Origin of the sequence: Marinobacter litoralis, assembly GCF_016427555.1 — a bacterium.
Lineage (GTDB): Bacteria > Pseudomonadota > Gammaproteobacteria > Pseudomonadales > Oleiphilaceae > Marinobacter > Marinobacter litoralis_A.
The window spans coordinates 1,548,324-1,605,994 of record NZ_JAELVS010000001.1 but is presented as its reverse complement, the minus strand read 5'-3'; the positions used below and the strand labels follow the sequence as shown (position 1 = coordinate 1,605,994).

Annotated in this window: 56 protein-coding genes (2 of these 56 cut by a window edge); 18 read left to right on the top strand and 38 right to left on the bottom strand. The window is 52.4% G+C overall.

All coding sequences use genetic code 11. The features are described 5' to 3' along the window. The 29 genes from JAO79_RS07440 to JAO79_RS07300 form a co-directional block, all read right to left on the bottom strand. A protein-coding gene (locus JAO79_RS07440; protein ID WP_199006540.1) for a hypothetical protein crosses the window boundary here: on the bottom strand, positions 1 to 85 show its 5' portion. The gene continues 677 nt to the left of window position 1, outside the view; only the first 85 of its 762 coding nucleotides appear in the window; its start codon is at positions 83 to 85; its stop codon lies off the left edge, out of view. 8 nt (positions 86 to 93) lie between these two features. Next, a complete protein-coding gene (locus JAO79_RS07435; protein ID WP_199006539.1) occupies positions 94 to 1,338 on the bottom strand; it encodes a hypothetical protein in 1,245 nt (414 codons plus the stop codon). A gap of 110 nt (positions 1,339 to 1,448) precedes the next feature. Next, the gene (locus JAO79_RS07430) at positions 1,449 to 2,489 is read right to left on the bottom strand and encodes an MraY family glycosyltransferase (RefSeq protein WP_199006538.1); all 1,041 of its coding nucleotides are present in this window, start codon (positions 2,487 to 2,489) and stop codon (positions 1,449 to 1,451) included. An 88-nt stretch (positions 2,490 to 2,577) separates the two neighbouring features. Continuing rightward, entirely contained in the window at positions 2,578 to 4,575 is a 1,998-nt protein-coding gene (locus JAO79_RS07425) for a nucleoside-diphosphate sugar epimerase/dehydratase (protein ID WP_199006537.1), read from the bottom strand. Positions 4,576 to 4,653: 78 nt separating this feature from the next. Next, complete coding sequence (locus tag JAO79_RS07420; protein WP_199006536.1) at positions 4,654 to 5,847, bottom strand: DegT/DnrJ/EryC1/StrS family aminotransferase; 1,194 nt, start codon at positions 5,845 to 5,847, stop codon at positions 4,654 to 4,656. A gap of 152 nt (positions 5,848 to 5,999) precedes the next feature. Beyond that, complete coding sequence (locus JAO79_RS07415; RefSeq protein WP_199006535.1) at positions 6,000 to 6,089, bottom strand: DUF2235 domain-containing protein; 90 nt, start codon at positions 6,087 to 6,089, stop codon at positions 6,000 to 6,002. A 49-nt stretch (positions 6,090 to 6,138) separates the two neighbouring features. Continuing rightward, positions 6,139 to 6,549 carry a type II toxin-antitoxin system HicB family antitoxin gene (locus JAO79_RS07410; protein WP_199006534.1) on the bottom strand — a complete coding sequence of 137 codons (411 nt, stop codon included), beginning with the start codon at positions 6,547 to 6,549 and terminating at the stop codon, positions 6,139 to 6,141. 39 nt (positions 6,550 to 6,588) lie between these two features. Continuing rightward, a complete protein-coding gene (locus JAO79_RS07405) occupies positions 6,589 to 6,771 on the bottom strand; it encodes a type II toxin-antitoxin system HicA family toxin (RefSeq protein WP_199006533.1) in 183 nt (60 codons plus the stop codon). Positions 6,772 to 7,046: 275 nt separating this feature from the next. After that, positions 7,047 to 7,670 carry an acetyltransferase gene (locus JAO79_RS07400; RefSeq protein ID WP_199006532.1) on the bottom strand — a complete coding sequence of 208 codons (624 nt, stop codon included), beginning with the start codon at positions 7,668 to 7,670 and terminating at the stop codon, positions 7,047 to 7,049. After that, the gene (locus tag JAO79_RS07395; protein ID WP_199006531.1) at positions 7,670 to 8,266 is read right to left on the bottom strand and encodes a sugar transferase; all 597 of its coding nucleotides are present in this window, start codon (positions 8,264 to 8,266) and stop codon (positions 7,670 to 7,672) included. Before JAO79_RS07395 ends, JAO79_RS07400 begins: the two co-directional genes overlap by 1 nt. Positions 8,267 to 8,337: 71 nt before the next feature. Beyond that, positions 8,338 to 9,024 (bottom strand): DUF3226 domain-containing protein, encoded by a 687-nt coding sequence (locus tag JAO79_RS07390; protein ID WP_199006530.1) that lies wholly within the window; start codon positions 9,022 to 9,024, stop codon positions 8,338 to 8,340. After that, entirely contained in the window at positions 9,024 to 10,205 is a 1,182-nt protein-coding gene (locus JAO79_RS07385) for an AAA family ATPase (protein WP_199006529.1), read from the bottom strand. The genes JAO79_RS07390 and JAO79_RS07385 overlap by 1 nt, the downstream gene beginning before the upstream one ends. 91 nt (positions 10,206 to 10,296) lie before the next feature. Further along, complete coding sequence (locus JAO79_RS07380; protein ID WP_199006528.1) at positions 10,297 to 11,442, bottom strand: glycosyltransferase family 4 protein; 1,146 nt, start codon at positions 11,440 to 11,442, stop codon at positions 10,297 to 10,299. After that, positions 11,439 to 12,701, bottom strand: coding sequence for a Vi polysaccharide biosynthesis UDP-N-acetylglucosamine C-6 dehydrogenase TviB (tviB, locus tag JAO79_RS07375; protein WP_199006527.1), 1,263 nt, complete (start codon positions 12,699 to 12,701; stop codon positions 11,439 to 11,441). Before tviB ends, JAO79_RS07380 begins: the two co-directional genes overlap by 4 nt. Positions 12,702 to 12,812: 111 nt before the next feature. After that, positions 12,813 to 13,823: an SDR family oxidoreductase gene (locus JAO79_RS07370; protein WP_199006526.1), complete on the bottom strand. Its 1,011-nt coding sequence runs from the start codon at positions 13,821 to 13,823 to the stop codon at positions 12,813 to 12,815. A 45-nt stretch (positions 13,824 to 13,868) separates the two neighbouring features. After that, on the bottom strand, positions 13,869 to 15,074 hold the full coding sequence (locus JAO79_RS07365; protein ID WP_199006525.1) for a hypothetical protein: 1,206 nt from the start codon (positions 15,072 to 15,074) through the stop codon (positions 13,869 to 13,871). Positions 15,075 to 15,076: 2 nt separating this feature from the next. Further along, positions 15,077 to 16,420 carry a hypothetical protein gene (locus tag JAO79_RS07360; RefSeq protein WP_199006524.1) on the bottom strand — a complete coding sequence of 448 codons (1,344 nt, stop codon included), beginning with the start codon at positions 16,418 to 16,420 and terminating at the stop codon, positions 15,077 to 15,079. Then, complete coding sequence (locus JAO79_RS07355) at positions 16,417 to 17,472, bottom strand: ATP-grasp domain-containing protein (protein ID WP_199006523.1); 1,056 nt, start codon at positions 17,470 to 17,472, stop codon at positions 16,417 to 16,419. Before JAO79_RS07355 ends, JAO79_RS07360 begins: the two co-directional genes overlap by 4 nt. Beyond that, complete coding sequence (locus JAO79_RS07350) at positions 17,469 to 18,578, bottom strand: CapA family protein (RefSeq protein WP_199006522.1); 1,110 nt, start codon at positions 18,576 to 18,578, stop codon at positions 17,469 to 17,471. The genes JAO79_RS07355 and JAO79_RS07350 overlap by 4 nt, the downstream gene beginning before the upstream one ends. 1 nt (position 18,579) lies before the next feature. Then, a complete protein-coding gene (gene wecB / locus JAO79_RS07345; protein ID WP_199006521.1) occupies positions 18,580 to 19,671 on the bottom strand; it encodes a non-hydrolyzing UDP-N-acetylglucosamine 2-epimerase in 1,092 nt (363 codons plus the stop codon). 41 nt (positions 19,672 to 19,712) lie between these two features. Next, a complete protein-coding gene (locus JAO79_RS07340; protein ID WP_199006520.1) occupies positions 19,713 to 20,810 on the bottom strand; it encodes a DegT/DnrJ/EryC1/StrS family aminotransferase in 1,098 nt (365 codons plus the stop codon). 57 nt (positions 20,811 to 20,867) lie between these two features. Then, a complete protein-coding gene (gene wbpD, locus JAO79_RS07335; protein ID WP_199006519.1) occupies positions 20,868 to 21,443 on the bottom strand; it encodes a UDP-2-acetamido-3-amino-2,3-dideoxy-D-glucuronate N-acetyltransferase in 576 nt (191 codons plus the stop codon). Positions 21,444 to 21,636: 193 nt separating this feature from the next. Continuing rightward, positions 21,637 to 22,581 (bottom strand): Gfo/Idh/MocA family protein, encoded by a 945-nt coding sequence (locus JAO79_RS07330; RefSeq protein WP_199006518.1) that lies wholly within the window; start codon positions 22,579 to 22,581, stop codon positions 21,637 to 21,639. 93 nt (positions 22,582 to 22,674) lie between these two features. Further along, positions 22,675 to 23,847, bottom strand: coding sequence for a glycosyltransferase (locus JAO79_RS16505; RefSeq protein WP_199006517.1), 1,173 nt, complete (start codon positions 23,845 to 23,847; stop codon positions 22,675 to 22,677). A gap of 90 nt (positions 23,848 to 23,937) precedes the next feature. Then, complete coding sequence (locus JAO79_RS07320) at positions 23,938 to 24,870, bottom strand: glycosyltransferase family 2 protein (protein WP_199006516.1); 933 nt, start codon at positions 24,868 to 24,870, stop codon at positions 23,938 to 23,940. Beyond that, the gene (locus tag JAO79_RS07315; protein WP_199006515.1) at positions 24,870 to 26,024 is read right to left on the bottom strand and encodes a polysaccharide pyruvyl transferase family protein; all 1,155 of its coding nucleotides are present in this window, start codon (positions 26,022 to 26,024) and stop codon (positions 24,870 to 24,872) included. The genes JAO79_RS07320 and JAO79_RS07315 overlap by 1 nt, the downstream gene beginning before the upstream one ends. Before the next feature lie 206 nt (positions 26,025 to 26,230). Further along, positions 26,231 to 26,803 carry a Coenzyme F420 hydrogenase/dehydrogenase, beta subunit C-terminal domain gene (locus tag JAO79_RS07310; protein ID WP_227664462.1) on the bottom strand — a complete coding sequence of 191 codons (573 nt, stop codon included), beginning with the start codon at positions 26,801 to 26,803 and terminating at the stop codon, positions 26,231 to 26,233. 19 nt (positions 26,804 to 26,822) lie between these two features. Then, positions 26,823 to 27,782 carry a nitroreductase family protein gene (locus JAO79_RS07305; protein ID WP_199006513.1) on the bottom strand — a complete coding sequence of 320 codons (960 nt, stop codon included), beginning with the start codon at positions 27,780 to 27,782 and terminating at the stop codon, positions 26,823 to 26,825. 40 nt (positions 27,783 to 27,822) lie between these two features. Beyond that, positions 27,823 to 29,283 (bottom strand): lipopolysaccharide biosynthesis protein, encoded by a 1,461-nt coding sequence (locus JAO79_RS07300; RefSeq protein WP_227664461.1) that lies wholly within the window; start codon positions 29,281 to 29,283, stop codon positions 27,823 to 27,825. Here JAO79_RS07300 and JAO79_RS16225 point away from each other — a divergent pair. Continuing rightward, on the top strand, positions 29,215 to 29,421 hold the full coding sequence (locus JAO79_RS16225; protein ID WP_227664465.1) for a hypothetical protein: 207 nt from the start codon (positions 29,215 to 29,217) through the stop codon (positions 29,419 to 29,421). The genes JAO79_RS07300 and JAO79_RS16225 overlap by 69 nt on opposite strands. Before the next feature lie 53 nt (positions 29,422 to 29,474). Here JAO79_RS16225 and JAO79_RS07295 read toward each other — a convergent pair whose 3' ends face one another. The 6 genes from JAO79_RS07295 to cysQ all read right to left on the bottom strand — a co-directional run bounded on the left by JAO79_RS07295 (position 29,475) and on the right by cysQ (position 36,439). Further along, the gene (locus tag JAO79_RS07295) at positions 29,475 to 31,688 is read right to left on the bottom strand and encodes a polysaccharide biosynthesis tyrosine autokinase (protein ID WP_199006511.1); all 2,214 of its coding nucleotides are present in this window, start codon (positions 31,686 to 31,688) and stop codon (positions 29,475 to 29,477) included. Between the two features lie 15 nt (positions 31,689 to 31,703). Further along, on the bottom strand, positions 31,704 to 32,138 hold the full coding sequence (locus JAO79_RS07290; protein WP_199006510.1) for a low molecular weight protein-tyrosine-phosphatase: 435 nt from the start codon (positions 32,136 to 32,138) through the stop codon (positions 31,704 to 31,706). Positions 32,139 to 32,148: 10 nt separating this feature from the next. Next, positions 32,149 to 33,249, bottom strand: a complete 1,101-nt coding sequence (locus tag JAO79_RS07285; RefSeq protein WP_265091609.1) for a polysaccharide export protein — start codon at positions 33,247 to 33,249, stop codon at positions 32,149 to 32,151. Positions 33,250 to 33,365: 116 nt separating this feature from the next. Beyond that, positions 33,366 to 34,862, bottom strand: coding sequence for a capsule assembly Wzi family protein (locus JAO79_RS07280; protein WP_199006508.1), 1,497 nt, complete (start codon positions 34,860 to 34,862; stop codon positions 33,366 to 33,368). A gap of 257 nt (positions 34,863 to 35,119) precedes the next feature. After that, the gene (gene rfaH / locus JAO79_RS07275) at positions 35,120 to 35,599 is read right to left on the bottom strand and encodes a transcription/translation regulatory transformer protein RfaH (RefSeq protein WP_199006507.1); all 480 of its coding nucleotides are present in this window, start codon (positions 35,597 to 35,599) and stop codon (positions 35,120 to 35,122) included. A gap of 72 nt (positions 35,600 to 35,671) precedes the next feature. Next, on the bottom strand, positions 35,672 to 36,439 hold the full coding sequence (gene cysQ, locus JAO79_RS07270) for a 3'(2'),5'-bisphosphate nucleotidase CysQ (protein WP_199006506.1): 768 nt from the start codon (positions 36,437 to 36,439) through the stop codon (positions 35,672 to 35,674). Positions 36,440 to 36,608: 169 nt separating this feature from the next. On the opposite strand from cysQ, the gene JAO79_RS07265 reads away from it, so the two are divergent. From JAO79_RS07265 to JAO79_RS16555, 3 genes are all read left to right on the top strand, one after another. Further along, on the top strand, positions 36,609 to 37,262 hold the full coding sequence (locus JAO79_RS07265; protein ID WP_227664345.1) for a transposase: 654 nt from the start codon (positions 36,609 to 36,611) through the stop codon (positions 37,260 to 37,262). A gap of 177 nt (positions 37,263 to 37,439) precedes the next feature. Continuing rightward, on the top strand, positions 37,440 to 37,715 hold the full coding sequence (locus JAO79_RS07260) for a type II toxin-antitoxin system ParD family antitoxin (protein ID WP_199006505.1): 276 nt from the start codon (positions 37,440 to 37,442) through the stop codon (positions 37,713 to 37,715). Continuing rightward, positions 37,687 to 37,968 (top strand): type II toxin-antitoxin system RelE/ParE family toxin, encoded by a 282-nt coding sequence (locus tag JAO79_RS16555; protein ID WP_199006504.1) that lies wholly within the window; start codon positions 37,687 to 37,689, stop codon positions 37,966 to 37,968. The genes JAO79_RS07260 and JAO79_RS16555 overlap by 29 nt, the downstream gene beginning before the upstream one ends. Here JAO79_RS16555 and JAO79_RS07250 read toward each other — a convergent pair. Continuing rightward, the gene (locus JAO79_RS07250) at positions 37,902 to 38,594 is read right to left on the bottom strand and encodes an MBL fold metallo-hydrolase (RefSeq protein ID WP_227664344.1); all 693 of its coding nucleotides are present in this window, start codon (positions 38,592 to 38,594) and stop codon (positions 37,902 to 37,904) included. The genes JAO79_RS16555 and JAO79_RS07250 overlap by 67 nt on opposite strands. A gap of 178 nt (positions 38,595 to 38,772) precedes the next feature. Beyond that, the gene (locus JAO79_RS07245) at positions 38,773 to 40,677 is read right to left on the bottom strand and encodes a hypothetical protein (RefSeq protein ID WP_199006503.1); all 1,905 of its coding nucleotides are present in this window, start codon (positions 40,675 to 40,677) and stop codon (positions 38,773 to 38,775) included. 195 nt (positions 40,678 to 40,872) lie between these two features. Here JAO79_RS07245 and JAO79_RS07240 point away from each other — a divergent pair, with 195 nt between their 5' ends. The 3 genes from JAO79_RS07240 (at position 40,873) to JAO79_RS07230 (ending at position 43,981) form a co-directional block, all read left to right on the top strand. Further along, entirely contained in the window at positions 40,873 to 41,154 is a 282-nt protein-coding gene (locus JAO79_RS07240; RefSeq protein WP_199006502.1) for a pyrimidine/purine nucleoside phosphorylase, read from the top strand. Positions 41,155 to 41,352: 198 nt separating this feature from the next. Further along, positions 41,353 to 43,494: a mechanosensitive ion channel family protein gene (locus tag JAO79_RS07235; RefSeq protein WP_227664343.1), complete on the top strand. Its 2,142-nt coding sequence runs from the start codon at positions 41,353 to 41,355 to the stop codon at positions 43,492 to 43,494. Between the two features lie 100 nt (positions 43,495 to 43,594). Beyond that, positions 43,595 to 43,981, top strand: coding sequence for a glutaredoxin family protein (locus JAO79_RS07230; RefSeq protein WP_199006500.1), 387 nt, complete (start codon positions 43,595 to 43,597; stop codon positions 43,979 to 43,981). Between the two features lie 382 nt (positions 43,982 to 44,363). Here JAO79_RS07230 and JAO79_RS07225 read toward each other — a convergent pair whose 3' ends face one another. Further along, the gene (locus tag JAO79_RS07225) at positions 44,364 to 44,885 is read right to left on the bottom strand and encodes a pilin (protein ID WP_199006499.1); all 522 of its coding nucleotides are present in this window, start codon (positions 44,883 to 44,885) and stop codon (positions 44,364 to 44,366) included. Between the two features lie 396 nt (positions 44,886 to 45,281). Here JAO79_RS07225 and pilB point away from each other — a divergent pair, with 396 nt between their 5' ends. The 11 genes from pilB to JAO79_RS07170 all read left to right on the top strand — a co-directional run. After that, positions 45,282 to 46,994: a type IV-A pilus assembly ATPase PilB gene (gene pilB, locus JAO79_RS07220; RefSeq protein ID WP_199006498.1), complete on the top strand. Its 1,713-nt coding sequence runs from the start codon at positions 45,282 to 45,284 to the stop codon at positions 46,992 to 46,994. A 2-nt stretch (positions 46,995 to 46,996) separates the two neighbouring features. Next, positions 46,997 to 48,217: a type II secretion system F family protein gene (locus tag JAO79_RS07215; protein ID WP_199006497.1), complete on the top strand. Its 1,221-nt coding sequence runs from the start codon at positions 46,997 to 46,999 to the stop codon at positions 48,215 to 48,217. 122 nt (positions 48,218 to 48,339) lie between these two features. Continuing rightward, positions 48,340 to 49,215, top strand: coding sequence for a prepilin peptidase (locus tag JAO79_RS07210; protein ID WP_199006496.1), 876 nt, complete (start codon positions 48,340 to 48,342; stop codon positions 49,213 to 49,215). A 119-nt stretch (positions 49,216 to 49,334) separates the two neighbouring features. Further along, on the top strand, positions 49,335 to 49,940 hold the full coding sequence (gene coaE / locus JAO79_RS07205) for a dephospho-CoA kinase (RefSeq protein WP_199006495.1): 606 nt from the start codon (positions 49,335 to 49,337) through the stop codon (positions 49,938 to 49,940). Further along, positions 49,927 to 51,024 (top strand): hypothetical protein, encoded by a 1,098-nt coding sequence (locus JAO79_RS07200; RefSeq protein WP_227664342.1) that lies wholly within the window; start codon positions 49,927 to 49,929, stop codon positions 51,022 to 51,024. The genes coaE and JAO79_RS07200 overlap by 14 nt, the downstream gene beginning before the upstream one ends. A gap of 1 nt (position 51,025) precedes the next feature. After that, a complete protein-coding gene (gene tsaA, locus JAO79_RS07195; RefSeq protein WP_199006494.1) occupies positions 51,026 to 51,775 on the top strand; it encodes a tRNA (N6-threonylcarbamoyladenosine(37)-N6)-methyltransferase TrmO in 750 nt (249 codons plus the stop codon). Between the two features lie 76 nt (positions 51,776 to 51,851). Beyond that, complete coding sequence (locus JAO79_RS07190) at positions 51,852 to 54,173, top strand: response regulator (RefSeq protein WP_320158948.1); 2,322 nt, start codon at positions 51,852 to 51,854, stop codon at positions 54,171 to 54,173. A gap of 38 nt (positions 54,174 to 54,211) precedes the next feature. Continuing rightward, positions 54,212 to 54,400 (top strand): DNA gyrase inhibitor YacG, encoded by a 189-nt coding sequence (gene yacG, locus JAO79_RS07185; RefSeq protein ID WP_199006492.1) that lies wholly within the window; start codon positions 54,212 to 54,214, stop codon positions 54,398 to 54,400. A gap of 144 nt (positions 54,401 to 54,544) precedes the next feature. Continuing rightward, complete coding sequence (locus JAO79_RS07180; RefSeq protein WP_199006491.1) at positions 54,545 to 55,105, top strand: YfaZ family outer membrane protein; 561 nt, start codon at positions 54,545 to 54,547, stop codon at positions 55,103 to 55,105. 126 nt (positions 55,106 to 55,231) lie between these two features. After that, positions 55,232 to 57,436 (top strand): hypothetical protein, encoded by a 2,205-nt coding sequence (locus JAO79_RS07175; RefSeq protein WP_199006490.1) that lies wholly within the window; start codon positions 55,232 to 55,234, stop codon positions 57,434 to 57,436. Between the two features lie 77 nt (positions 57,437 to 57,513). Further along, a protein-coding gene (locus JAO79_RS07170; RefSeq protein WP_199006489.1) for a glucosaminidase domain-containing protein crosses the window boundary here: on the top strand, positions 57,514 to 57,671 show its beginning. The gene runs 757 nt beyond the window's last position; only the first 158 of its 915 coding nucleotides appear in the window; the start codon lies at positions 57,514 to 57,516; its stop codon lies beyond the right edge, outside the window.

Genomic DNA, 57,671 nt, shown 5'->3' with positions numbered 1-57,671 from the left:
CACCGACGAACGCCACACCGGAGACACGAGCAAAGCCCCAAATGGCTGAAAAAAACTTGGCCAAATACCCGTTAAGTGCCGCCATGATAAGCCTCAGCCCCCCCCCAACAAGGGCTCAGCCTTTTCAAAGCTACGCACAACCTGCAAGCCGCTACCGGATTCTTCCACCACGCCGGAGTTAATCAAAGTTTGTTTGAGCTTTGCCGCCTGTTTGCCATCACTTTCGCTGAATACCGCCAAACGTTTCAAAAACAGCGCAACCGACAAGAAATTTCGCGACACCACCAGATTAGGCGTACCGGTCGTGCAATCAAACTCTTTGACCGGAGTGCGCCAGTCGCCATAATTCTCTGTGAGGTAACAATCTGCATCTGCAGGTGCATTTACCTCAACACCTTCCAAAGTGGCTCGCTTCAATTCAAAGGGCGAATTTTCCCACCGATGAATAATCGAACCATGCCAGCAACGACCATTCTCGGTGTAATGGACAAACACATCCAAATTCAGGCCATTTTCGTGAATCAGTTTTACCAAGGCTGGCACCTTCTCAAGATGCAGCAACCCATCGTCGCTCTGAGTAATCTCTATATGCAGGTCAACTTTTTTAGTGACAAATCGTGGGTATGCCGCAAGCGTTTCCACAAGCTCGTCTACATCAATTTGCTCACCATGAATACCCACATCAATATCGTAGTCGTGGGCCAAGAAACCACCGTCTCGGTGCAGCCCCAAGAAAGTGCCAGACACCACATACCACCCCCATTCACTCAATGGCAAAGCATCGGCAAAGTCAGACAATGCTGCTATCGCATCAGCCTTAGAGAAATCGTCTTTGCGTTCACTGAAAGAGCCTTCATCTGCTGCCGGCGGCACAGGCAAGGCGGCTAAAGCCGCATCTGCAGTATTGTAAAATTCAACGACTTCCGCATGTGGGTACAGGCCTGCGGGAGACTCATCCAGCCTGCCATGAATATTTGCCGCCTGCAGATATAGCATGTCTGTAAGGTAAACCGATTCACTGAGCGAACCACGGTAGCGCTTCACAAACCGGTCCAACTGCCGCTGCTGGGCAGCATCCGTTTCCATCGTAAAGTCGAAGAAAGGATCTTCAAAGAAATCTAATTTGGGAAAAATATGACGAGCAAACCAAGCCGCGCGCCGAAACGCCAGCCTGAAATCATCACGAATAAACTCCCGGCGCATCAGACCAGCCAACACCGAAGACTGTGTAAACAACCAAGTCCCCAGCCAGGCAAGCCCACCAAGGGTGTGCCGGGATAGCCATGAATGGTGCCGGTTAAGGTAACGTAACAACCGGTAACTCTTATTGAACTGCATTAATCAAGCTCTCTTGGAACATTTCTTCGAAGAAATTCGCACTGTTTAACGGAAAAACCGGCTTACAAGCCGGTTCAAAATACGTTGCCGAAACAAGCGCCAAAGAATAATTAAACGCTCACTTCCCTTCGACCAGCTCCCAACAAGAACGTCGAAATACTCGCTGCCAAAAACAACCCCGCAAACACCAACGGCCCCGAATACGGAAACTTATTCGCCAACATAGACGCAGGCAACAACACCGTCAGCATCAATGCCCCGTAACCCAGCGTCACAGGTGCATGACGCCCGGCTCTCTGAGCCAGCTTCTGGTAAGCATGTAGCCGATGGGCCTGAAGCACGTTCTGGCCGGTGAAGAAACGAACAACCAATGTGGTAGTGGCATCTGCGATGAACAGGGTCAGAAGAATAATCCAGCTCCACATGCTCACTTTGGTTTGCGCCGCCGACAGCAGCATCAAAAAGCCGATGATAAAGCCCAGAAATCCGCTACCGCCATCACCCATAAAAATCTTGGCGGGCGGCCAGTTTAGAATGGTAAAGCCCAGCACAGCGCCCAGCAGAAACACACAAATCCACGCCCACTGATCATAACCAACGTACCAGAAGTTCAACGCCATACCGCCAAACAACAGCAATGCCTGAATGGCCGCCAGGCCATCAATACCATCCATGAAGTTGTAGAGATTGATCAACCACACCCACGCGATCGCCAGCACTGGCCAGAGCAAAAAAGCCACGGAACTATCAACGTGCATACCGAACACAGAAAACACAGGCAGCTTAGGGATAGACCATATACCAATGGCCACCACAACGAAGTGCGCACACAACCGGAGCTTTGATGAGACATCCCCAAAATCGTCCCACACACCGAGGGCCAACATGACGAAACCCAGGCACATGAACGCGACCATTGAGGAATCCGGCACCCAATCCAGTACCGAAAACAGCACGCCCAAAATAATGGAGATGGCCCCAATGGCGATACCACCACCATGAGGCGTAGGAATGGTGTGTGAGCACCGGTCACTGGGCAGAACAAGCGCATCGCGGCGCACGGCCCAGGAACGAACGGCCACGGTCAAGCCAGCGGCACAGGCCACCACTGAAAACATGACAAAAGCGAGAATGATTGATGAATTAATCATGACACAACCCGAAAAATTTGCGGGATTATACCATGAAAACCTGTCTAAAATATTTCAGCAAACCGTTAACTTGTTACAGTTTGCTTATTCACCCCAACTTCCGCTTCTCATAAATCAAATCCACAATGCCGTTACTCGGCTGATACCCCTGCACCGTGCTCAATAGCATCTCGCGCACATCCTCATAGGCATCGGCCTTCACGGCCTCTTTCATCGCCAACAAAATCGCACGCAGCTCGGCCCAAGGGATAAACTCCTCATCGGCACGGTGGATTTTCGGGTGTTCCGTGGGCTGGGGGTTATCCCCGATCAGCAATTCCTCGTACAGTTTCTCCCCGGGGCGCAGGCCCGTGAAACTGATCGGAATATCGCCATTCGGAGTCACCTCATCACGCACCGTCAAACCGGAAAGCATGATCATCTTGCGTGCCAGCTCCGCAATCCGCACCGGCTCGCCCATGTCCAGCACAAACACATCCCCGCCTTGGCCCATACAACCGGCCTGGATCACCAACTGGGACGCTTCCGGAATGGTCATGAAATACCGAGTAATATCCGGATGGGTCACCGTTACCGGCCCACCCCGGCGAATCTGGTCCCGAAACAGCGGAATCACCGAACCCGAAGACCCAAGCACATTCCCGAACCGCACCATGGTAAAGCGCGTTCGGTTCACACTGTTCACGCCGGCAAAATCACCGATCAACTCCGGTGCCTGTTCCGCACTGAGGGCTTGCAACACCATTTCGGCTAAACGCTTGGTGGCCCCCATCACATTCGTGGGCCGCACCGCTTTGTCGGTGGAAATCAACACAAAATTCGTCACACCGCAGGCAATGGCCGCTTGCGCCACCTTCTTGGTGCCAAACACATTGTTCAAAATGCCTTCGGCAATGTTGTGCTCCACCATGGGCACATGCTTGTAGGCCGCAGCGTGGTAGACCGTATCAACCCCCCACACCGACATAATGTCCCGCAGGCGACCGCCGTTTCGGATAGAACCAAGAATCGGCACCAACAGGACATCCAGCTTCTGCGACCGCACCCAGCCTTCCAACTCCTTGTGAATGGCGTACAGCCCGTATTCGTTGTGCTCGTATAACACCAGCGTGGTCGGGCTATTGTTGACAATCTGCCGGCACAGTTCACTACCAATAGAGCCACCGGCGCCCGTCACCATCACTACCTGGTTTTCGATACAGCGGCCCAGCAGATCGTCCACCGGCGGCACCGGGTCACGACCCAGCAAATCCGCCACGTCTACTTCCTGCATGTCGTCCACTTTCACTTTACCGCTGGCGATGTCCATCAGCCCGGGAATGGAGCGCACATGCAATGGAAAGCGCGCCAGATTATTCAGAATATTTTGTCGTTCGGCCCGGCTAGCAGAGGGAATGGCCAGGAACACCTCCTTCGCACCAGTTCTATCCATCATTTTGGGCACCTCGCGGGACGAAAACACCCGCAAACCCGCAATGCTGCGGCCAATCAAACCGGGGTCGTCGTCAATAAACGCCACCGGCCGGTACAGCCGCCCTACCCACAGTGCCGCCAGTAGCTGATTCCCTGAGGCACCCGCGCCGTAAATCGCCACCGGCATACCGCCTTGTTCGTCCGATTGCCCTTGATCACCCGCATCCACGCCGGCCAGCAACCAATCGCCCATAAAGTATTGCCGAGCCGCCAAACGCAAACCGCCGATCAACAGCAAACTTAACCACCAATAGGAAATCAGAGAGGAACGCGGAAACAGCAAATCCCACCCGGCGGTATGGGTAAAAAACACAAACATGCACAAAGCACCGAACCCCAGGGTTACGGCCTTGAACATGGTGAACAGCGCCTGCCCACCAAAGTGCCGCATTACCGCCCGGTACATGCCGGTGACAATGTAAAACGGCAAGGCAAACATCGGTGCCAGTACAAACAGCCACAACTGATTGCCCTGAGGCCACACCCAGCCTTCGCCGCCCAAGCGCAAATACAACGACAAATACAACGCCAGCCAGATCAGAACAACATCGGCGACAATTTGAAGCGAACGCTTCTTGCCATAACTAAGGCGAATTAACCGTTCCTTGAACATGAAAACATCCTGGTAAAAGCGGGTACTACGTTAAGAAAAACAGAACGCCTATTGTAATCGATTGTGAGGAAGTTGGTGTTATTCTTTGTCAAATCTTGCTAGCGCCGCTTGAGCCATAACGCTTTGCAATACGGAGCAGGTCTTGGCGATCTCCGCCTCGGTTAACGTTGGGTGCACCAAAAACATCAAGCTTGTCTCACCCAACGCCTTAGCCGAAGCCAACCTCTGCTCAGGCCGCCACCCGGTGTTATCAAAGGCTTTTTCCAGATACACCTCGGAACAAGACCCCGAAAAACACGGCACCCCTGCCTCAACAAGCGCGTTCTGAATGCGGTCCCTGTCCCAACCGTCTTTCAGCTGATCAGGCTCCACAAACACATAGCATTTGTAGGCCCCGTGATCTAAATCCTCAGAAATGGCGGGAACGCGTAAACCAGGCAGCTCAGACGCTGCGCCCCAGATAGCTTTTGAATTTTTCTGGCGAGCCTCTTTCCATTCAGGCATGCGGGCCAACTGAATACGGCCAATCACCGCCTGCATCTCTGTCATCCGCCAGTTGGTGCCAAAACTTTCATGCAACCAACGAAAGCCGGGGGCGTGATCACGCTCGTACACCGCTTCCCAATTTTTGCCGTGATCTTTGAACGACCACATCTTCGACCACAACGCCTTATCGTTCGTCGTCACCATGCCACCTTCGCCCCCGGTGGTCATGATCTTATCCTGGCAGAACGACCAACACCCCACATGGCCAATGGACCCCACCGAACGGCCCTTATAGCGTGAACCGTGAGCCTGGGCGCAGTCCTCAATCACATACAGCCCGAACTCCTCGGCAAGCGCCATGAACCCATCCATATCACAGGGCCAACCGGCGAGATGCACACACACGATGGCGCGGGTACGCGGGGTAATCACCTTGCGCACCGATTCCGGCGTAATGTTCTGGGAATCCGGGCACACATCCGCAAACACCGGCACAGCGCCAGCCGTCACAATGCTAGACGCAGAAGCCAGGAAAGTCCGTGGCGTCACCACCACCTCATCACCCTCGCCGATATCCAGCGCCTTCAGCGCCAAATCCAGCGCCACCGTACCGTTAGCCAAGGCAATGGCGTATTCAGAATCCGCAAACGCCGCAAACTCCCGCTCAAACTCCCGGCACTCCTGGCCTGTCCAGTAGTTCACCTTATTGGAGAGAAGAACATCACGCACAGCATTGGCCTCTTCATCAGAAAAAGAAGGCCACGGGGAAAAAGGTCCGTTCAGCATGGTCACTCTGTATGTCGTTAAAGAAAAAGATGAAAAATTGTTCGCCACGAAATCCACGAAAGAACACGAAATAAAAGACAAAGAGATTTTGGTTTTTTCAGTCAGTAATCTTTGTTCGTGTTTTTTAGTGGATTTAGTGGCAAAAAAAGTCTTTAGCAGTCAGCCAGGCGCAGAACGTGGGTGGAGGTGTCGGATTCCGGCGACTGCCAGGTTCCGTCTGAACAGATGATGATGTTTTTCATGGTGCCTCCTGTTCCTTGGAGTTAATTGGAAGTCCTTTTTTCTAGCCTTTCAATGCCCCTTTCGCATCCTCTCAAGCGCCGCCTCTGCTAGAAACGCCGATCGGGATCTAGCCTCAGCCGGGTGCTCCTGCACATACCGGTCAATCTGCTTCAACACCAGGCTCGGTACCGTGATATTGATCTTCTCTGCCTTGCCAAGAAACGGCGTAATATCAACCTCAACAAAGCCCCAGATAGCCCCGTCAAAGTCAGGATCGCTCCTGTGCACTGCAATCGCCTGAGCGGCGGGGATCTCCTCGCCCATCTCCGCAAGCAGTTCCAGATGCCCCAGAATCGCCTCCCTGGCATTATCCAAAGCTTCATCTTCACTGTCGCCAGCAGAAAAACAGCCCGGAATATCCGGCACCGTCACACCAAACTGCTTGCCATCATCTGTGTGAAGCGCAACTGGAAAGCGCATAGCCAATACCTCCGCTTTTGGCATCCTATGCCGAAACATTTACTTCCACCCCGCCTGTTTCCAGACACTTCTCAGAGTACCCTTTGGAATTTCAGATTTCGGGTGCGGTAGCGTAACCAACCCTGGTTTATCGGGATGTTTAAAGTGGTGGTGACTGCCCGTCACACGGACAAGTTCCCATCCATCTTTCTCGAGCCTCTTTTTAACTTCAGAACTTCTCATGCAAATCCTTTTGCCTTAATGGTTACTATAACCACCTTTTCACTTTTATCAACACTATAACCACCGTCGCATCGCGTGGGTGGGCGTGTCGGATTCCGGCGATTGCCAGGTTCCGTCTGAACAAATGATGATGTTTTTCATAGTGCCTCCTATTCCCTGGAGTTAATTGAAATTCCTATTCGGCCACGGACACTCACAGACGCTCACGGACAAAGAAATGAATATTTTATTGTTTTTCGTCCGTGTGGGTCCGTGAGTGTCCGTGGCTAAAAGTCTTAACGGGGCTCAAGCACCCTAGCCGGATTACCCACCACCGTAACCTCCGCCGGCACATCTTTGGTAACCACGGCGCCCATACCAACCACAGCGCCCTCACCCACTTCAGTCAACTGCCGCACAGAAGCACATCCGCCAATCCAAGCCAGTTGGCCAACCTTCACACCACCGGCCAACACCGCATTCGGGCTCACATGGGCGAAATCACCCATCATACAATCGTGCTCCACCACCGCGCTGGTATTCACAATACAGCCATCACCAACCTCCGCACAGGCGTTGATTACGGCATTGGCGAACACCACAGAGCCAGCGCCAACCAAAGCATATTCACTCACCACCGCAGCAGGATGAACAACAGAAACCAGCCGGCCACCCGAAACCGCCAACTCAAGCTGCTTAACCTGGCGAATCCTATTATTACCAATGGCAACCACAACGCCATCAAAGCCCTTAACATCCTTCAGCAAGGCAGCGGTATCGCCCACAACAGCCCATGGCCCGTTTTGCGTCAGCTCCGGCCAAGCATCGTCAAAAAATACCACTTCATCCCAGCCGCTCAGCCCGGCAGAATCTGCAACTACCTTGCCGTGGCCACTGGCACCCAGAATGGCAAGACGCATCAATCCCTGCTCCCGGTGAACTTAGACATAGTCACCTCACCCTCCCCACTAATCCCATCCCGAACCAGCACCTTCCTCACCGTAAGGAACAGAATCTTCACATCCAGCCAAAGCGACTGATTGTCCACATACCACACATCCAGCCGGAACTTGTCTTCCCAGGAAATCGCATTTCGGCCATTCACCTGCGCCCAGCCAGTTACCCCCGGGCGCGCGTCATGGCGGCGATACTGTTCCTTCGAATACAGCGGCAGGTATTCCATCAGCAGCGGCCGTGGGCCTACCAGGCTCATATCGCCCTTGAGCACATTCCACAGCTCCGGCAACTCATCCAGACTGGTGGCGCGCAGAAAGCTACCGAACGGCGTCATCCGCTGGTCATCAGGCAGGGGGTTGCCGTGCTTGTCGGTGGCATCCAGCATGGTGCGGAACTTCACCATTTCGAACGGTTTACCGTTCAGGCCGGGGCGGGTTTGGCGGAAGAGTACGGGGGAGCCAAGTTTTCGGCTTATCTGCCAGGCAACAATGAGGATTACGGGGGAAAGTAGTAACAGGCCGAAGAAAGAAGCCAGTATGTCGAACAGTCTTTTTACCATTAGGAAGCAGCATCCATAGCTGTATCGTTCAAATCAGAAAATATCCTAGGTGTTTTTAGCAAGCTCTCGAATCAGTCACTCAAACCTGGCTCCGGAAAAATACGCTCAAGCCAATCTGCCAGCGCCCTATACAATGGTTTTTCTTTATCAATAAGCCCCGCATCAAGGGCGTTATACAAACCTTCACCTGGGCGTTCTTGCCAAGCCAGCCAGGTGGCTACTTCAGCCTTGGGGCGGTGCAAAGGTTTAAACTTTGGATCAAACGGCAGTTCGTCAAGAACGCGACTGGCGTGATCGAACCAGGGCTGTTCTTCAGCCAAGAGGCACTGCGCCAACCAGTGCTCCAACATGCCTTCATCGGCGTTGTTCGGCATCACCCAAAGCCCCAGATCGTTCAGGCCGTCATCGTGGTGAAATATCGAACCCTCTGGCGGGGTACGGTTAGGATTTGAACATCGGTAACCATAGTCCTCAACCTTGTTTGAAAACTGTTCAATAGTGCGTAAAAAACCTCCACCATGTGCATGATTATCCGCGTCCACAACCACTGCCAGCCGGCCATCCTCACGATCTACGAGATCTTCAAGCAACATTGGCAAGATGTTGAATGCTGCCTGTTTCGTATCCCGGCCGGCTCCGAATCTACGTGGCGGCGCCACCTCCACCCGGGCCTCCAATTCCAGCGACCGGCACAGTACCTCAAAGAAACCCCGGTCCGCCTCGCCCTCCACCAGCAACGTGTGGTCATTCATCGCCATCACCGCACCTCAATATCGGCTTCAGTAATCTGGTAGAGACGGTCTTCATCAAACACCGTGGCGATGGTTTTTCCAGAGTCACTCTTGCGGGCACTCTTACCCACCCGGAACAAGACACCTTCAATGTCCGGGCGGTCTAACGCAGCTCGGGCGAACGTTTGAATGCAGTCCCAACTGTGAGTCGTGGCAAATACCTGAATATCCAGCCGCTCCGCCAATTCAAACACCAAGTCCCACACTTGTTTCTGCACGCTGTAATGCAGGCCGTTTTCAAACTCATCAATCAAAAGCAGGCCGCCACGGGCGGGAAACATTTTCAGTACCAGCTGCAGCAAGCGCAGCATGCCGTCACCCATACTGTTTAACGACACCGGCTTATCAACACCCTGCAACCTCACCTTTGCCGTGCGCTGCACCTGCCTGTGGCGTAGCCGACTACTGGCGTAATCCCTGCGCCCATAGCGATCGTCTTTGCTAACAAACGCAAGGTCTTTGAAGTCTGGCGCGATAATTCTCAGCACATCCTTGAGGGTCTTTTCATGATCCGTCAGGGCGACCTGATCCCACTCCACGGCGAGTTCATCCATGTCTACAAAGCGCGTGGGAATATAACTACAGGGCAAAGTATCCGGTAGCTCAGGGATACGAATTCTGGACCCGATTGCGCCATTGGTCCGCTCAAAAGGTAGCTCAACCGTATGCCTAGCCTTGCGCAGCTGCAGCCCTTGGCTTACCACCGTATCGAACTCGTCGTCTGCAACCTGGATAGGAGGAACGGCACGGCGGCGGCGCCTCACAATGTCGCTGCCATCCGGGGCAACTGTTTGCTCCTCGTGCTCCAGGATGTAGACATGCCGGATCATCAGGGCCTGACTACTCCCCTGCTCACCAATCTCAATCGCGGTACCGTCCTCAGGGAAACCCCGCCCGGTAAACAGGTGCTCAAACGGCAGCTCCAGATCTTCCGCGTCTTCATCTGTTAAAAAGAAACGCTCGTCATGGTCTGCAGCGATCTGCTCCAACACTGAGCGGTGCCCGCTGGCGGCATACAGGCGCAATGCTTCAAGCACGGTAGACTTGCCGGAATTGTTTTTACCAACAATCAGATTGACCCGACCCAGCTTTTCGACCTGGAAGTCTTCCAACCCGCGATAGTTTTTGATCACCAGCGACTTAAGCATAAGAAACATCGAGCCCCATTAAAGATTACTCAGGCAAACACAATATCACGTAACCTGTTGGCAAAATAAGGCACTCAAAGGTAACAGGCCGTCAAACTGAGCTATCAGCCCCTGTTTTAACCCCCATCTCCGCCAACATAAACTCATTAACCCGATGCACATCATACTTCTGCTCCGCCACCTGTCGGGAGCGCTGGCCCATTCGACCCAACAGCTCCGGGTTCTCAATAAACCGAACCATCGCCCCAGCCAGCTCATCCACCGCCTTCACCGGCACCAGAAACCCGTTATCACCATCCGTAACTGTTTCCCGACAACCAGGGGCATCGGTGGTGATCACCGCCCGGCCCATGGCCATGGCTTCCAGCACGGTTCGGGGCGTACCTTCCCGATACGAGGGCAGCACGTACACATTGCAGTCCTCGATAGCAGGGCGTACATCGGCCAATTTGCCGAGAAACTCGACAATACCCGTGTTCACCCACTCATCCAGCTCCTGCTGGCTGATGGCCTCCGGGTTGTCGTCTATCCAGCCCACCAATCGGAATACCGCATCCGGGTATTCGACTTTGACCTTTCGGGCTGCCTGGGCGTATTCACGCACACCCTTGTCACCCAACAAGCGGGCAATCAGCAGAAACGAAGGCTTCTCCGGCAAGGGTGCCAGAGCGTAATCCGCCACATCCACACCAGAGCCATTCACTACGCATGAAGGAATGTCTGCCGGCAGCAACTTCAGCTGCCGGAATAGTGCTTCGTCATCCGGGTTCTGGAAGAACACCTTGCGGCTTTTGGAAAGCCCGAACCGGTACAGCCGCTGGATCAGCTTTCGCAGCAGGCCGCGTTTACCGGAAGCTTCACCGGTAAAGGCGTAACCCAGGCCGGTAACCAGCGCAAAACGGTTGGGCACACCGGCCAGCCAGGCCGCCAGCGAGCCGTATATAACCGGCTTGATGGTATACCCCAACACATAATCCACCCGAATACGCCGCATTAACCGCCAAAGCTCTGCCACCGTGGCCAGATCAGCCACCGGATTAGTGCCGGTGCGCTTCAGGCCGATTTCATGCAGGGTAATGCCCAGTGCTTCCAGCTCGGTGCGGATATCCGGCACATCGGCCAAACCCGGCGCAGCCACGTGCACATCCAGCCCCTTCGCCACCAAGGCACGCAGCAACGGCCCGCGAAACTTGATCAGCGAATCAGGGAAGCTGGCAATCAGCAAAAACGTTTTCAAAGCCGCAAATCCGCCTCACCCAAAGGCAACACACCCTTCAGGTCAAACAACACACCATCTGCCTTCAGGTAACCCCGCAGATCACCGGCACTCATGGCCGCGTATTCTTTGTGGGGCACCGCCACAATCACTCCGCTGTAATTGCCCTGCTCCGGCTTATCCGTCAGGCTGATGCCGTATTCATGTTCTGCCTCGGCGCTGTCTGCCCAGCAGTCGGTTACGTCCACCTGGCAGCCGAAGTCTTGCAGTTCTTTCACCACATCAATCACCCGTGTATTGCGCAAGTCCGGGCAGTTTTCCTTGAAGGTGAAGCCCATTACCAACACCCGGGCATTGGCGATGGTGTGGCCGGCTTTGATCATGGCTTTTACCAGTTCAGCCGCCACGTAGGGCCCCATGCCATCGTTGGTACGGCGGCCAGCCAGGATGATTTCCGGGTGGTAGCCAATGGCCTGGGCTTTGTGGGTGAGGTAGTACGGGTCTACCCCAATGCAGTGGCCGCCCACCAGGCCGGGTTTGAACGGCAGGAAGTTCCACTTGGTACCGGCGGCAGCTATTACTTCGTGAGTATCAATACCCAACCGGGCGAAGATCATGGCCAGCTCGTTCATCAACGCGATGTTCAAATCCCGCTGAGTGTTCTCAATCACCTTCGCAGCTTCCGCCACCTTGATAGAACTGGCCTTGTGGGTGCCGGCGGTGATGATATCCGCGTACAGGGCATCTACTTCCTCGGCAATGGCCGGGGTAGAGCCGGAGGTAACCTTCATGATGGTAGTTACCCGGTGCTCCTTATCCCCCGGGTTAATCCGCTCCGGGCTGTAACCCGCGTAGAAGTCCTCGTTGAACTTAAGGCCAGACACACGCTCCAGCACCGGCACACACACCTCTTCCGTGGCACTCGGGTACACGGTGGATTCGTAAATCACAATATCGCCGGACTTAAGCACCTTGCCCACACTCTCACTGGCCTTCACCAGCGGCGTCAGGTCTGGCGTTTTGAAGTCATCAATGGGCGTGGGCACGGTAACGATGAACACCGTGCAGTCTGCGATGTCGTCCAGGGAATCGGTAAACGACAGCTGAGAAGCCGCAGCCAGCTCCTCGGCAGACACTTCCCGGGTGAAATCCTCACCTTGCTTCAGCTCAGCAATACGCTTGGCGTTGATATCAAAACCCACAACCGGGCGTTTTTCGCCGAAGGCAACGGCGAGTGGCAGGCCTACGTAGCCCAAACCAATAACAGCAATATTTTTCATAAGTTAATCCATAACAAATCCACCAAAACCAGCAGTCTACAAAGGAGTCTGACCCCATGGGTCAGACTCCCTACACAAACCAGCGCCATTCACCAAACAGGCGAAACCGCCTCAGTTCTCCAAATACCAAGGCATAGCCTTAGCAATCCCCTCCCGAATCCGAAACTCCGGCGCATACCCCAACTTACCCGCCGCCTTACCAATATCCGCCTGAGAATGCCGAACATCCCCCGGCCGGAAATCCCGGTATACCGGCTCTTTGTCATACACCACGCCATTCTCCGCCAGGGCGCTCTTCAGCGCCGCGAACAGATTATTCAGCGTGGTGCGGTCACCCACCGCCACGTTGTAAACCTCGTTCTTGGCAGAATCCTCCGCCGTGGCCGCCAGCAGGTTGGCCTGCACCGCATTCTCGATAAAACAGAAATCCCGGCTGGTTTCACCATCGCCGTTGATGAACACATCCTCGCCGCGCACCATGGCGGCGGTCCATTTCGGAATCACCGCCGCATAGGCACCATCCGGATCCTGGCGCTTGCCGAACACATTGAAATAACGCAAACCAATGGCCTTGAAGCCGTAACTGCGGGCGAACACCTCCGCATACAGCTCATTCACATACTTGGTGACCGCATAAGGCGACAACGGCTTGCCAATGTTCTCCTCCACCTTAGGCAACGCCGGGTGGTCACCATAGGTAGAGCTGGACGCCGCATAAGTGAAACTCTTCACCCCCGCATCCCGCGCCGCCACCAGCATGTTCAGAAAACCGGTAATGTTGGCCGCGTTGGTGGTGATGGGGTCATTCAAAGACCGGGGCACCGAACCCAGCGCAGCCTGGTGCAGCACGTAGTCAACGCCCTCGCAGGCCTGCTGACAGTGTTCAAGATTGCGGATATCACCTTCGATGAAGGTGAAGCGAGACCACTGCTCAGGCGTTACCAGCGACTGAACTTCATCCAGATTGCTTTGGTGGCCGGTGGCGAAGTTGTCCAGGCCTATTACGTGTTGGTTTAGTTTTAAGAGGTGTTCTAGGAGGTTGGAGCCTATGAAGCCGGCGGAGCCGGTGATTAGCCAGCAACAGGAATTGCCCCCCGAGAGAACACACTTTCTTTTATCCATGGGTACTACCCTAGTCCTTTAACTTCGACAAATTTTAATTCACACCTAACCCCCACTTCTAATGCGACTGCCATTGGGATCCTGTAAGCTTTGGGATAGATAACCGATACCAACTAAAATGACCCAAATAGGAAGTCGGCGAAGTATATCCCCGCCTATGACGTACATCAGAATAGCGGCCAAAGCACCAATAAGAAAAAAATTCCCCCTTACTAAAAAAAGCAACCTACTAAAAAAGTAGACCAGAACAAGAACACCGAGAAATCCGCCCTGAAGAAACACAGTAAGAATACTGTTATGGGCGTCTGAAAACCCTCCACTATATGGAGTATGAGAGCCTGGACCAAAACCCACTAAAAAACTCCGAAGCCCATGATTAAAACCATTTAAATACAAACTTTCACGGGCACTGCTACCGTCATTCTCCGTAAAAAACTGAACACCAAAAGAAAGAATTTCACTGTGGTACATTGACACAAAAGCCATACCAAAAATCGCAACACCACCAAGAGCCATGAGATTAAAGTATAACTTCCCAACGCCCTTAGAACGATAAAAAATTAGAAAAAAAACAGCCACACATCCACCAACTACTACACCCATAAGAGCTTTGGTGGAACCGCTCTCCAATGCCATCCTCGCAAACAGGAGCCCCATGAGAAAAGCCAAAACTCTCATAAATAAAGAACTATAAAACCTCACAACAGAAAGCATCACAAATGCCATAGAACACGTAATGCTAGCAGCCTGATGGACATTATTTACTAAAGGAGAATAGAAATGATGATACCTAAGACTGAAGCCTAAAATTGAAGAATAGAATAGACTCAAAAAATAAAGAACCGAGAAAAGAACGCCCCATAAAAAAAACAAATCTCGAAAAAATTTTTCCGAAACGCCTTGAGGGAAAAGTTTTCTATCGGCGAGTAATACCACAGACATCAAAATAAAGAAATAAGAAGCAAAGTCGAACAACCCCGTACCAGGCCTACCGCTCTGCAAGCCAAAGAAAAATGCATTGACTAGAAGACCTAAAATTGACAAGACAAGAAAGGATACCCAAAACCAAAGAAAAGGCTGCAGTCGGACATCCAAGTTTAGCCGCCCGCGGCCAACATACAAGAAGCAAACCAAAGAAATTAGTATAAAAATCTCACCAAAACCTAAAATTCCGAACCTTAATGACGTGAATGGAATAAACAGCATCGCGAGAAAAAGAAGGGCCCTGACAGATCGATAACTAATGATCAAAATTAAGCTCCAGTTTCGGCACCTACAATAGCCCTGAGCCGGCCCCGCAAACGGCACACACTCTCCTCATATCCGAATTTATTTACAGTATCCTTATATCTATCCTCGACATAACCATTACTAAACTTTTCTTCCATGACCTTCCCCAACCAATCAATCATTTCCGAAAAATGGCTCGGATCCGAAATCTCATAACAAAATCCTGCGCCTACATCATTAATAACCCCCTTAATCTCGCTGCCGGAAAGGTCGCCGCTAACGACACCCAAAACTGGCTTCCGCAGCATAAAAAACTCAAAAACCTTTCCTGTCAATATGCCCTGATCTTCGCGAGTGTTCCAAGTTGCTAATAGACACAAATCCGATGATTTCTGAAGCGCTACTGCCTCCCAACGGCTGACTACACCGTGATCTACAACTGAGGGCCCCAATTCCCACTTACTGGCCTGATCCAAGAACAACGCCCCTTCATAGCCTGCATAATGAAGCTCAATGCGCTCTCGCGGCCATCCTCTTTTTTCAAGTATAGATTTTATTGCAGCAAAAACTGGTGAAACTTCTCTTTTTCCACCATATAAAGACCCAGTATAAACTATCTTAAAGACCTTACTTCCTTGCGACGAGTAATCTTCAAAAAAACTTCGATCTTCAGGGTCGAATCCATTATTTAAAACAAGGTCGCTTCGCACTCCCCCTATCACCATTTTCTTACCACTTACCATGCCCTTTACACCTTCTGAGGCGAACACCCTTAGCGACGCCATATCTAGAAACTTCTTCTGTATCATTCCTTTGATATCTATTCGGCTACTCTTTCCATATGTGATAGGATCCCTAAAGTCGACGACAACTGAATCTGAAACTCTCATACGCTTTAACATTAAGCCACACAGAGGCGAAGCAATACTTGGGTAGCTCGTAAAAATGACATCAAACTTTTCGTGGGCCATATTGCGAGCCACATAGCGCCGTACCTGAACCACCCAATCAAGAGCTTTCACCAATGTGTAGCCAAACTGAGCCGTGCGCTTGACCCAGGAAGTGAAGCCGCGGCTAGATTTCTCTGACGCGACCGCACCTACAGCAGACTGACTACCTATCGCGGCAACCCTGGCTTTCTGCAGAAATCGGCGAAAAAGTAAACTTTGATCAATTGACTTCCAGTGCATCGTCTCCAATGCCGAAAACCATAAGCTCTCATCACGAGCTGCCCAAGGCGCAGGAGCTAACGATAGAACAGTCACATCGTCCCCAGCCCTCTCAAGGTATTTTACAAATTTTGTAATACGTACAGAACCTATCGCTTGCTCGGGATAGAAAGCTGTTACTACAAATAAAATCTTCACTTATCACTTGCCTTTTCAATCAGTCGAGAAAGAACGGCTTCAGGAGCATTCAACTGGCCCTCATGCCACTCTCCTTTTCGGTCGTAATAGCCACCAGCTTCCATCAATGCGGTATGCGAGAAACCGTAACTGACTTCCAGTATAACTGGCCGAGAAGTTACAGGATCCAAAATCATATCGAAACCACTACAGTCAGATCCAAGAGCATCATATGCATCAAATCCAGCCTTTACTAAGGCTGGAGACATTAGGTCTCGGTCGTAAAAAAGATCGCCGCCGCCCGAAGCACGGAAGTCGCCTTTTCGGACTCCCCTACCTATGAAGCTCAATTTATCACCAATTACAACGACCTTAAGATCGTAATTAACATCTTTGATGAACTCTTGAAGGTAAACATAACCTCTCTCGCGCCCTCTTCCAGCCGCAAGCCTGCGAGAAAAGAAAAACTCAGGCGCTCTTTTCGCTCTAGCCAGGACATCCCTCAAAGAGCGTGAAGATGATGCATTAGATTTTATTTTGAATAGTGCACTTGGCTTGCTATTGAAGCCGCGCCCAAACATACGTTTAGCATAACGCATAAGCTGGCGCTTATTCCTCAAAAGCACTACATTACTGGCGCCGGATCCGGCTTTAAGTTTCGCAACAATTGGGAACGTACCCACTGCATTTAACCAATCCTCAACTGCTGAAAAACTGTGGAGCACGTAGTTCTTAGGAGTTGGCAAACCCAACCCTTCTAAAAAATATGCTTGGATTATTTTATCGTCAAAATGTCGACTGTCTGGATAATCAGGAAAAACTGTGCAACCCGAATCTTTAAGAGCTGCTAAAATCCCAGGGGCAAAAGTCATTTCATCATTTGAGTAATGGCTGTAATGCCAAATCACTATATTATGCTTTCTAAGCTCCTGAAATGCTCCGTTCTTTCGCCAATCAACCAGCTCGTGCCTTATATTTTTCTGATCACAGATCTTAAGCCATTCATTACTCCAGGACCCACTATGATGACCATGAAAATCTGACTTTACGATTGCGACTGAAAGCTCCTTCACTCGCCCACCTCTAACTCTGAAATCTTATTCTGAAATTTCGTCTTGTATTTTTTTGCATTATTTCGAGCCCCCAGAATCATCCCAACTGAATTCATATTAAGCCGCCTCACATACCACATAAAGTCTCTCATACCGCGGCGACTCTCGATATAATCTTTTATTTTTCTGGCACGGTCACAGTCATAGCTTTCAGTACAGGCGCTGTGTAGTGCATCTGAGTACTGACTTATATCAAAATCAGCCACCTGATCATCAACAAGGATTTTATGGTTATCCAGATATATTGGTGTAACCCCCCAGTCACTAACCCTGCCATTCTTCACTTCGATGGAGGCTATAATCCCAGTCTTGTTAGACTCACTCAACTTTATCAGTGGCTTTGAATGATCTCTCGGCGTGTAAACATCATCAAATATAAAGTTACCAACACTATAGAAAATTGGCGTATTGCGAAAAACTTCCACCCCTTGAACAACATGAGGGTGATGCCCATAATAAACATAGTCGAAACGCTTTGCTAAGCCTCGAGCAAATGCCACATCGTCTGAGCTAGGTGTATGGACATGCTCCTGACCGGAGTGAACAGCAAGGATAGGTAAATAACCGGAGCTAGTGTTTTCTTCTAACGCTCCCAATACATTATCAACTTCTAGCAGATTCAAAGCCTGTCCTGATTCCAGCCAGACTCTCGACGGATTGGTATTGTAAGAGCAGTATCCCAAGAGCGCTATCTTTTCTCCATCACGCTCAATCTTTACTTGACGCCCTTCTGTTCCAAACCACTCTATGCCAGCTTCATCTAGCAGATTGGTCGTTCGTTTGTAGGCTTTAACACCAAAATCACCAATGTGGTTATTTGCCAGAGTTACATGTGTAACACCTAAAGCCTTTAGCAGTTCAATATTCTCGGGATGAGATTTCACATGAGCGGATTTCCAACCAACAGCTTTCTCATCATCTGCAAATGGAGTCTCGAGATTACCGATAACCACATCATAAACTGCAAGATGCTCTCTCACAGCCTCAAAATGCTGGTCAACATTCGGGTTTTCTGTTTTACAGTAGCGTCCAAAGGGAGCGATATCGCCTAACATTGCAATTTTCATCCTAGTGAACCTCTGATGGCTTATTGGCACTTAGCTGGCAAATCTCTTCTACAACTACTTGTGCCGAACGACCTGTCCCAAAAATCGATTGCCATGCAGCCTCGGGAACCTCACAGCCGACTTGATTTTCAATTGCCTGTGCATCCGCCCCAACCAACCGATTCCATCCAGCCTCAACCAACTCCACCCACTCCGTCTCATCCCGCATAGTCACACAAGGCTTCCCAAAGAAATAAGCCTCCTTCTGCACCCCACCAGAATCCGTCGCCACCAACCGGCAATTCGCTTCCAGCCAAACCATTTCCAGATACCCAACAGGGTCGATCACCCACACATTCTCAGGAATGGCGATGCCATAATCCGCAATCTTGGCCCGAGTTCTCGGATGGAGGGGAAGAATAATTGTCTCACCACTGTCGCCAAGCCCCTGAAAGATATTCTTCAGGCGCTGGGAATCATCCGTGTTTTCTGCCCGGTGAATGGTGCAGAGCACGAAGTCACCGCCTTCAATATTCAGCTCGGCGGGCAAATGAGGCTTCCGGGCTTTCTCTTTGTAGAACAGGGAGGCGTCATACATGACATCGCCCACCAGTTTGATCTTTTCCTGAGCAATGCCCTCGTTCAGAAGGTTCTGCCGGCCTGTTTCGGTGGGGGCAAACAGGATTTCTGCAATGTGGTCTGTCAATACACGGTTAATCTCTTCCGGCATTCTGCGGTTGAAACTACGCAGGCCAGCTTCTACGTGGGCAACGGGAATATGCAGCTTGGCCGCCGCAAGCGCACCTGCCAGGGTGCTGTCTGTATCGCCGTACACCAGCACCCACAGGGGCTGGACTTCCATCATCAGGCCTTCCAGCTTTTCGATCATGCGCCCGGTGTTCTGGCCGTGGGTGCCTCCGCCTATGCCGAGGTTGTAGTCTGGCTTGGGAATTTCCAGCTCATCGAAGAACACATCAGACATGTTGGCATCGTAATGCTGGCCGGTGTGTACGATAATTTCCTGCACATCCGGGCGGTGTTCTTTGAACGCTCGGGAAACAACGGCAGCCTTGATGAATTGGGGGCGGGCGCCGATTATGGTTAGTACTTTCATGCGAATTAAAGTCCTATTGCTATTCTTCTAGTCGAAAACGATTAGAGCTGTGTTCGCGAAGCTGAGCGAACTGATTCGACGACCTTTTCAAGTTGCCCTGGCTCCAGATACGGATGCATAGGCAAACTCAAAACCACCTCAGCCACAGCATCCCCAACCGGCAACTCAGCGGAGGTATCCGCAACAGCCGGCTGCTTGTTCAACGGAATGGGATAGTGCACCGCCGTAGGCACGCCTGCAGCCTTCAGCTTCTCCTGAACATCCCCACGGCTTTCAACCCGCACCGTGTATTGCGCCCAGGCTGAAACGTTGTGCTCTTCAATAAACGGCGTTGTGCTGATTCCAGCCTCATTCAACAGCTCCGTATACCTCTCAGCCACCTGATTCCGCAGTTCAATCTCCTCTGCAAGAATCTCCAGCTTCGGCAACAGAATGGCGGCTTGCAGGGTATCCAAGCGGCTGTTCACACCCACACGAATGTGGTGGTAACGCCTGTCCTGGCCGTGGCGAGCTATCTGACGCAGTATCGTTGCCAGTTCGTCATCGTTGGTGAAGATCGCACCGCCGTCACCGTAGCAACCCAGTGGTTTACTGGGGAAGAAGCTGGTGCAGCCAATCGTGCTCAGGTTGCAGGATTTCCGCCCTTTGTAGCTGGCACCGAAGCTTTGAGCGCCATCTTCAATCACCGGGATGCCGTGTTTCTCTGCAATGGCATTGATGGTGTCGAAATCTGCGCACTGGCCATAAAGAGAAACCGGGATAATCGCCTTGGTGCGCGGCGTGATCGCCCCTTCCAGTTTGGCGGGGTCCAGGTTGTAGGTTTTCGGGTCGATGTCTACGTACACCGGCTTTGCGCCCAACACGGCTGGGGTCTCAGCGGTGGCGATGTAGCTGAAGCCCGGCACGATCACTTCATCACCGTGCCCTACTCCAATTGCCATCTGGGCAATTTGCAGGGCATCGGTTCCGTTGGCTACGGTGATGCAGTGTTTGGCACCGCAGAATTCCGCCAGCTTCTGCTCCAGTTCTGCTACTTCCGGGCCCAGGATGTAGTTGCCGTGGGCCAGGACCTTCTGGATGTTGGCGTCGATTTTGTCTTTGATTCTGGCTTGCTGGGCTGCCAAGTCTACGAACTGCATGCTTTAAAAACCTTTTTTGCCACGGAAGGACACGGAAAAATGAAAAACAACAGAAAGTTAGTGCTTGGTGACTTTGTTGTCTTTTAGTGTGTAGACAGCGCCGGTATGCTCGCAGGTGGTTTCCGCTTCACCGGTTACGGGCAGGTCAAGCTGTTCGCCGAATTCGCTCATCCAGCCGATTTGTTTGGCTGGCACGCCAACCATCAGGGCGTAGGCGGGTACGTCTTTGTTTACCACTGCACCGGCGCCGACAAAGGCGAATTCGCCTACGGTTACGCCGCACACGATGGTGCAGTTGGCGCCGAGTGTTGCGCCCTTTTTAACCAGGGTGTCACGGTATTCGTCTTTGCGCTCTATGAGTGAGCGGGGGTTGTATACGTTGGTGAATACCATGCTGGGGCCACAGAATACGCCTTCTTCCAGGTGCACGTTGTCGTATACGGAGACGTTGTTCTGGATTTTGCAGTTGTCGCCTATGGTGACCTTGTTTCCGATAAACACGTTCTGGCCCATGGAGACGTTTTTGCCGATTCTGGCCCCACCGCATACATGCACGAAGTGCCATACGCGGGAGCCATCACCTATCTGGGCACCTTCGTCTACTATGGCGCTAGGGTGGATACTTACGGCCATAAAAACTCCTTTTTTTGCTACGAAACCCACCAAATGACACGTAAAGAAAACTGACTGGCCACGGACACTCACAGACCCTCACTGACAAAAAGCGTTAGGCTGTTGTCCGTGAACTTCCGTGAGTGTCCGTGGCAAAAAAGTCTTTATCTATTTTCGTGTTCTTTCGTGGATTTAGTGGCAAACGTATTAAGTATTACTGCTTCAGGAACGGATGGTAATCACCGGTCAATCCAGCCGGGGTTGTATTGCGAATATGAGACACCGTCTCGATAGCCACTCGGTTCTCTTCCAGGCCAAAGCCGCGCCCCGCCAGGATTTCTTCGTAGCTGCGGGTATGCAGGTCGGTAAAGCCGCCGGAGAATTCGATTTCTTCGCCATCCACAGTGATGGAGCGGAACGTACGCTGGCCCTGGGCTTTGGCGCTGTCTGGCACGTATTTGTAATCTACTGACAGGAACCAGCGCACGCGAGCTTTTTCATATTCCAGGTAGCCGGCGGCCATGGTGTCGTCGCTGTAGTGCACCACATTGTCTTGCAGCTCGCCAAAGATGAAATGCAGCATGTCGTAGAAATGCACGCCGATATTCGTCGCAATGCCACCAGACTTCTTGTTGTCGCCTTTCCAGGACTGCAAATACCAATGGCCACGAGAGGTGATGTAAGTCAGGTCAACCTCGTGCTTGGTGTCGCGGTTTTCCCCCTGCACTTTTTCACGCAGGGCAATGATCGAGGGGTGAACGCGCAGCTGAAGAATGGTGTTTACCTTCCGCCCGGTGTCTTTTTCAATGTCGATCAGGCCATCGATGTTCCAAGGGTTCAGCACCAGCGGCTTTTCGCAGATGGCATCGGCGCCCGCACGCAGGGCGAAGCGCATGTGGCTGTCGTGCAGGTAGTTTGGTGAGCAGATAGACATGTAATCGACAGCTTGGCCACCGTTCGCTCTGCGAAGCTTGTCGATGTGACGATCAAAACGCTCGAATTCGGTAAAGAAATCGGCATCAGGGAAGTAGCTGTCGATGATGCCTACGGAGTCGTTTTTGTCCAATGCCGCGACCAGATCGTTGCCGGTGTCTTTGATAGCTTTCATGTGACGTGGTGCGATGTAACCGGCTGCGCCGATTAGTGCAAACTTTCTCATATGATCTCCATTTCCTTGATAAGAGTCAGCAGGACTGGTTTAGTAAAACTCGTAAAATTCTTAGCGCATTTAACGATGAGAACGTCCTTGCACTCAGGTTCCTGCCTTAAGCACTTCGTTGTAAACCTTGGTTAACTGCTCCGCGACCGCCTTCCCGGAGAAACGGTCTCTTGCACGGCTGGCAATTTCTTCGGGGTCATAGCTATTGATATTGCGACTAACCTGGACCATCGCTTCTGCCAGAGCGGCCGGCTGCTTTGTGGGCACCAGCAAACCATCCCCTTCAGTGACAATACATTCTGGCCCGCCACATCGCGTGGCAATAACCGGCAATCCAGCCATCAGGGCTTCTGCGGCTGCCACCCCGAAGGTTTCGTAGTGACTGGAGATAACCATTACATCAACTTCTTTCAGCAGTGCCGGCACTTCACTTGGCGGGATAAGACCCGGGAAGCGAACGCGATCCGCAATGCCCAGCTCGTTCGCTAGCTGTTCCAGTTCTGACCGTATTGGGCCATTACCGGCCAGCCATAATTCACCCTCTACTACCCCTTTCCCTACTGCTTGCTGAAAAGCGCGAAGAAGATCCTTCTGGCCTTTGTTCTCGGTCATCAGCGCAAGACTCAAATATCTCACTGGACGGTCAACCAGATCCGAACAGTCAGGTTTCCCAAATCTGTCTGCCACAACATTCGGTATCCATTTCCAGGCAACGTCCGAAGCTGCCAACTCCTTTCCAAGCAAGTCCCCCAAAGCAGGACTCACTGCTATACAAGAACTAGCCGCCTTGGCGGCATCAGAAGCCAGCCGTAACTGCCAGCGCATATAGATATTTCGCGCAAACGCACTACTGTGCTCTGTCAACACAACCGGGATGTTCCATTCCTGCCCGAGCTTTACCGCCGCCGCCCCACCCAAAATTGCCGAGTGAGCGTGGATAATATCCGGCTTACCATGTTCACGAACGTAGTCAGCCATCAACTTGTGTGCAACGCGCGTAAACAGCCAGTAGTTTCCATAGGGCATGCGAGGCAATGCAGCGAGCACCTCTTTTCGATAAGTCGGCATGCCTGCATCGTTTTCGAAATACGGGAACCCTGCCTTCTGAGGCAGACCAACTAAAGCACGCAGTGACTTCATTTGAGGAGAGATCACTCCTACTTTATGCCCACAATTTAGAAGCGCTAAGGCTTGGTCTCGGAAGAAGACGCCACTGACATCACTTGGGGTTCTGGGGTACCAGGAGGGGAGAAAAATTACATGCACTTAATTCAGCCCAGGGTCACTAAAAATGGATTTTGAATCAAACACCAAATTCAAAAGACAAGAATCTTTCCAAATAACACCAACAACAAACTACTTGAAACTGGCTTCAAAAATAAATCTACCTACCTTAATAATTTTTGTAGGCAACAAAACCCTGATCAGACAACGAACCCGGGCTCGCCAGGAAATGTCATATTCCCTAAGCTGGCTTAACGCGTACCACCGATAACCTGAAGATATATTCCGAAGAATAGCACCAACTATTTTTCTCTCAACAAAAAGCTTTAGATGCCGCCTTTCTCGCTCGTTAACGATTTCATGTTCGAACTCTATCAGACCAACGCATTTACTCGGGGTGTGCTTTTTTTCTATTCTTGATTTTGTATTATTTTCTGAATCAACAAAATAAGTCGCTACAACTTCATTCACATAGGCTAACGAAGATTTCAATGCTATCAAGCCCCAAACGTATTGATCCTCTCCGTAAACCTCACCAACCGGAAACCAAATATCTTCTCGGAAAAACAACTGTCTTGGCACAACAACTGCCGAAGACCATACAAAACCATCAACCGAATAGATAGCTTCAAAAAAACCTCTCGACAGGCGCTGGCCATTTATGAAACAAGGGGGAAGTACGATATCACGCATCCATACTCCATCGTTCCGTACTTGCCGGTGTCCTGCCCCGTACATCCCACACCCAGGGTTCGCCTTTATCAGGTCGCGCATTTTTTCCAAATAATCTCTTTCCCAAACGTCATCAGCGTCAAGAAAAGCAATAAATTCATGTTTGGCTTCGACTACCCCCCTATTCCGAGCACTGGATACGCCACTGTTAGTCTGGCTAACGACCCTTATCCTCGAGTCCCCCAGAGAGTTAACTACTGAAACGCTGCCGTCAGTTGAGCCATCATCAACAACAAGAACCTCAAACTCCTCAAATGTTTGCTGTAAAACTGATGTAAGTGTATTTTTTACGTGGGCTTCTTTATTGTATAGAGGAATAACAACGGAGAACATCAGCGCTCCAAATTTTCTTTTAAATAATTCAATGCTTTCGCTCTCTCACGATCAAGAATAGAATTGACCCTTAACCAATCGATATCTCGATCTATAAGACTCTTAGTTCGCTCCAGGCTCGGATTCAAGACAAGCCTATCCTGCAAGTCGAACATCTTGAGAAGAGATGTGAATCTTGACATTCCTCGCCTCTCATTCCCTAAAGCAATAAATGGTTTATTATTCAGGATGGAAAAAACGGTACCGTGAAACGAATCTGTAACAACAAACTCAGCATCTTGAAATCCTTTTAACCATTGAGTGGGGCAAGGATATTTAAACAACTCCACATTCTCATCCGTTACCTCTTCTTCGACCAATCTTTTTTCAGGCATTACTTCAAAAGGTTTTAAAGCAAAGTAATCACTCAATTCCTGAACAAAATTATCACTTTGCGCACTCCTGTCCAGAATATAAACTTTTAAATTTCCCGTGGAGCTCTTAACCTGCGCCTTTTCCGTCAGCGTTCTGTATGCTTCAGCACCTAGCAACATTGTTGGATCGATAACGTGTAGTGCGTCAGACCTTCCAAGATATTCTCGAACTAGATCCACCCCGTCATCTTCTCTAACACTAACGGCATCAAACATCGCCAATAATCTTTTAAACTCTTTAGTCTGCTTCTCAGTAAACTCCCACTTATCAACCCCAAAAGATGCTGCATATGAAATTCTTGTCACATCATTTGCATTCTTCACAAAATCAAGGAAGTAATTTGGCATAAACGGCGAGTATCTCGGCCTCCAGCACTGATCACTGCCAACAACATATGCGCCTATTCCCTCATTCAGGAGCTCCCTCATCCCTCTTTGAGTATTTATCAAGCTGGTGAGCTCAGGTATGTAGCGAGAGCGAAACACTATGGTATTCTCTGAAATCAACAACTTTTGATCTTCAGTTACGATTTGTTTTGAGCTCGTGTTAACTTGTCGATTCAGTATGAAGCTTTTAAGCTTTGAAAGTCTTCGCCTGATCGGGTTGACCTTGGCTGCCTGCCTATTAACGATTATTGGATTAAAGCCCAAGGACCGTATCGTTGTTTTGAGCGCATAGGCTTGAAGCAAGCCTCCATAGTTGTCATGTAAAGGTTGTGTGAGGATTGCGACTTTCTTCATTATTCTGAAACCTTCTTAATTAGGCACCAGACTGCCCTCGAATACTTTCTCAAGCCCAACTTTCGGAGCAACTGGCGGCAGATATGCTCCAACGCTGCGGCCTGGAGCACTGCGCCGTAGTTGTGGGTTGAGTATTGGAAGTTCAGGATTCCGACTTTTTTCATTAGAGATGCCAAACAATAAATTTATTGGCCTACGCGACCATTTTAAAACTTCATCACCGCTTTAAGCTTGCGCTTGACGAAAGAAAGCGCCCTACGAACAAACGAACGTCCCTGGCGAGAATACCCGGAATAAACCGGCTTCATAGCGCTCAGATAAACAGAGAGTTCGCCCCTCGTTTTCGCATTCAAAAACGATTCATGCGAAAGGGCCCTCAGCTCGGTCCTTAACCGCTGCCGCTTCATTTCATGGCGCGGGCTCAAGGTTTTGGCTGGCCCTGTTCGTTTGGCCGGGACCCAAGCCTTAGCGATTTGTTCGCGGTAAATTCGGTAACCTATCGCAACCTTCCTGTGCCGCAACCCCGCATCCTGAGACTCCACGGCCTTTTCGACACCCAGGTCATCCATATCTAAACGCCCCTCAGTACGGGCATTAACAATCAGCTGCCGGATGTCTTGATTTCTGGTCACCACAACGTTGGTGCCATAGCTGTCCTGCACATACTCCGGCAACCAGGCATCGCCCAGCACCACATCGGCGGTTTCGGCGAACACGTCATCACAGAAATCACAAGCCTTGTACTTGAACGCGCCAGCGCCCCAGTCGGCGCAGAACAGTTAGTGCAACGAGCATATCTCAGTGCTGTACCAACACGTCATCTAAACTGTACTTTTCAGACTGCGCTACTGAAAATTCATCTTTAAGGTTTCCTACAGCAATCATCATTATCAACCGCTCATTTTCAGGAATCCCGGCAGCTGCCATCAGCTTTTGTTCTTTCGTGTACGCCATGCACGTATTTAATGGGCAAGAACCAAGGCCCGCGGCATGAATTGCCAGCATCAAATTCATTGAAACCAGTCCACCATCTACAAACAATTGGTTATGCTCGTGTCGTGTAAATGCTTTCAGGTTACCTGTGACGATAATCAGTTTATCGATGCATTCAGTGAAGCCCGCGTTGCCATTCTGATATGACAACAGCTCTGCCATCTTAGTCTTATCATCATAATAGTGTATGAACCAGCCTTGCCTGTTACACACAGAAGGCGCCTTGAGGCTTGCCGCAATCGCCGACGTCAATAGTGTTGGGTCAACAGGGGTACGATCAAAATCTCTAACGCTATGCCGAAACGATAAAAACTTATCAAACTTCTCAACCGACCAGTCATCCCATTGGCTTTTAACCAGAAACTTTAAACCGCCTTTTCCTTCTGGGGCAGCCGCTTCAACGAATGCGTCCATTTCGTTGATAAACCCTGGCTCAAAAAGCTCCTCCTTACCTCGATGCAACTCACGATATTGCCGAAGTGTATCGCGAACGATCTGGCCGACATCCTGACCGCCAAGTGATTCATAGGTTTTGGTTCTAGCTATGAGGTCTTTGATCTTAGGCTGGCCGAATGCCTCTCTCGGATTAGGCAACGCCATACCTTTCTCAACAATATGACAGTGCTTGATGAGGTAGTACCTTAGTTGTGCGAGATCTCTGTCAGGCTTTCGTTCGCTGAAAGAGTTTCGAGCGTGAAGATTGAAACTTTTTACTGCCGAAATCCACTCAACGAGAAGCGGTTTGGTACGGCCAACAACTGCCAAGATAACTCTTTTGATCAATTTCACTCTACGACCCGTGATATCAATTTGTCTTAGGTTTTCTGTTAAAGATCAAGCGAAGGCTTGTGAATAGCTCAACTAGATCCTCTCTTGCGGGCTTGATTATTAGACACATACACAGATAAACGACCACACATGCAGGCACAAAGACAAGAAGGCCTATTACAGGATAGGCCACTTCAACAAAGCTTCTAGTCCAAACCATAACAGCCATAGTCAATATGGCGCAGCCCAATGCGGGGAAAATTGGCTTACTGAACTCCCAGAAAGACAATGGAAGGAATCGGCTTGAATAATACAAAAAGACGGGAAGTCTAATTAGCAATCCGGAAAGCGAAAAGGCGAGCACGATTCCGAATACCCCCCAATAACTTCCGATCAGCAATGCGACCACAGTAATGACCAGGCTGTGGAGCTTTGATGCCATCATTGCTCTAGCCTCACCTACCGCTATCAACGCTACGGCAATCAAACCAGCAAGTGGCTGAATAAAGGAGTACACCGCCAGTAACCTGAACAAGGGAATGGCTTCAGTCCATGAGGGCCCCAAAAAAAGAAAAACTATCCAATCAGCAAAGAGCGCCATGGTCACAGTAATGAGCGTTGACACCAACGCCAGCTTACCCATCAAAGACCTCATTGTCCTATTTAGCTTCTCTGGGTTATCAGCTATCCGAGCAACTGTGGGCTGAAGCACATTAATAATTGGTGGCAATAGCTGAGACGATGGTATCGATGTCAGCATATTCGCTCTGTTATAAAGACCCAGAGGCTGAGACCCGCCGATATAACCAATGGCAAACGGTGTAACGTTACTTGCCATATACCCAATAAAATTAGCCCCGGTCAAATTCGCCCCAAATCCCAACAGAGGCCGCACGCCGGAACCTCGGCTCATCATCGACGGAATCCAGCGGGCACTCAACCAGCGCATTACGGTTTTTGTTGCAAAGGTGGTAATGGGGCTGATCACAAGCGCCCAGTATTCAAGGCCGCCCAAGGCTGCGGCTATGCCGGCGGTAATGCCTGCCGCCATGGACACAATGTCGATCACCGAGATCGCTTTAAAGCGCATCTGCCGGCGCAACAGAGCATCGTGTTGTACGGATAGCCCACCAATCAGGAAGGTCAGGCTCATGGCGGCCATAACTAATGTCAGGCGGGGTTCGTCGTAGATAATGGCAACCAACGGCGAGATCAAGATACCCAGCAGGCACAGGGCCATGCCCAGGGCGCCGTTTACCCAGAAGAGGTTGGACACCTGAGCGTGGGTGATCTGGTCACGCTGGATGGTCGCCATGGATAGGCCGCCCTCCATAAACTGCAGAGCCAGACCGGTGAACACAGTGACCATGGCAATCAGGCCGAAGTCTGACGGCTGCAGCAAACGGGCCAGGATGGCCACGGAGCCCAGTTGCAGGATCAGTTTGATGCCCTGAGCGGCCAGGGTAATACCCGCGCTTTTTACGGCGCGTTCTTTCATACCGGTTTTGAGGTGATCGGCGTTGAAGAGTTGGTCTTTGGGGTTTGGCACGTTTTGGGGGTCGCTTGCTTTGGAGCTTGTCGCTGGCTTTGGGTGGGGGCTGACCTCGTAGGGTCAGACCCCTTTGTAGATTGCTAGTTGTGGGGGCGCGGGTCTTTTCGTGTTTTTTCGTGGCAAAAACCAGCCCTTCCCTACTCGGATTTGTAGGAGTAGTTGTAGTAGCCGTAATAGCCGTAGCTGGTCGCCGCTTTCTTCTCCATGGCGTTCAGGATGGTGCCCTTGAGAGTTACGCCACCGGTGGCCAGGCGGCTTTCGGCTATCTGGATTTCTTTCGGGGTGTTTTGCCCGAAGCGCACTACCATCAGTGTGGTGCCGCATTGTTTGCCGATGATGGCGGCGTCTGTTACCGCCAGGACCGGCGGGGTGTCTATGATCACCAGGTCAAAGTGTTCGCTCAGGTAATCCAGGAACTCGGTGAACCTGGCCTGCATGAGCAGTTCTGAGGGGTTGGGCGGGGCGCTGCCCCGGCTGACCCAGCTCAGGCCGTCTACTTCGGAGGTTTTGACGGCTTGCGCGAATTCCAGTTTGCCGGAGAGCACTTCTGAGAGGCCGTTGTGGGAATCCTGTTTGAAGGCTCCGTGTACGTGGCCTTTGCGCATGTCGCCGTCGACGACCACAACTTTCTGGCCGGCCTGGGCGCAGACGGCCGCCAGGTTAGCCGACATAAAGCTTTTGCCAATGCCGGGGCTGGGGCCGGTGATCACCAGGCGGTTGTTGCTGCCTTCCATCATGGCGAAGTGCAGTGAGGTTCGCAGGCCGCGGATGGCTTCTATGGACAGGTCTGCCGGATTGCGCATGGCCAGCAGGCCGCCTTTGGATTTACCTTTGCGCTTGCCGGCTCTCTTGCCTCTGACGCTGCGGCGATTTTCTTCCTCTGAAAGCGGAACCGTGGCATAAACCGGCAGGTCCAGCTCTTCCAGCTGTTCTGGCGATACGATGCCCCGGTTGAAGGCGGCACGCAGCAGTACGATGATCATGGCCAGCAGCAGGCCGCTCATGCCGGCTACGGCGACGATCAGGTTGCGTTTGGGGGCTACCTGGCCCTGTACCACGGCGTCGTCCAGTATGCGTACGTTACCCACGGTGCCGGCCCGGGCCAGGCGCAGTTCCTGCATGCGGTTGAGCAGTTGCACGTAGATTTCCTGGGTCACTTTTACATCGCGGCTCAGGCGCAGGATTTGCTGCTGGGTCTCCGGCAGGTTGCCGGTGCGCTCTTCCAGTCGGGCTTTTTCACGCAGCAGTTGTTCTTTCTTTTCCAGCAGGGAGCGGTACACCGGGTGGTTGGGGGTGAAGCGCCGGGCCAGTTCGGTTTCCTGCAATTGGAGTTCGTTCAAGCTGGCTTCAATGCTGACCAGGCTGTTGAGGGCGTTCTGGGTTTCAAAGCTTAAATCTATGCTGTCGCTTTGCAGGCGGTATTCGTTCAGGCGGTTTTCTGCTTCGTTTAGCTGCTCTCGAACCTTAGGGGCTTGTTCCTCCAAAAATTCCAGGCTTTTATCGGCCTCGGCAGCTTGGCGGGCGATGTTTTGAGTCAAGAACACTTCGGTGGTGGCGTTGAGGCTGGTCACCAGTTCACGCTGGTCAGGGCCAGTCAATTCCAATCGAAGCATGCCGGTGTCTTTACCCAAGGTGAGCGTTTCCAAACGATTCAACAAACCTCGAATAGCCGCAAGCCGACTTTTCTTCACAACGGTAAAGGTTGCGCCGGAAGGGGCGCTTAACTCACTGACAGTGAGCTCAATCCAGGGCTGATCTACGGTCAGCTTCTGGCCCACTATGCCCTGCCCCAAGGCATCCCCCTCGTTGGTTAACAAGGTATAGCGGCCATTTCCTTCCGACCGCAGGGTAAATTGCAAAGTTTGGCTATTGTGGCTTGTAACCCATTCACTTATGCGTAGCGTATCACCTGCCCATACATCTGCACTGCCCTCAGAAAAATCGGGCCGTCTGACCCCCTTACGTAATAGCCAATCACCGATGACCGGCCAGGTGTTGGGAATAATAGCGACATCCAGGTCGGTTTGATCGACCACTTGGCCAAGAATCAACCGGGAACGAAGGATTTCCACCTCTGTACTGGTGCTGGAGCCCTGTTCTCCAAGCAAGCTACCAACATCCGCTCCGCCAATGGTGCCCGATTTTTTTTCAATCTGCACCAACGCATCCGCCTTGTATTCAGGCGTTGCCAAAGTAGCGTAGATAAGACCAATCAGGGCGAGAATAACAGTAACAACAACAATAAAGATCTTATGATCCCATAGGCTGCCCAGTAGAAAACCAATATCAATTTCATCGTTATCTTGTGCGGTTTCGCGGGTACGCGTTGAAGCATTATTTGCTTGAGTCATTCGTCGCTCTTGCTGTTATTTCAATCGGGGAAGCCAGGCCTGTACGGCTTCTTCGAGTAGTTGATGTACGTGCACGAAAGCTTCGCGGCTTTTTTTAAAGGGGTCTGGAACGTCCGGCTTTCCCGGTAGCCAGTGGCCAAGCAGCATGGTTTTACCCGCGGCCGTTGGGTCCAGCGTGCGAACCTGGGCCCGCTGCCCTTCACTCATAACCAAAATAAGATCGGCTCGCCGCAAGTGGTCAGTCGTCACTTGCCTTGCACGATGCTGGCTGACATCCAGGCCTGCCTGCTCTGCCAGGCCAGCCGCCGTTGCGTCTGCCCCATGATCAACGAGTGCACCCAACCCTGCAGATTCAACGGTCTTTTCTGGCAGACTCTTTTTCAACAATGCTTCTGCAATCGGGCTACGACAAATGTTGCCCACGCAAAGCACCAATATATGATTAAACATGGGCTTAGGCTCAGTTAACGAGATTAAGGGCCCGGTCACCCAGGAAAAGGGCCGAGAAGGATGGCACCAACAACGATACTACACGGTTCCAGCGCGCCAGAGGGGCCGCAGTTACATAGACCATGTCGCGATTTTGCAGATTAAAACTGTCGGCCAACACCAGGGCTGTCGCGTCTTTCAGGTTGAGCTGATACATGTCGATTAAGTGTTCGCTCTCTGGTGAGGCGGTTTCCGAACGCCTTACAACGAACACTCCCGTCGCATCCGACTGGCGCTGGTCCAGGCCACCCACATTCGAAATCGCCTCAGCCAGGGTAAGACCATTTCGCCCCATCGGCAGGGTTTTCGTGGCGCCCACTTCGCCCAACACAAACACTTTCTGATCGTCACCCAGTGGAACGTTGATTACGTCGCCACTTTGAAGCAGAACGTTATGCAATTTGTTACCCTGCTCGTACACCGCTTTCAGCGATAACCGGTAATCCTTGCCATCTCGGGTAAGAGTAACGTTTCGCCAATCAGCACCAGCTGCCATATCTAACCCACCTGCCTGACTAATGGCATCTACTATCCGCGTCGGGACATTTGTAAGTGGATAAACACCTGGAGTTTCAACCGCCCCGCTTACGTAAACACGCTGGCTGCGAAAACCTGCCACAGAGACATCTACTTGTGGCGATTCAATATACTTTGAAAGCCGATTGGCGATTTCTTCGCGGATTTCCAGCGTCGTGAGCCCTGCCACATCCACATAGCCAATGTACGGGTAGTAGATAGTGCCGTTCTCATTTACCACGTTGCCCGATTCTTGTGAGCTGCGATTGGAACCGGCGGGTATGGTGAGTTCTGGATGATCCCATACCGTTACCTGAAGAACATCACCAATACCGATGCGGTATTCGTAGTCGCTATCTTCGCGGAGAAGTTCAGCGTTGGGTGCGGGCACTTCGGCTACTATAGCGTGGCGCAGAGTGTCGGGGCCAATACGACTGACATTCACTAAGCTCGTGATATCTTCTTCTTTAGGGCTTTCGTAATCGGCATTCCAGCCGCCAGTACTTATGTGTGAGCCAGGCGCGAAAGCGCAGCCTTGCAGAGCCAATAAAGCCAAAGGGATCAAAATCCTTAAAAACATAGTCGTGGTGCCGAGACAATTTTGGTTGTTTGGGGGACGATAATAACCGGAACTTTATTTTGTTGCATGTCTAGGGTGCTCGAAAGCAAACCCTAGAAGCGATAACGCCAACTCGCGCCGACAGACCATTGGTCTAATTCGCTGGCGGCCAGCTCGATTTTTTTATCGGTGCCGCGTACGTTGAGTTCCAGCCGGCCTCTGAGAAAATCCGTACTGTAGCCGAGGTTCAGAATGCCGACTTTCTGCTTGATCGTGGGGAGAAAATACTGCACTTCTGGATCTTTCATTGCGCTGCGCACGACACCGTCACTGCTTAACTCAGCAATGCTGATGATCGCCGAAAGGTTGTCGCCGTTATCAAAAAACTGGAAAGCACCCAGCGAAATAGCTTCTGCGTCGCCTTCAAAACTACTGGCCATATTACGGCCATAGTGACGATAGCCCGAGGTATAAGCTGCGTGATTGTAGGTCACATTAGGACGAGCCTCGCCGAGAAAATCGTCCGCTGTAGTATTGGTGTATTCCAGGAACCACTGCTGGTCTGAGTGGAGTATGCTGCTGGTCCAGTCCGAGCCCAACAACCAGGATTTTCTCGCCGGGAATGCACCTGCTTCATCTTCCCCCATCATTTGGGTGTAAAAACCCATGACTTGGTTTCCCAGAGCAATACCATAACGAATATCTATACTGCCGAGTTGGTTACCCGGATCTTGCCCTTCCCCTTGCTGCCCATTTTCTTTACCGATGAGAGCATCCCACAATGAAGAGCCGTTCTCAGGCCGACCTTCGCCACCGAACATAATGGCCCGCGAGAGGCCGACATCAAGGCCTTGTATGGGGCGGAATGTAACACGCATGCCAATGAGCTTTGGATCGTCAATCACTCGCTCATCCTGAAACTGACCGGCAAAGAGGGTAACATTCCAAGGGCCAATCCAGCTCAACCATGAGGATGCGGGTGCGATGTCTCGCTTTCGATTTAGCCACACAGCCGGAATGGGCCGCGCGTTGTTCGAAAGAATCAAGCTAGATTGCCAACCCGGCCCCCACCAGCGGTCTATGGCGCCCGCGCCAAACACCCAGTTGCCAACGGTTGCAGCGAGGTAGCTGCCATCGTAACGGTATTCTTCATCGTCTGTCGGGTTAGCGACAACCGAAGGGGATAGGCCAAGCGCCCAGTATTCGCCTTGCCATTGCAGATCTAGTGTTGCTTGCCCTTCTTCCTGGCGGCTATCGCCGAAGCCCTGAACTAAAGGCTGCTCGGAACTGCCTGCCAAGGTAATTTCGGCCCGGGTGCCACCGAAAAACTGCGCCTGCTGTTCGGCTTTCAAATAAGCCACGGCATCGGCTGTTGCGGTGACATCTGACGTGACACTGTCGTTGATATCTTTTGCCACGCTACTCCACATCACCGGCCAGGTAGAAACGGTTCGATCAAAATGTCCGCGGTCCGCCAGCTTTTGCAGTGCAAAACGGGCACGAGCATCGCCGGGTTCGATCCAAGGTGAGGCATAGGTGGCCGTGGCGGCAACAAGGCCGATCAGGCACGCTACCGCCCCACCGACCCGAGTCCAGTGCGTTAAGGGCATACGATTTACTTTTTCAGTGCAGGGAAAAAAGCCAAGAAAGGAAGGCCCTAACGTGATCCCTGTCAGGTTTTTGAAAAAAATTACTATTCCGAAGCGGTGGGGAATTCTACTAGAAGCTGCGTGACAAACAAGTGACAATTACTTTTGCATGCAAATAATCAACAGGTTACCAACGTAAACTTTTGTAAAAGGCCAATAATGGGGTCAGACCCCAGATACATTTGAGAGATCGAAATGTACCTCGGGCCAGGTTTCGCTTACGCCCTGATCGCTGAAACTGGCACACTCACCCGCTGCTGTTTCTGCATAAAGCTGATGAGCACTATGGCGCGCTCTTCGCCATCATATGCTTGGAAAATCGCACCCAAGCCTTTGAACGGCCCGTCGTCCAGCTCTATTGCCTGCCCCGCCTTAATACCGCCCTGCTCCGCCACTTTGCCCATGCTGGCTTTGATGTGTTCAATTACGTCATCGGCAATGGCTGCAGGCTTGTTGGTAAAGCTGACAATGCGCAACACCCCCCGAGTAGACCGAAGCTTCGCCCACATCGGGTCGGTTTGCTCCAGCTTTACGAAAATATACCCGGGAAACAGCGGCTCTAGCCTCTTGCTTCGCTTACCCGCCTTGATCTTCTCCACCTCAATTTTCGGGTAGAAACAGGCAATCTCCTGATTCTGCAAATGCTGAACCGCCCGATCACCCTGTGCCGGCTTATGCTGAAGCGCGTACCAAGTCATAAACATTCCATTGCGGGGTCAGACCCCGGTGCATTTCATTCAACCAAATGTATTGGGGGTCTGACCCCAATTTTAAAAGTACCAGTTACCCGCGGCAATGAAGTGCGGGTTGAGGATGTCTTCTTTGCCGTATTGCAGCGGGGTGTTATCGAACGTTTGCACTTTGCCACCGGCGGCCAAAAGTACGGCATGTGCGGCGGCGGTGTCCCATTCGCAGGTTAGGCCCAAGCGGGGGTAGATGTCGGCGTGACCTTCGGCGATGCGGCAGAATTTGAGGGAACTGCCGGCCTGGACGGTTTCGTGCTCGCCCAGTGTTTCGATGAAGGCTCGGGTGTCGTCATTAAGATGGTTTTTGCTGGCCACCACTCGTTTGATGTCTTTTGGCTCGGCCACGTGGATGCGGTGGGTGCGGCCGGTTCGATCGCGTTTGAAAGCGCCCTCCCCTTTTATGCCCCAATAGGCTTCCTTAAGCGCGGGGGCCGTTACTACGCCCATTATGGGCTGACCATCTTCGATCAAGGCGATGTTAACCGTAAATTCACCGCTACGCTGGGTGAAGTCTTTGGTGCCATCGATGGGATCAATCAGCCAAAACCGTCGCCAATGCCTGCGCTCGTCCCAAGGCACCTGCTCGCCTTCTTCCGACAGAATCGGGATGTCACGGCTTATATTACGCAGCCCCCTTACAATCGTTTCATGACTGGCCATGTCGGCTGCCGTGATGGGCGAATGATCTTCTTTAAATTGCACTTTGAAATCGGATTGGTAGATATGCAGCACCCGCTCGCTGGCTTCATCTGCGACTTTGATGACATCCGGTAGTATTGAACTGTAGTGCATGATCACTCGCTCCCTGCTTGGCCTAAGCCCATGTTACCAAACTTTGTGGGGTCAGACCCCCGATACATTTTATGTGATGAAATGCTCAGGGGGTCTGACCCCAGCTTGAAATGACGGTGCGGGTTCGGCACATTGTTGCACTTTACAACCAATCCACAAGGAACGTGAGATGGCCCGCCGACCCAGGATTTGCCCGGCCGGGATGCCCCAGCATGTGATTCAGCGGGGGAATAACCGGCAGGTTTGCTTTCAAGATTTGTCTGATTTTGCCACCTACTCGATGTACCTGAATCGTTACCGGCAGAAGTTTGAGGTGGATATCCATGCCTGGGTATTCATGAGCAATCACACGCACTTGCTGCTAACGCCGAAAACCGACGACGGCCTTTCCGCCTTCATGAAATCCTTAGGCCAGTGCTACGCGCAGTATTACAACGCGCGGCATGAACGCACCGGCGGCTTATGGGAAGGGCGATTCAAATCGTGCCTTGTGGATACTGAGGAGTATTTCCTGCAATGCCAGCGTTACATTGAACTGAACCCGGTGAAAGCGGGCATGGTGGATTACCCGGGTAATTATCAGTGGTCCAGTTATCTTTGCCATGCTTATGGTGGAAGCGCGCGGTTTCATTCACCCCATCCTTGTTATCTGGCGCTGCAGCCGGAGCCTGACCGGCGGCTGGTGAGTTATCGGTCGTTTGTTGCTAGTCCAATGCCCAGCTCACTTTCCGATCAGATTCAACACTCTGCTATTTCAGGTTTGGCACTGGGATCGGCGGAGTTTCAGCGGCAGATGGGGGAGCGGTATGGGGGTGGAGGTTAAGTGGTTTTTGGGGAGGTTGCGTGGGGTTGGGAGATTGGGGGTCAGACCCGTGGGGGTCTGACCCCGTAGCCGGGCCTCGTAGCCGGCTGCGCAATCAGACACCGTGGCAGGGAACTGAATCTCAAGTCGCTTGGTTTGGCAATCTTTGCCATAATCTTTGCAAAGGGGGAGTCAATTATGGCAACTATGAATATTTCGCTGCCTGAAACGATGAAACACTGGGCAGAGCAGCAAGCGCAGTCCGGCCGATATTCCAACACCAGCGATTATGTGAGGGACCTCATTCGCAAGGATCAGGACCGTTTGCAGAAGATTGACGAATTACAGAAGCTCATCTCAGCGGGGATTGCCAGCGGACCAGGCACGCGCTCAATGGAAGAGTTGCGATTAGCCGCGATAAAGTTAGCCAAGGAAGGAATCGCTGATGAGGTACTTTCTCAGCAGGAAAGCTGAAGAAGACATTATTGCCATCTACCTACATGGGCTGGAAAACTTCGGAGAGGCGCAGGCAGCGAAATACCATGCCCAGCTTGGGGCCTGCTTTGAGTTTTTGGCCCAGAATCCATACGCGGCGGCAGAACGAGTAGAGATATCACCACCCGTTCGAATCCATCCAATTGGCGTGCATATTGTGATTTATCAGATTACCGACTCTGGCAGCGTGTTTATTGTACGTGTTCGGCATGAGCGGGAGGACTGGGTGTAGTCATTTGGAGATTGGGAGCCTGCCGAATTTTTCGGTGATGCGTTTGCGCATGATGATGTCTCCTGCCTGCCCACATCACCGCTGAACACCACCGTTCGGTCCGCACCTTTGTGATGCACATGCACACACGCGGAACCCAGAATATGGCCGGCGGGCGTGAACGTTACCTCAAAACCTTTTACCGGCTCGAACGCCTCGTGATAATGCAACGACTCAAACTGCTTGAGCGCTTCATAAGCATCTTTCTCGGTGAACAACGGTTCGGGTTTCTCGTGTTTCGAGAATTTCTTCTTAAAGGCGTAGCGCGCATCTTCTTCCTGCAAGAACCCGGCGTCCGGCAGCAACACCTTGCACAGCTCATGGGTGGCTTTGGTGCAATAAATCTTTCCTTTGAAGCCATTTTTCACCAACGCCGGCAGATAACCCGAATGGTCAATATGAGCATGTGTGAGCACCACCGCGTTAATAGTGGAAGGCTTCACCGGAAAAGGCGCCCAGTTCCGCCGACGCAGGGTTTTCACGCCTTGGTACATGCCGCAGTCCACCAGCAACCGATGATTATCATCGGAAAGCAAATAGCGGGAGCCGGTAACGGTACCCGTACTGCCGAGGAAACGAAGCTTCATCGTATTTCCACCATTCCAGGGGCGTTTACTTCAGCTTAGTTCAGGAATAGGAAAATACGTGGTGGCAACAGGCAGGAGACTTAAGAGTTACAGCGCGACTCGCGCCATAATTGAAACTCAGGCTTCAACCATGGCGCGGACGGATCAATTAACACATGGATTTTTCGTGACGCAATTCTTAGTCGGCCTCACCTTCCCAGCGGCTAATTTTCTCTCGCTCATTATCAACAGTCATTTCCGATTCAAGCGCCTGCTGCTGAGGTGACGCCAGCCCCTGAGCGGTTAGATCTCCGGTACGACGTGCTTCTTGTTCCTGGCGAATGTAGTCGAGCCGCTGCGCTTTGTCCGCCTGCTTTTCACTTTGAATCTCCTCATCCCTGCGACGGAACTCATCTTCCAGATCGCCCATAACGCTGTTCATGAAGCCGTCACACGGACTCATCGACAGAACGTAGCGCGGCTGCTCCAGATTGTATTGACCAGAAACCGCAAAGGTGGAACTGACAAACTCGGCAGCCAAGGCAAAATAGGTCGCATCAAAGGTAAATACGTCTTGCTCGCTGGACGCACTGTGCCGATCTGCGCCGCGGTAGTGCGTCGCGCGCATGACGGTGCCTTCGCAGTGGAAATCAAACACCTTGGAGCGGAAGAAAATTTCAGCCCAGAACATATGGCAGATTCTGTCCAGCGTCCGGCCAAAGCCCATCAGTAGAAGCGAAGCAAGCAGCATAGCAACGGTACCGCCTGCGGGAATCAACAGTTGGTTGAGCAACAACTCAACGTTCGCACGCTGAGCGATCAGCTGTTCCCACGCGTTCACGTGGAACAGCACATTCTCAGCACCTTGCCAGAAAAGCACAGCACCGATCAGCATGAGAATCTGTGCCGTCACCGTACCTGCAATCCGCGCGTACCGCATGCCCGCAGGTTCAGAAACCTCTTCAACCACAGGCTGAATTTCAGTAATCAAATCACCGTTAAACTGCTCGTTATCACGGTTTGCCTGCCCTGTATCGTTGGTATCCTGATACATACGGTTAGGCAATTCCTGCTCTCGGCGCTGCATCAGCACCAGGTCTCTCAGGGTTGTGAAAATTTGTCGTGGGTGCAGATCGAACCGCCAGCTGCTGTTTTTCTCTGAGCTACTGGTTTTGATTTCCACCATGCGGATACGCGCACGAATCAACACCACCGCCACTGCAGCAACCGCCGCAGCGCAGACAATGGTCAGCGTTAACAGCGTTCCCGTTCTGAAGATGGGCTCAAGAACAGGCAGCAATTCAACAAAAGCAGCCCTATCCCGAAAGCCAATGTTCTCCCATATCGCAATCCAGCCTTGCGCCATCAATACCGGAATAACGATTGCGCCCACAACCACCAGGGCCAATCCACCACTGGAGTATGTGTGGAGCTTAGTCATATTCGCACGTGCCAGCGGGTTACCCAGCTTCACCCAGACAAGGCCGAGATACACCAGCAACACGGTCTGAAACGCCAGCGAAATCACCGCACTTCCGGCTTCACCACCCTCTGAACCCGCAAACACCATCATAATAATCACAGAAGCCACTAAAAATGCACCCAATGCAATGAGGCTTCGGGTTATTTTCATAACCAGTGTTTGTGCCGCATTCCGGATAGGCCACGGGGTAACAATCAAGCCCGGGAAAAGCGAATGCACTGCACGCGCAAACCAGCCCTGAGGTTCTGTGAACGTCGGGTTGCTTTTGCTCATCAACATGTTGTGGAGCGTTTGAGCCGTATAAAGCGAAGGCTCTTTTTCCTGAACGGCTTCCCTCGCGACATTCTTCGTCAGAGAAGCTGGCGCCGACCGACCGACGAAAAAACGCATGACCTGAAAAAGCCCGATACCCAAGGCCTTGAAACCACCGATGACAAACACGCTGCCAATAGCCAAGCTCAGCCAAGCATGCGTTTTATCCGTAGAGAGCAATGGCTGAATCTGCAACAAGAGGTATACCCCTATTGCCGTCAATACCAAGCCCCGGACAGAACGTACTAAACCCTCAAACCGGAATGGGTTCCGGATATTGAGTTTCTGGGTACCGTATTCGAACGCCATGTATCAGTTCCTTAACGAATTTTTCGGTTTTTAAGTGCGCGGAAGTTTATCGCAAACCGAGGCAAAGAGGGGAGCAAATAATCGAATGCGATTACCTTTATCGGGGTCAGACCCCAAAACATTTTGCTCGGCGAAATGTATCGGGGGTCTGACCCCATGGTATCTTAGCCACCCAACTTATGAGGAATGATGGCTATGCTGAGTGTAAATGAGTATTTTGACGGTAAAGTGAAATCCATTGCCCTTCAGGGCGAGACACTACCTGCCACGGTGGGTGTGATCAGCCCGGGTGAGTATGAGTTTGGCACCAGTCAAAAGGAAGTTATGACGGTTGTTAGTGGTGCATTGACCGTTCAGCTGCCTGGCAGTGACAACTGGGTACATTACGGAGCCGGTGATGCGTTTGAGGTGGACGCAAATGCCAGTTTTAAGGCTAAGGCGGAGATGGATACGGCTTATTTTTGTACTTACGAATGAGGTTTGGAGATTGGGGGTCAGACCCGTGGGGTCTGACCCCGTGTCGCAGCAGCTCGTTAGCGATGCGATTCAGGTAGTGTGGTACGGTAGTACGCCAAAATAGCTAAATTACACATTCTCTGCTTGCAAAGAGGTGAAAGCTTGAGGGGTTTGGTTGTCCTACTTGGCCTGTGTTTATTGTTTCTCGGTACGCCTGCTTTGGCAAATCCTTTGTCTTTGCCCGGTATTCCGGGCTTTTCCGCGCAGGAAGATAAAGATGAGAAATCACCGGAAGAGCTTCAGGCCTCACTGGAAGTCACCATTCAAGCGCTGGAGAACGATGCAGAGCGCTCAGCGCTGGTGCAGCAACTCAAAGCCATTCAAGCAGGGCTGGAAGCGCTGTCTTCATCAGCCATAGGCAGCGCCTCAGACAGCGAAGGTTTGCTGGGAGCGCTTGCAGTCTTTTTCAACGATGACGGCAGCACAGAAAGCGCCCCACCCAGCACGCTTTCCATTTGGAAAACACACTTTGCGAATGCCTACACCGCCGCTCGCACATTACTGAACAGCGCGTCTGTGCGCGAGCTTGCAGAAATCACTGCGGGGCTGGCCGTATGGCTATCGGTGCTGTGGGGGCTGTCACGTCTTGGCCAAGTGTTTTTTGTGTGGCGGGACTGGCCCCTGGAGATGCCCCGTAACCCCAGGCCTTGGCTGCTGGCCCTGCACTTTCTCCGGCGGATTCTGCCCTGGCTGCTGACCTTTCTTGGGCTACTGACCGGGCTCCCCACGTTCGGCATCTCCGAGCCTGCACAAACCACCGTATTGATTCTGGCATACACAGGCCTCAGCGCGCGCATTCTGACCTCGCTGTTCGACGTGATGATTTCCGTTTTCTCCAATGGCCACCGTTTGCCGGCGGTGATGATTCTGCGCCGGCGCATGCTGTTGCCGCTGTTTATCATTGGGGCGCTCTTCGCCCTTGAAGATTCGTTAAGCACCACCGAGCTGACCGAGCAGCTAGGCACGGAATTGGCCAGTGCACTGGCGCTGGTGTTCAGCGTGATTGCTGCTCTGATGAGTTTTTACCTGATTGTTCGCAACCGGCGCCCCGTTACCCACCTGATTCGCAACCGCCCGTACAACCAACGGAAAAACGAAGGCGTATCGCGGGAAGTCATCGCCCTATTGGCCCGGCTTTGGCACATCCCTTTGCTGGTGGCGATCAGCGCCTCGGTGGTGGCGGTGTACATCAACGGTGGCGAGGCCGATGCAGCGCTGGGCAAAGCCATGATTTGCGCTCTGCTCCTGGCGCTGACTCTTGCCCTGCAAGGCCTGCTCGGCATTCAACAGAATCGGCCCAAACACCGGTCTTTGAGTACCTTTAGCCGCAGGCTGGTGCGCTTTGGATATAACCTGATTCAGGCCTCTGCCTGGCTCGTTTTCTTCGAATTGACCCTGCAAATCTGGGGTTTATCGTTGTTCGGCCTGGCCGGAAAGCCTTCGGTCAGCGTCGGCTTGGCGAACAGCCTGACGGGCGTTGTGGTGATTCTGTTGGTGGCAAAACTGACCTGGATTTTCATCGACGAATTACTGGAACGGGCCATGGGTGGCGGCGAGCGCAAAAAGCGAATCCAAACCGCCCGCGCACAAACCATACTGCCCATCGCCCGCAACACGTTGCTGATTACCATCCTGATCATCGCCACATTGGTAAGCCTGTCTACCCTTGGTGTAGACGTGACGCCCCTGTTAGCCGGTGCCGGTATTATCGGCCTTGCGGTCGGTTTTGGTGCGCAAACACTGGTGCAGGACTTGATCACCGGGCTGTTTATTGTGGTGGAAGACTCCATGTCGGTGGGGGATTTCGTGCAGATCAACGGATTCATGGGCACCGTGGAAGGCTTTAACCTGCGCACCGTGCGCCTGCGGGACCTGGAAGGCGTGGTGCATCACATCACGTTCAGCAAAATCAGCTCCATTCATAACATGTCGCGCCAGTTTGGTATCGCGCTGCTGAAAATCCGCATCCCAAGAGAACTGCCCATCGACGACGCCATATTGCTAATGAACGAAACCGCCGACGACCTACGCCTGCAGCCAGACATGCGCTGGCTGATATGGTCGCCACTGGAAATGCAGGGCATCCACGCCTTCGAAGAAGGCTGCCCCGTGCTACGAATGCGCATGCGCACCAAACCGGAGTACCAATGGGATGTATCCCGCGCCTTCAACTTGCTGCTGAAGCGGAAAATGGAAGAGCGCTTCATCGACGTGGCCGCACCGCGGATCAGCGTGCACATGGAAGGCGAAGGCGGTAGCGGCTCGGCGTATTTAGAGCGCCGCGGGCCCAGCGAGGCATAAGCCGGATTGGGGTCTGACCCCAATTTACTTCGTGGGCATGATATCCTTGCCGCCCTATTTTCAATAGCCACACCCATTTCGATACTGCTTAGGTTTTATTATGCGAATGATTATCCGGGCTTTTTTCCGCCTGCTCCGCTTGATTCTGACGCCGTTTATGCTGCTTTCAGAGAAACTTACCACACCTAAGGCCATTGAACGCTCCCCTGAGCGGCAGGCTGAAATTGATAAAGCTACCGCAAATCTCGCGCTTTACGAGTTTCGTGCTTGTCCGTTTTGCATCAAGGTTCGTAAGGAGATGGCCCGACTGGGGCTGGATATTGAGCGGCGGGATGCGCAGCGTGATCCGGTGCATAGGGAGGCGCTTTTGAAAGGTGGTGGGGCGGTTAAGGTGCCTTGTTTGTTGATTAGGGATGAGCAGGGTGTGGAGCGGTGGATGTATGAGTCTGGGGAAATTAATGATTGGTTGGGGAGGGAGTTTGGTTGAGTGGAGTGCGAACTAACCATGAGGAAAGGCTGCACGGCGCTGGGGACTTCAAACACAGATTTACTTTCAGCGCCGAAACCGAATCTAGCTGGCTTGCAGGACGCAATACCCATTAGCTTTTAGATTGCTTGGGGCTAGCGAAGCGACGCAAATCAGCCGAAGCTATAAACGTAGAACGATTTCAGTTCTAAAAGAGCTGAATTTTCCGACATATCTCGATCTAAAATCATCTCTGCCCCGTGGGGCGGAACAACATCCGCCAAAATTAGCGAAATGTATAAGCCGAGATTGCGCGTGCTCAAAATGAAAAAGCCCGGAATAAAACACTTCCGGGCTCCTTTGACCTAGCCAAGCGATAAATTATCTATGGCCAAGGTTAATCTTAACGACAATTAGCCGGACGGTATTTGTCTTTGAGCGCATTAGCTGCAGGGTCAATGCTACATGTCCAATTAACTTGAGTACCCGCGTTCGCGACTGCAGACAAATCCAATGCGGTCGTTCCGTCGGCAGCAACCGGTGTCAATTGAAGCACGTTTTCCGTTGCTGGCACGACAGCTGTTTCATAGGTAATAGTAATCACTCCTGTAGAACTACTTGAGATGCTATCAACATTGTCGTTGCCCGCGAGAGCAGTAGTATCGAGCAATGTTGCACCGATCGAATCACAAGTTGCGGCATCGGTGCATTCCATGGACCCAGGACCGCGGCTCTGGAAAGTCTCAGTTATTGCAGTTTTCAAAGCAGAAGATAGGGTCAACCCTTCAGAAACCTTTGCTCGAATTGTGTAATCTTGATAAGCCGGAATCGCCACAGCCGCCAAAATACCAATGATCGCAACAACGATCATCAATTCAATCAGAGTAAAACCTTGCTGGCCTTTGTTCATTTGAATCTTTTGCATAATTCGACCTCTATGTCGTTTTTTGGTTCTTAGTAGCTCCGGGGCGGTGGAGCGTTACCCCGTGACCGCTTTGAGCTTGGAGTAAGTTAAGCATCGAGCGTGCCAAATGCAAGATAACATACGTAAACAGCGCCCACTCAATGAGTTAAAGCATCTGCGTGACATACGTCACACAACAACAAAGCGCATCCCTAGCCGAAAAATGGCCGCGAGTGACAAATTTTGTCACCGAGCCGCCAGATTGAAGCGTCATCAAACTGAAGACTCGCCTTGTACAATCCCGACCAAAAACCAAACTTGAGATCTAGCAACCTTTCCAAACCTACCTACTACATCTAAACTCTATGCTCATAAATACGTGATTCAGCCACTTACAAGACTTTCCTCAGAGCATATATGGCCAGCAACAACCGAAACGTAACGCTTACGGGCCTGGCCCGTCGATTTGTTGATGACGGGCTTCTGGACGAGGACATCGCTAAAGATGCGTTCACCCAAGCGTCCGAGAATCGCATCCCTCTCATCACTTACCTCACTCAGAATGATCTGGCTGACAGTTCCAAATTAGCCTTCTCTGCTGCGATGGAGTTCGGCATCTCTGTTCTCGACCTGGAGTCTTTCTTGCCAGAGATGATGCCTGAGAAGTCGGTCGACGAGAAACTGATCCGAAAGCACAACGCCCTCCCTCTCTATAAAAGAGGCAATCGGCTGTTTATTGCTGTTTCTGATCCAACCAACATTCAAGCGTTGGACGAGATTAAGTTCAACACCGGGCTGAGTACTGATGCCATCCTTGTCGATGACGCCAAGCTCCGCACTGCAATCGAGAAGTATCTTGAGTCCCATGACACAACCATGGGTGATCTCGACGATGCCGACCTTGAAGGCGTTGAAACGGAAGGCGGCGACACGGAAGAAGACAATGCAGCATCAACCGCCGAAGTTGACGATGCGCCTATCGTAAAATACGTCAACAAAATGCTGTTAGATGCGATTCGCGGCGGCGCCTCCGACATTCACTTCGAGCCATATGAAAAGTCTTATCGAGTTCGTTATCGGACCGACGGCATTTTGAAAGAGGTCTCTCGGCCTTCTATCAAGCTCGCCCCGAAAATTTCTGCTCGCGTGAAAATCATGGCTCAGCTGGACATTTCCGAGCGCCGGGTGCCGCAGGATGGCCGGATCAAGATGAAGCTCTCCAAAACCAAGGCCATCGACTTCCGAGTCAACACTCTACCGACGCTCTGGGGTGAGAAAATCGTATTACGGATTCTCGATCCGAGCCAAGCAAAACTCGGCATCGACGTGCTCGGCTACGAAGAGGACCAGAAGCAACTTTACCTTGAGGCTCTTGAACAGCCTCAAGGGATGATTCTGGTCACCGGCCCCACCGGTTCTGGTAAAACGGTTTCTCTGTATACCGGCCTGAACATTTTGAACACCAACGAGCGGAATATTTCGACTGCGGAAGACCCTGCCGAAATTAACCTGGAAGGCATTAACCAGGTAAACGTGAATACAAAGGTGGGCCTAGGTTTTGCCGAAGCCCTCCGTGCGTTCCTCCGGCAAGACCCCGACGTGATCATGGTCGGTGAGATCCGGGATTTGGAAACCGCGAACATTGCTATAAAGGCTTCTCAAACCGGTCACTTGGTTTTATCTACCCTGCACACCAATAGCGCAGCGGAAACTCTGACCCGAATGATGAACATGGGTGTTCCTGCGTTTAACATCGCGACCTCCGTGAGCCTGATCATCGCTCAGCGATTGGGCCGACGGCTTTGCAGCTGCAAACAACCCGCAGACGTACCAAAAGACGTGCTTTTAGCCGAAGGGTTCACACAGGAACAAATTGATACAGGGTTCACGTTGTTCCGCCCCAAGGGCTGTGATAAATGCAGTGGTGGGTATAAAGGCCGCGTTGGTATTTACGAGGTGGTCAAGATTACAGATGAGCTGGCCAGCATGATTATGGAAGAAGCCAGCTCGATTCAAATTGCTAAAAAAGCGCAGGCCGAAGGCTTCCGTACTCTAAGGCAGTCCGCCCTGATGAAGGTGATTCAGGGTGTGACCAGCCTTGAAGAAGCCAACCGCGTGACGAAGGATTAAGCATGGCAGAAAAATCACAAAAGCTGGAAGCGTACGTCTGGGAAGGCAAAGATCGAAAGGGCAACAAAACCAAGGGTGAGCTGAACGGCGTTAGTTTAGCCCTGGTTAAAGCTCAGCTTCGCAAACAAGGCGTTATTCCAGACAAGGTTAAGAAGAAACCTAAGCCTTTGTTCGGCGGCAGCAAGAAGATTACGCCGTTCGATATCGCGATGCTTACACGCCAACTGGCAACCATGATGAAGGCTGGCGTACCGTTGGTTCAGAGTTTTGACATTGTAGCAGATGGACTCGAGAACAAAGGCCTTCAAGAGCTCGTCATGTCAATACGGAATGATATTTCTTCCGGGACTGGATTTGCAGCTGCATTGCGCAAGCATCCAAGACACTTCGATAACCTTTACTGCAACTTGGTAGAATCGGGCGAACAAGCTGGTGCGCTGGAAGCGATGCTTGACCGCATTGCCACATACCTTGAAAAAACCGAGCTACTCAAGAAAAAAGTTAAGAAAGCGATGACTTACCCGATAGCAGTTATCGTGGTCGCCATCGTGGTTACCGCCATTCTACTTATCAAAGTGGTTCCGCAGTTCGAAAGCCTGTTCTCTGGATTTGGAGCTGAGCTACCGGTATTTACCCAGATGGTGGTCGGGCTTTCGGAATGGATGCAATCTTGGTGGTTTGTGGTACTAATCGCGATTGTAGGGTCGATATTTCTATTTAAAGAAGCGAAGCGGAAATCGCAGAAGTTTTCTGACATTGTCGACAAATACGTTTTGAAACTTCCCATTGTTGGCGAAATTCTCGATAAGTCAGCCGTCGCAAAATTTGGCCGCGTCCTGTCCACCACCTTCGCTGCAGGTGTCCCACTGGTAGACGCACTAGACTCCGTAGCAGGCGCAACGGGTAACGCGGTTTATCGCGATGCCATTCAAAACATCAAAAACGATGTTTCCAGCGGCACTCAATTGCAAGCCTCTATGCGCCAACAGGATGTTTTCCCGGTGATGGCTGTGCAGCTTACAGCTATCGGTGAAGAGTCCGGTAACCTAGACGAAATGCTAGAGAAGGTTGCCGTCCATTACGAAGCCGTGGTTGATGACATGGTGGACAACCTGACAGCCCTGATGGAACCCATGATTATGGCCGTTCTAGGGGTATTGGTTGGTGGTCTAATCATTGCCATGTACCTACCAATCTTCCAGATGGGTCAGGTTGTCGGGTAATAAATCGCACCACTGCCTGAAACACATATCAGTACCTCCATCCTCTCCCGCAACGGGAGAGGATGGCTCGAAAACCGGATTCACACTCCTTCGGGAACAAAAAATTCACAAACGAGCCCCCAATGCCATCACTAGAAACCTTCCTCTCAGCCCCCTGGCTTCTCTACACCACGGTCGCCGTAGTGTCCCTCTGCATCGGCAGCTTCCTGAACGTCGTCATCCTGCGCCTGCCGAAAATGATGCATCAAGACTGGCGTTGCCAGTGCGAGGAATTTCTTGAGGTGCCGGAAGAAAAGCGCAAAAATGAAACCCAGATAACACTTTCAAAGCCCGCCTCCACCTGCCCTTCCTGCGGCCACAAAATCCGCGCTTGGGAGAACATCCCTGTTATCGGCTGGCTGATGCTCGGCGGTAAATGCTCTTCTTGCAAAACCCGAATTTCACCTCGTTATCCTTTGATTGAAGCGTTTACGGCTGTGGCTTCTGTCGTCACAGTCTGCCTGCTTGGCCCTTCGGAAGCCGCGCTCTGGGCGTTGTTGCTAATTTGGGCCTTGGTCGCACTCACGGTGATCGATTTTGATACCCAGCTGCTACCAGACAGCATCACCTTACCCTTGATGTGGCTGGGCTTATTGTTGAACTACTTTGGCGTGCTGACGGATTTTGAGAGCGCTTTCTGGGGCGCGGTGGCGGGCTATTTGTCGCTTTGGTCGGTTTACTGGTTGTTTAAACTGTTGACCGGTAAAGAAGGCATGGGGCATGGTGATTTCAAGCTACTCGCCGCTCTGGGTGCCTGGCTGGGTTGGCAGGTGTTGCCGGCGGTGATTTTGCTGTCGTCGTTGGTGGGTGCGGTTGTTGGTATTGGTTTGATGGTGTTTCGCAAGCATGGGCGCGAGGTGCCCATTCCGTTTGGGCCGTATTTGGCGGTGGCCGGGGTGATTTGTTTGTGGTTTGGGGGGGAGATTGTTTCGGCTTGGTATGGTTTTTTGGGAGTTTAGGTAGGCCTTGGGTGGGGTCAGGCCTCGTAGGGCCAGACCCCTTTGTAGATTGAGAGCTGGGCTTGGGTGGGGTCGGACCTCGTAAGGTCCGACCCCTTGTAGATTGATGGTTGTGGAGTATGGATTTGGCGATTGTTGGGTTAACAGGCGGGATTGGTTCGGGGAAGTCTACGGTGGTGCGGCTGTTTGGTCAGTTTGGCGTGCACTGGGTGGATGCGGATGATGTGGCCCGGGAGGTGGTTGAGCCGGGTATGCCTGCGCTGGCGGCGATTGCCGAACATTTTGGGGACGAGGTGTTGCAGGCCGACGGCGCGCTGGATCGGGCCTGGTTGCGGCAGAAGGTGTTTGCGGAGCCTGAAGAGCGGGCTTGGCTTGAGGCCTTGCTGCATCCGATTATTCGCGACGAAATTATCCGCCAGCTTCAGCCTGAGAATTACGCCCTGCCCTATTCTTTGCTGGTATCGCCGTTGCTGCTGGAAACCGACCAGCACGAGCTAACGGACAAGACTCTCGTTATTGATGTGCCGGAGTCCGTTCAGCTGGAGCGCACTATGGCGCGGGACGACAATACCCGCGAGCAGGTGGAGCGCATTATGGCGGCGCAGATGGCTCGGGAAGATCGACGCGTTAAAGCAGACGCGATCATTGATAACAACCAGCCTTTGGTTGAGGTTGAGCGACAGGTTGCCGAACTGCATAATCAGTGGGTGCTTGAATTCAGTTAAGGGGCTCTTTCTGCGTTACCTCTTCTATTTAGCTCTCCTCGCTCCGCTATTATTGGCGTTTGCTCCCCCTGCCCATAGCGCCGGCCCGGTGGTGATCGAGGATGAATCCTTAGCAGACAAGCTCTCGCCCTATCGATTGCCGGTTTCTTTCTACACCGTTGAGCCGCACGAATACTGGGCTGAACCTGTAGACTCCTGGTGGCTGAGTGCCAGTAATTGGGTGATTCATCAAGAGCGCCTTCATGGCAGTAAGGTGCAAGGGATCGGAAATTGGGCCGACCGCACTCTCTCAGGCTCAGAACATGCATTGCCAAACAACGAAAGCTATTTGCGGCTAGGCTTCGCGGCAGAATCGGAATACAGCGACCCGGCTCAATTCAAACCCGAGGTGCGCTTTCGCCTTGACTTACCCACCACCGAAAAGAAGCTCCGCCTCGTTATCGAGAGCGACAGCGACGAACTGGTTCCTCTGGGTGAACGTGAGCGAGACCGGCAGCTCACCGAACCGGAACGCACCGACACCTCGACGACCGGCGCCCTTCGCTACCTGACCGATGTGGGCGATGCCATCAATTTATCAATGGACGTAGGTGGCCGGCTCCGGCTCCCGCCCGAAATGTTCTGGCGCCTGGAAGCGGATAAACGCTGGCTGGCGACTGACCAATGGCGCATCGGGGTTAAGCAACGAATTTATTATTTCCACACGTCCGGATGGGGCTCTCGTTCGTGGTTCGGCGCAGACCGACCCGCGTGGAACGGCTGGCACTTTTTTACCTCGTCTGAACTGGAGTGGGTGCACAGCGATCGAAAATTCGAAGCCGCGCAGCTGTTCAGCCTTCGTAAACGCACCAGTTCCCGATCCGTGATCTCGCCCAGAATCGGTATCCTTGGCGAAAGCCAGCCGGTATGGAGAACCACGTCGTATTTTGCCGATGTCACCTGGCGTTACCGGGTGTATGAAAACTGGCTGTTTGCCGAGTTAATTCCGGCGTTAGAATTCCCCCGCGAGAAAAGCTTCAAAGACCAGGCCTCGGTGATTTTCCGTATCGAAATGTACTTTGCCGGCACCATTGATAGAGACTGACATGACCCGACCCAGACACAAAAGCAAACCGGCAAGCGAAGCCTTAACCCTTACTCCTGTCGCTTACACCCGCTCCTGCTTTAAAGACAAATTTGGCGTACCACGGCAACCGGGGCTGACGCGTAACGCCCATGCGGATTTGATAATTGAACCACCGTTTGATCGCGAAGATGCCTTTCGGGGCCTGGAAACCGCCAGCCACCTGTGGCTGACCTTTCAATTTCACGAAGCGGTGCGCGCAGAATGGCGGCCGGTGGTACGACCGCCCCGTTTGGGTGGCAACAAGAAAGTAGGCGTGTTCGCAAGCCGTTCTCCGTTTCGGCCCAACAGCCTCGGTTTGTCGGTGGTGCGCAATGAGGGTCTGGAACGTAAAAACGGCCGCCTGGTCCTGAAAATACGTGATCACGATCTGATTGACGGCACCCCTATCCTCGACATCAAACCCTACTTACCTTTTGCCGACGCCATTCCCGAGGCATCTCTGGGCTGGGCCGACACGGCACCGTTGGACCGTGTTGAGGTACATATCAGCCCCGAAGCGCAGGCCGAGCTGTCATCATTGTCCCCGAATGACTACCCGGATCTTCAAGGCCTGATTGAAGATGTCGTCAGCTACGACCCCCGCCCGTCCTTTCGACGCGGGCGCGACGAGGACCGCATTTACGGTGCCCATCTGTATGATCTGAACGTGCGTTTTCGCTTTATCACCGAGGCTGGAAAGGTACGTGTGGAAGTAATATCCATCTGTTAAACTCCCGTTGGTTAAATCGTTGTCGACACAGGGAATTCGTGACTTGCCATCAAACCGTTTTTTAAAGCGCTGCGGTGTGCGCCCTTTGGCCCTGAGGCTGCTCGGATGGGTGCTTCTGTATAGCCTCGTTTTGTCTCTGGTCGCCACAGGCGTGCAGATGATTGGTGAATTCGAGCGCCAGAAATCCCGTTTAGAGACCAGCCAGAAACGTGCCGTCGATCTTATTTCCAGCACGTTAAGTTCAAATTTGTGGGTTCTGAATTACAGCGAGGTGGCCGCCAACCTTGATGATTTGCGCAATGTCCCGAACATCCAGTACACCCGTGTCATCACGTACACCGACCAGGAATTCAGCACCGGGACCTATCCAACCGGCCGTACCATTGCCCAGACCTTCCCGTTGGATTTCAAAAGCAGGCACTTGAAAGAGCCCCAGCGAGTGGGCCAGTTAACGGTGGTTTCTTCCGTTGAAAGTATCTATCAGGAAATTCTGGCCAGCGCTCTGATCAACCTGCTGTATCAGTCACTTATTGTGATGCTGGGCACCTTGGGCCTGCTGTTGATCGTGCGGGTGGCACTGTCGCGGCATCTGGAAACCATGGCGGACTATGCCGCCAAGCTGAATCTCGATGCGTTGGTGGCCCCGCTGGAACTTCGCCGGAAAAAACCGGCTCAACCGGATGAGCTGTCAGAGCTGGAACAGGCACTGAACAAAATGCGCCTGCAGATTCTGGAAGACACCCGTTCCCTGCGCCAGATTTCCGTAAAAACCCGTGGCGAGCGGGACGAAGCGGTGCGAGCGAACCAGGCCAAGAACCAGTTCCTGGCCAACGTGAGCCACGAACTGCGCATCCCCCTGCAATCGGTACTCGGCTATGCCCACTTACTGGCTGATACGCCGCTGGATCAAGAGCAAACGGAATACGTCAGCACACTGATCAATGCGTCTGAAAATCTGTCTTCTATTCTCAATGATCTACTCGACATCTCCAGTATGGAAGCGGGCAAGCTGGAGCTGGAAGAGATCCCGTTTGACCTTCGTGAAACGCTTAACGATCTGGTGCATATGCTGGGAGCCCGAGCCCGCGAAAAAGGTTTGGCGATGGAAATGCGGGTGGATGAAAGTCTTCCCTGGGCAGTTGTGGGCGATCCGGTCCGTATCCGGCAGGTGCTCATTAATCTGCTGTCCAACGCCATCAAATTTACCGATTCGGGCCACGTTCTGGTCAGCGTCGAAGTGCTCGGGCGCAAGGATAACAAGGTCCGCTTGCGATTGGCGGTGGAAGACACCGGTGAGGGCATCAACCCTGAAGAATTGCCACTCGTGTACGAGCCCTACATACAACTGGGCCAACGCTTTACCCGCCAGTTGCCCGGAGCCGGTCTGGGCTTGACCATCTGCCGGCAATTGGTTGACCGGATGGGTGGTGCACTGGATGTCGAGAGCCGCCTGGGCGAAGGTTCTACCTTCTGGCTGGAGCTGAATCTGGAAGAGGTAAGCGACAGCGCCACCCGCACCCGACCGGACTCTAGCATGATACGTGGCCGGCGCATTCTGGTGGTCGATTCGTACGAGCTGTCCCGCAAAATCACACTGGAAATGCTGTCTCGCTTTGATCTTCAGATCGAAGCGGTTAAATCTGCAGGCGAGGCCCTTACCTCATTGCGACAAGCCTGCGATGCCGGCGATCCGTTCCACGCCATCATACTGGATGGTTTCGTGCCCGATATGGATTGCGATCTGCTGTGCCGGCAGATTCGCAGCAACGCACAGTGGGCCGAAACCCGCTTATTGATTTTGTCATCCAATCCCCAGCGTGGTGATGCCGAGCATTTCCGCCAAGCCGGTGCCGATGCGTTTTTAAGCAAAGCCTTGCGAGAGTCCTACCTGATCGCCCTTCTTAACCAGCTGTTCAGCGACATCGAGCAGCAGGAGCGACGCTTTCTCACCCGCTTTTCCTTGAAAGGTCTGACCGATTCGAGCTCTGCCCGTTATGAGCTGCCTTGCGGGCGCATGCGGGTACTTCTGGTGGAAGACAATCCGGTGAACCGCATTCTCACCCAGCGTCTTCTTGAAAAACTGGGCTGCGAGGTGACAGCGGCCAACGATGGCGAAGCGGCGATGTCACTTTGGCAGCAGCACACATTTGACCTGATCTTTATGGATTGCCTGATGCCCCAAATGGACGGCTTTGAAGCAACCCGAAGACTGCGCGCCTGGGAGCAGAAAAACAACCGCTTGCGGGTACCCGTAGTGGCGTTGACAGCCAGCGCCATGGAAAAGGATGAGGAACGTTGCCGGGCGGCAGGCATGGACGTGTTCGTTGCCAAACCGGTCAACCTTGAAATGTTACGGGCAGTGCTGGAACAATACTGTCATGCACCTGCCGATAATTAATCAACGGCAGCCAATTCAAACAGCCCGGACGAACTGCCATGAACGTTGAATGCCCCACTTGCAAAAAATCTGTTGAATGGTCGGAAGCCAACGCCTGGCGCCCATTTTGCTCCGAACGCTGCAAGCTGATCGATCTCGGGGCCTGGGCAAACGAAGAATACCGGGTACCCGCTGAAAACGCATCGCCAGAAGATCTGGACCAAGGCCACAACGGCCAACTCCACTAAACCCTATCCTTTCCGCCGGCTTACGGGCATTTAAGTTGTACTGAGCGGAGCAGGTGTTACCATCCTGGTCCGTCAGAATCATCGCGGATGCAAACCTTCCATGCCTGTTTTGCATCCAATAACGACAGCTACAAAGGTGTATACATGAAGATTACCCGCATCTCTGCTTTGGCACTATCTCTGGCCGCAGCTCCGGTTATGGCGTCTGATCTGGATCTGAGCCTGACGTCTGATTCGGTTAAAGGCCAGGTGAACTTCTTCGGAACTCAGGACGAGTTGCAAGTGGGCGCCGGATACACCTATCACGAAGGCGGCCGTCACATTGCCAACGTAGATTTTCATGCCCAAGGCCGAACCGCACTGGGCAACCTGCCGACTACTGCTGGCATTGGCCTGCGTGGGCTGGGCTGGGATGACGATCACCTGGATGGCGGCGCTGTTGGCGTAGGTGGCTTTGCCACCGTTAATGTACCCGATGTGCCCGGCCTGTCGTTTGGCGGCAGCCTGCACTACGCCCCCAGCATTCTGTCGTTCGGCGACTCCGACGAGATGACCAGCGTAGAGCTGCGCGCCAGCTACCGTGTTATCCGTAACGCCGAAGTGTTCGCCGGATACCGTTATCTGAACACCGAACTGGATTTCGCGGGCAGCCCCGACGTGAATCTGGACGAAGGCATTGTGGCAGGCATGAAGATCTTCTTCTAAGCCGACCGCCAGTGTTTTGGGTTGCCCGAGCCGTTTCAGGGTAACCCAATCGTGCTCCCCTTCACGCCCTTCCCCCGGTTTACCTGTTAGGCTCTTCCAACACCTTACTCTTGGAAAGGCCTTGGCATGAGATTCAAGTTAGCTTCCCTGCTATCAACCTCTTTATTGATTGCTGCCTGCGGCGGTGGTGACAGCGCCATCGACGGTGCGCGCGATATTCCGAACCGGTTTGGCAGCACCATCAATGCGTTGGATGACTTCAGCCCGGGCAGCACCGGTGATTCCAGCAATGCCAACGGCCTGAAAGAAAACGAAGTGCGCGTTACCATGGAAGTGCCGGCGGACTTTGCCCCCAATGGGGAACCCACACGCCGCAATTTGCGAATCGTCATTCCCGATCGTCTTCAGGTGTACAGAACCAACCACTCGCTACAGAAACTGGATACCGTTGAACACTCGATCGCCACGGGGGACGATGGCCATTTCATCGTGAGTTTCAAGAACGGACAGCCCATTGGCCCGGACGTCGTCATCGAAGCCAGCTGGAGTGGCCAGGGCGGAATCACCATGAAAGCGCTGGCAGCCGATTCTGACCGGGATGTCAAAGTGAACCCCTTCTCTCATTATGTGGTTGAAGAAACTCTGGGCAGCTACCAGGCCAACGAATTCCAAACGGTAATGGATTGTGTGAACGATGCCGGTGGCGGTCTGTGTCTGAACAAATATGTTTGGTCCACCCTTGCCGATCAGGTGCACGATTTCGAGATCGACATTGCAAGCGGCGCCTCGTTGACGGCGGCACTTGAAGCCTTGAAAGACCGGGTAGATTTCCGAACTTATGTTGCTGACATTGCCCGCTATGCGCTGCTCGATCAAGGAACATCAGGTAGCATCAAAGCCAGTTCGGCCGACTATAACTCGGTGTTTTTCGGGCTGGAACTTGGCGAGACGTTAGAGCGTGATGGCACAGTCTCCGCAGGCCAGTGGGGCGTGCGCTCGGCCCGGGAGCAAGACCTCACCGAGGGCAAAGCCGAAGTGTTTCTTTATCCGGCATTGACGCTGACCAGCTTCGATGTCTTTGGCTTAAACGTGACCTCCTTGGCCACCGACATACCCTATGACCGGCAAACCGTTAGCCACACACCGGATAATCGATTTATTACTCAAACCTGGCAGCCAAACAGTCACTCCAGCTCGCCGGGAGCGGCGACACTAACACCGAAATCATCCGCCAATGAACTCAACCCCGCCCGATTGCTGGCTGGCCGCGCGCTCTATCAAACCATCACCTATCCGTCAGCTAGCCAAACCATCGGCTGGACACGAAATCCCTACTATTTCGATGCCTTCACAACGCAACCGGCTGACGCGCACAGCGGCCCAGACCGGGTACTGACTAGCTACTTCACCGCGGGTAAAAAAATTGCCCTGAACAATCAGGGCAACCAATTGAAGCGCAGCAATACGCTGGAACACCACTACCTTTCGGCGTTCGAACTACACCTGCTGCGGAGCACTGCCTTTGATCTCTCGGCGGCGGAGGGCGACTTTAATTTGGTGTATTTCACCGGGCGTTTTGGCGGGACAGATCCGGTTCAGTTTGAAACGGGCTCGGGCACTCTGAAGGCCGGAATCGCTGTGAATGATGAGCTGTCTGCCAGCATCAACACCACAACCTTCACCCTGTCCCGCGCCGGCAACGGGGCTGTAACGGCAAGCCCCGGTGGCAACTCCCAGTCGCTGAATATCGCCAATCGCCGCTCCACGCTCAGCGACGGGTCGCGTTTCATGGGCCGCTTAAGCCTCTGCAACGCCTGCCCGGACACCGACCACAGCAAACCCGATTTTGGCCAAGGCGCAGCCGCCCCGGATGGCTCCCTGCTGGCGTTCAATCTTGACGACAGCGCTTGGGGAGACGGGCTTTTGGTTGCCGCTAAAGCGCCAACGGCAAGCCTGAAAACAGGCACACGCTATCGCGTTCAGGGGTCGCTGTTGTCGATGACCGCGAACGCCAATGAACTCCAACACCTGAATGGCGGTGTACTTACCTTCACCAGCAATACCGAAGCCCAACTCACGGTCAGCGCTTTCAACCTGAGTCACTCGGTAAGCGAAGGTGAATTTACTGGCCCTGCGGGCTCTGAAATCATCGAGACCTTCACTTACACAGCCACCTCGAACGGCACGCTTAGCCTTAACTCGACCACGTCCGGGTTGGCGCTGGACGGGTTTTATACCGGTGAAGCCGATCAGATTTTTCTTGCCGTCAGAGACGCGTCTGTCTCCAAGCCTCGTACAGGTCTGCTAATGGCAACGCTGATTCCCGAATAGGCCAAGACGTTGCTGCCGCCGGAAAAACGCTTATAACCTGTTATAATTCCGTCCATATCAATTTTTGTGAGGGATTTATGACGGCTGTTTCTCGCGCTCTGTTACTCTGCGTGCCATTGATTTTGTTCGCCGGCGCAGGCGCGCTTTACACGCCGTTTGTTGGTCAGCCAGATGAAGACGGCGACATTGCTCTTAGCTCGCTCCCCCCGCTGCCTGCTTGGGCCGCGGCACCCCT

What these genes read in the sequence shown, in the direction of transcription:
- JAO79_RS07435 (WP_199006539.1), bottom strand. Translation starts at nt 1,338, where the DNA reads ATGCAGTTCAATAAGAGTTACCGGTTGTTACGTTACCTTAACCGGCAC.
- JAO79_RS07430 (WP_199006538.1), bottom strand. Translation starts at nt 2,489, where the DNA reads ATGATTAATTCATCAATCATTCTCGCTTTTGTCATGTTTTCAGTGGTG.
- JAO79_RS07425 (WP_199006537.1), bottom strand. Translation starts at nt 4,575, where the DNA reads ATGTTCAAGGAACGGTTAATTCGCCTTAGTTATGGCAAGAAGCGTTCG.
- JAO79_RS07420 (WP_199006536.1), bottom strand. Translation starts at nt 5,847, where the DNA reads ATGCTGAACGGACCTTTTTCCCCGTGGCCTTCTTTTTCTGATGAAGAG.
- JAO79_RS07415 (WP_199006535.1), bottom strand. Translation starts at nt 6,089, where the DNA reads ATGAAAAACATCATCATCTGTTCAGACGGAACCTGGCAGTCGCCGGAA.
- JAO79_RS07410 (WP_199006534.1), bottom strand. Translation starts at nt 6,549, where the DNA reads ATGCGCTTTCCAGTTGCGCTTCACACAGATGATGGCAAGCAGTTTGGT.
- JAO79_RS07405 (WP_199006533.1), bottom strand. Translation starts at nt 6,771, where the DNA reads ATGAGAAGTTCTGAAGTTAAAAAGAGGCTCGAGAAAGATGGATGGGAA.
- JAO79_RS07400 (WP_199006532.1), bottom strand. Translation starts at nt 7,670, where the DNA reads ATGCGTCTTGCCATTCTGGGTGCCAGTGGCCACGGCAAGGTAGTTGCA.
- JAO79_RS07395 (WP_199006531.1), bottom strand. Translation starts at nt 8,266, where the DNA reads ATGGTAAAAAGACTGTTCGACATACTGGCTTCTTTCTTCGGCCTGTTA.
- JAO79_RS07390 (WP_199006530.1), bottom strand. Translation starts at nt 9,024, where the DNA reads ATGGCGATGAATGACCACACGTTGCTGGTGGAGGGCGAGGCGGACCGG.
- JAO79_RS07385 (WP_199006529.1), bottom strand. Translation starts at nt 10,205, where the DNA reads ATGCTTAAGTCGCTGGTGATCAAAAACTATCGCGGGTTGGAAGACTTC.
- tviB (WP_199006527.1), bottom strand. Translation starts at nt 12,701, where the DNA reads ATGAAAAATATTGCTGTTATTGGTTTGGGCTACGTAGGCCTGCCACTC.
- JAO79_RS07370 (WP_199006526.1), bottom strand. Translation starts at nt 13,823, where the DNA reads ATGGATAAAAGAAAGTGTGTTCTCTCGGGGGGCAATTCCTGTTGCTGG.
- JAO79_RS07350 (WP_199006522.1), bottom strand. Translation starts at nt 18,578, where the DNA reads ATGAAAATTGCAATGTTAGGCGATATCGCTCCCTTTGGACGCTACTGT.
- wecB (WP_199006521.1), bottom strand. Translation starts at nt 19,671, where the DNA reads ATGAAAGTACTAACCATAATCGGCGCCCGCCCCCAATTCATCAAGGCT.
- JAO79_RS07340 (WP_199006520.1), bottom strand. Translation starts at nt 20,810, where the DNA reads ATGCAGTTCGTAGACTTGGCAGCCCAGCAAGCCAGAATCAAAGACAAA.
- wbpD (WP_199006519.1), bottom strand. Translation starts at nt 21,443, where the DNA reads ATGGCCGTAAGTATCCACCCTAGCGCCATAGTAGACGAAGGTGCCCAG.
- JAO79_RS07330 (WP_199006518.1), bottom strand. Translation starts at nt 22,581, where the DNA reads ATGAGAAAGTTTGCACTAATCGGCGCAGCCGGTTACATCGCACCACGT.
- JAO79_RS07320 (WP_199006516.1), bottom strand. Translation starts at nt 24,870, where the DNA reads ATGTTCTCCGTTGTTATTCCTCTATACAATAAAGAAGCCCACGTAAAA.
- JAO79_RS07315 (WP_199006515.1), bottom strand. Translation starts at nt 26,024, where the DNA reads ATGAAGAAAGTCGCAATCCTCACACAACCTTTACATGACAACTATGGA.
- JAO79_RS07300 (WP_227664461.1), bottom strand. Translation starts at nt 29,283, where the DNA reads ATGAAAGAACGCGCCGTAAAAAGCGCGGGTATTACCCTGGCCGCTCAG.
- JAO79_RS07295 (WP_199006511.1), bottom strand. Translation starts at nt 31,688, where the DNA reads ATGACTCAAGCAAATAATGCTTCAACGCGTACCCGCGAAACCGCACAA.
- JAO79_RS07290 (WP_199006510.1), bottom strand. Translation starts at nt 32,138, where the DNA reads ATGTTTAATCATATATTGGTGCTTTGCGTGGGCAACATTTGTCGTAGC.
- JAO79_RS07280 (WP_199006508.1), bottom strand. Translation starts at nt 34,862, where the DNA reads ATGCCCTTAACGCACTGGACTCGGGTCGGTGGGGCGGTAGCGTGCCTG.
- rfaH (WP_199006507.1), bottom strand. Translation starts at nt 35,599, where the DNA reads ATGACTTGGTACGCGCTTCAGCATAAGCCGGCACAGGGTGATCGGGCG.
- cysQ (WP_199006506.1), bottom strand. Translation starts at nt 36,439, where the DNA reads ATGCACTACAGTTCAATACTACCGGATGTCATCAAAGTCGCAGATGAA.
- JAO79_RS07265 (WP_227664345.1), top strand. Translation starts at nt 36,609, where the DNA reads ATGGCCCGCCGACCCAGGATTTGCCCGGCCGGGATGCCCCAGCATGTG.
- JAO79_RS07260 (WP_199006505.1), top strand. Translation starts at nt 37,440, where the DNA reads ATGGCAACTATGAATATTTCGCTGCCTGAAACGATGAAACACTGGGCA.
- JAO79_RS16555 (WP_199006504.1), top strand. Translation starts at nt 37,687, where the DNA reads ATGAGGTACTTTCTCAGCAGGAAAGCTGAAGAAGACATTATTGCCATC.
- JAO79_RS07250 (WP_227664344.1), bottom strand. Translation starts at nt 38,594, where the DNA reads ATGAAGCTTCGTTTCCTCGGCAGTACGGGTACCGTTACCGGCTCCCGC.
- JAO79_RS07245 (WP_199006503.1), bottom strand. Translation starts at nt 40,677, where the DNA reads ATGGCGTTCGAATACGGTACCCAGAAACTCAATATCCGGAACCCATTC.
- JAO79_RS07240 (WP_199006502.1), top strand. Translation starts at nt 40,873, where the DNA reads ATGCTGAGTGTAAATGAGTATTTTGACGGTAAAGTGAAATCCATTGCC.
- JAO79_RS07230 (WP_199006500.1), top strand. Translation starts at nt 43,595, where the DNA reads ATGCGAATGATTATCCGGGCTTTTTTCCGCCTGCTCCGCTTGATTCTG.
- JAO79_RS07225 (WP_199006499.1), bottom strand. Translation starts at nt 44,885, where the DNA reads ATGCAAAAGATTCAAATGAACAAAGGCCAGCAAGGTTTTACTCTGATT.
- pilB (WP_199006498.1), top strand. Translation starts at nt 45,282, where the DNA reads ATGGCCAGCAACAACCGAAACGTAACGCTTACGGGCCTGGCCCGTCGA.
- JAO79_RS07215 (WP_199006497.1), top strand. Translation starts at nt 46,997, where the DNA reads ATGGCAGAAAAATCACAAAAGCTGGAAGCGTACGTCTGGGAAGGCAAA.
- JAO79_RS07210 (WP_199006496.1), top strand. Translation starts at nt 48,340, where the DNA reads ATGCCATCACTAGAAACCTTCCTCTCAGCCCCCTGGCTTCTCTACACC.
- coaE (WP_199006495.1), top strand. Translation starts at nt 49,335, where the DNA reads ATGGATTTGGCGATTGTTGGGTTAACAGGCGGGATTGGTTCGGGGAAG.
- tsaA (WP_199006494.1), top strand. Translation starts at nt 51,026, where the DNA reads ATGACCCGACCCAGACACAAAAGCAAACCGGCAAGCGAAGCCTTAACC.
- yacG (WP_199006492.1), top strand. Translation starts at nt 54,212, where the DNA reads ATGAACGTTGAATGCCCCACTTGCAAAAAATCTGTTGAATGGTCGGAA.
- JAO79_RS07180 (WP_199006491.1), top strand. Translation starts at nt 54,545, where the DNA reads ATGAAGATTACCCGCATCTCTGCTTTGGCACTATCTCTGGCCGCAGCT.
- JAO79_RS07175 (WP_199006490.1), top strand. Translation starts at nt 55,232, where the DNA reads ATGAGATTCAAGTTAGCTTCCCTGCTATCAACCTCTTTATTGATTGCT.